The 57089-nt window shown below is 70.4% G+C and carries 53 protein-coding genes and 1 pseudogene (2 of these 54 running past the window's edge); 21 read left to right on the top strand and 33 right to left on the bottom strand.

What is annotated here, in order from left to right; genetic code table 11:
* From LUX31_RS21785 to LUX31_RS21750, 8 genes are all read right to left on the bottom strand, one after another.
* Positions 1-1979, bottom strand: partial view of a hypothetical protein gene (locus LUX31_RS21785; protein ID WP_235476635.1) — the 5' portion only. The gene continues 661 nt to the left of window position 1, outside the view; 1979 of the gene's 2640 nt are visible here — the first part of the coding sequence; the start codon lies at positions 1977-1979; its stop codon lies beyond the left edge, outside the window.
* A complete protein-coding gene (locus LUX31_RS21780) occupies positions 1976-5662 on the bottom strand; it encodes a tubulin-like doman-containing protein (RefSeq protein ID WP_235476634.1) in 3687 nt (1228 codons plus the stop codon). Before LUX31_RS21780 ends, LUX31_RS21785 begins: the two co-directional genes overlap by 4 nt.
* 232 nt (positions 5663-5894) lie before the next feature.
* Positions 5895-8228, bottom strand: coding sequence for a VWA domain-containing protein (locus LUX31_RS21775; RefSeq protein WP_235476633.1), 2334 nt, complete (start codon positions 8226-8228; stop codon positions 5895-5897).
* A gap of 155 nt (positions 8229-8383) precedes the next feature.
* Positions 8384-8869 (bottom strand): Pycsar system effector family protein, encoded by a 486-nt coding sequence (locus LUX31_RS21770; protein ID WP_235476632.1) that lies wholly within the window; start codon positions 8867-8869, stop codon positions 8384-8386.
* 107 nt (positions 8870-8976) lie between these two features.
* Positions 8977-10128 carry a hypothetical protein gene (locus tag LUX31_RS21765; protein ID WP_235476631.1) on the bottom strand — a complete coding sequence of 384 codons (1152 nt, stop codon included), beginning with the start codon at positions 10126-10128 and terminating at the stop codon, positions 8977-8979.
* Complete coding sequence (locus LUX31_RS21760; RefSeq protein WP_235476630.1) at positions 10121-12574, bottom strand: hypothetical protein; 2454 nt, start codon at positions 12572-12574, stop codon at positions 10121-10123. The genes LUX31_RS21765 and LUX31_RS21760 overlap by 8 nt, the downstream gene beginning before the upstream one ends.
* Entirely contained in the window at positions 12571-13290 is a 720-nt protein-coding gene (locus LUX31_RS21755) for a hypothetical protein (protein WP_235476629.1), read from the bottom strand. The genes LUX31_RS21760 and LUX31_RS21755 overlap by 4 nt, the downstream gene beginning before the upstream one ends.
* A 105-nt stretch (positions 13291-13395) precedes the next feature.
* Positions 13396-14100 carry a Crp/Fnr family transcriptional regulator gene (locus tag LUX31_RS21750; RefSeq protein WP_235476628.1) on the bottom strand — a complete coding sequence of 235 codons (705 nt, stop codon included), beginning with the start codon at positions 14098-14100 and terminating at the stop codon, positions 13396-13398.
* A 451-nt stretch (positions 14101-14551) separates the two neighbouring features.
* On the opposite strand from LUX31_RS21750, the gene LUX31_RS21745 reads away from it, so the two are divergent.
* The 6 genes from LUX31_RS21745 to LUX31_RS21720 all read left to right on the top strand — a co-directional run bounded on the left by LUX31_RS21745 (position 14552) and on the right by LUX31_RS21720 (position 22379).
* On the top strand, positions 14552-15274 hold the full coding sequence (locus LUX31_RS21745) for an RNA polymerase sigma factor (protein ID WP_235476626.1): 723 nt from the start codon (positions 14552-14554) through the stop codon (positions 15272-15274).
* Complete coding sequence (locus tag LUX31_RS21740; RefSeq protein ID WP_235476621.1) at positions 15271-16272, top strand: CU044_5270 family protein; 1002 nt, start codon at positions 15271-15273, stop codon at positions 16270-16272. The genes LUX31_RS21745 and LUX31_RS21740 overlap by 4 nt, the downstream gene beginning before the upstream one ends.
* 158 nt (positions 16273-16430) lie before the next feature.
* Entirely contained in the window at positions 16431-16928 is a 498-nt protein-coding gene (locus tag LUX31_RS21735) for a GntR family transcriptional regulator (protein ID WP_235476619.1), read from the top strand.
* A 4-nt stretch (positions 16929-16932) separates the two neighbouring features.
* Positions 16933-17865: an ABC transporter ATP-binding protein gene (locus tag LUX31_RS21730; protein WP_235480007.1), complete on the top strand. Its 933-nt coding sequence runs from the start codon at positions 16933-16935 to the stop codon at positions 17863-17865.
* On the top strand, positions 17862-18926 hold the full coding sequence (locus LUX31_RS21725) for an ABC transporter permease subunit (RefSeq protein ID WP_235476610.1): 1065 nt from the start codon (positions 17862-17864) through the stop codon (positions 18924-18926). Before LUX31_RS21730 ends, LUX31_RS21725 begins: the two co-directional genes overlap by 4 nt.
* Before the next feature lie 105 nt (positions 18927-19031).
* A complete protein-coding gene (locus tag LUX31_RS21720; protein ID WP_235476608.1) occupies positions 19032-22379 on the top strand; it encodes a S8 family peptidase in 3348 nt (1115 codons plus the stop codon).
* A 67-nt stretch (positions 22380-22446) separates the two neighbouring features.
* On the opposite strand, the gene LUX31_RS21715 is transcribed toward LUX31_RS21720, so the two are convergent.
* Positions 22447-23025, bottom strand: a complete 579-nt coding sequence (locus LUX31_RS21715) for a hypothetical protein (protein ID WP_235476606.1) — start codon at positions 23023-23025, stop codon at positions 22447-22449.
* Positions 23026-23067: 42 nt separating this feature from the next.
* On the opposite strand from LUX31_RS21715, the gene LUX31_RS21710 reads away from it, so the two are divergent.
* Positions 23068-23283 (top strand): hypothetical protein, encoded by a 216-nt coding sequence (locus LUX31_RS21710; protein ID WP_235476605.1) that lies wholly within the window; start codon positions 23068-23070, stop codon positions 23281-23283.
* A gap of 68 nt (positions 23284-23351) precedes the next feature.
* Here LUX31_RS21710 and LUX31_RS21705 read toward each other — a convergent pair whose 3' ends face one another.
* Positions 23352-23558 carry a hypothetical protein gene (locus tag LUX31_RS21705; protein WP_235476603.1) on the bottom strand — a complete coding sequence of 69 codons (207 nt, stop codon included), beginning with the start codon at positions 23556-23558 and terminating at the stop codon, positions 23352-23354.
* Positions 23559-23626: 68 nt separating this feature from the next.
* On the opposite strand from LUX31_RS21705, the gene LUX31_RS21700 reads away from it, so the two are divergent.
* From LUX31_RS21700 to LUX31_RS21665, 8 genes and pseudogenes are all read left to right on the top strand, one after another.
* A complete protein-coding gene (locus LUX31_RS21700) occupies positions 23627-24220 on the top strand; it encodes a hypothetical protein (protein ID WP_235476597.1) in 594 nt (197 codons plus the stop codon).
* Between the two features lie 26 nt (positions 24221-24246).
* A pseudogene (locus tag LUX31_RS21695) lies at positions 24247-24628 on the top strand (DUF6879 family protein).
* 248 nt (positions 24629-24876) lie between these two features.
* Positions 24877-25095, top strand: a complete 219-nt coding sequence (locus tag LUX31_RS21690) for a hypothetical protein (RefSeq protein ID WP_235476595.1) — start codon at positions 24877-24879, stop codon at positions 25093-25095.
* Positions 25076-25612, top strand: a complete 537-nt coding sequence (locus tag LUX31_RS21685; protein WP_235476594.1) for a DUF6879 family protein — start codon at positions 25076-25078, stop codon at positions 25610-25612. Before LUX31_RS21690 ends, LUX31_RS21685 begins: the two co-directional genes overlap by 20 nt.
* Complete coding sequence (locus tag LUX31_RS21680) at positions 25581-26453, top strand: helix-turn-helix domain-containing protein (protein WP_328285683.1); 873 nt, start codon at positions 25581-25583, stop codon at positions 26451-26453. The genes LUX31_RS21685 and LUX31_RS21680 overlap by 32 nt, the downstream gene beginning before the upstream one ends.
* A gap of 356 nt (positions 26454-26809) precedes the next feature.
* Positions 26810-27034 (top strand): DUF397 domain-containing protein, encoded by a 225-nt coding sequence (locus tag LUX31_RS21675; protein WP_235476590.1) that lies wholly within the window; start codon positions 26810-26812, stop codon positions 27032-27034.
* 129 nt (positions 27035-27163) lie between these two features.
* A complete protein-coding gene (locus tag LUX31_RS21670; protein WP_235476589.1) occupies positions 27164-27631 on the top strand; it encodes a hypothetical protein in 468 nt (155 codons plus the stop codon).
* 31 nt (positions 27632-27662) lie between these two features.
* Positions 27663-28079: a DUF6281 family protein gene (locus LUX31_RS21665; protein WP_235476587.1), complete on the top strand. Its 417-nt coding sequence runs from the start codon at positions 27663-27665 to the stop codon at positions 28077-28079.
* 53 nt (positions 28080-28132) lie between these two features.
* On the opposite strand, the gene LUX31_RS21660 is transcribed toward LUX31_RS21665, so the two are convergent.
* Positions 28133-28627: a hypothetical protein gene (locus tag LUX31_RS21660; RefSeq protein ID WP_235476586.1), complete on the bottom strand. Its 495-nt coding sequence runs from the start codon at positions 28625-28627 to the stop codon at positions 28133-28135.
* Between the two features lie 479 nt (positions 28628-29106).
* Here LUX31_RS21660 and LUX31_RS21655 point away from each other — a divergent pair, with 479 nt between their 5' ends.
* Positions 29107-31113 (top strand): hypothetical protein, encoded by a 2007-nt coding sequence (locus tag LUX31_RS21655; protein WP_235476584.1) that lies wholly within the window; start codon positions 29107-29109, stop codon positions 31111-31113.
* Positions 31014-31727, top strand: a complete 714-nt coding sequence (locus LUX31_RS21645) for a phosphotransferase (RefSeq protein ID WP_443046065.1) — start codon at positions 31014-31016, stop codon at positions 31725-31727. The genes LUX31_RS21655 and LUX31_RS21645 overlap by 100 nt, the downstream gene beginning before the upstream one ends.
* 59 nt (positions 31728-31786) lie before the next feature.
* Here LUX31_RS21645 and LUX31_RS21640 read toward each other — a convergent pair whose 3' ends face one another.
* Genes LUX31_RS21640 through LUX31_RS21630 form a run of 3 tightly spaced genes read right to left on the bottom strand, consistent with a single transcriptional unit; the run spans position 31787 to position 32672 of the window.
* Positions 31787-32170, bottom strand: a complete 384-nt coding sequence (locus LUX31_RS21640) for a hypothetical protein (RefSeq protein ID WP_235476583.1) — start codon at positions 32168-32170, stop codon at positions 31787-31789.
* Positions 32167-32367, bottom strand: a complete 201-nt coding sequence (locus LUX31_RS21635; RefSeq protein ID WP_235476581.1) for a hypothetical protein — start codon at positions 32365-32367, stop codon at positions 32167-32169. The genes LUX31_RS21640 and LUX31_RS21635 overlap by 4 nt, the downstream gene beginning before the upstream one ends.
* The gene (locus LUX31_RS21630; RefSeq protein ID WP_235476579.1) at positions 32364-32672 is read right to left on the bottom strand and encodes a hypothetical protein; all 309 of its coding nucleotides are present in this window, start codon (positions 32670-32672) and stop codon (positions 32364-32366) included. Before LUX31_RS21630 ends, LUX31_RS21635 begins: the two co-directional genes overlap by 4 nt.
* 227 nt (positions 32673-32899) lie before the next feature.
* Here LUX31_RS21630 and LUX31_RS21625 point away from each other — a divergent pair, with 227 nt between their 5' ends.
* Together LUX31_RS21625 and LUX31_RS21620 are read left to right on the top strand one after the other, a co-directional pair.
* The gene (locus LUX31_RS21625; RefSeq protein WP_328285682.1) at positions 32900-33793 is read left to right on the top strand and encodes a helix-turn-helix domain-containing protein; all 894 of its coding nucleotides are present in this window, start codon (positions 32900-32902) and stop codon (positions 33791-33793) included.
* Positions 33790-33996: a DUF397 domain-containing protein gene (locus tag LUX31_RS21620; RefSeq protein WP_235476576.1), complete on the top strand. Its 207-nt coding sequence runs from the start codon at positions 33790-33792 to the stop codon at positions 33994-33996. The genes LUX31_RS21625 and LUX31_RS21620 overlap by 4 nt, the downstream gene beginning before the upstream one ends.
* Before the next feature lie 75 nt (positions 33997-34071).
* Here the strand turns inward: LUX31_RS21620 and LUX31_RS21615 are convergent, their stop codons facing one another.
* The 16 genes from LUX31_RS21615 to LUX31_RS21540 form a co-directional block, all read right to left on the bottom strand.
* A complete protein-coding gene (locus LUX31_RS21615; protein ID WP_235476574.1) occupies positions 34072-34524 on the bottom strand; it encodes a hypothetical protein in 453 nt (150 codons plus the stop codon).
* A gap of 221 nt (positions 34525-34745) precedes the next feature.
* Complete coding sequence (locus LUX31_RS21610) at positions 34746-35006, bottom strand: hypothetical protein (RefSeq protein ID WP_235476573.1); 261 nt, start codon at positions 35004-35006, stop codon at positions 34746-34748.
* 212 nt (positions 35007-35218) lie between these two features.
* Positions 35219-35941: a 3-oxoacyl-ACP reductase FabG gene (fabG, locus tag LUX31_RS21605; RefSeq protein ID WP_235480006.1), complete on the bottom strand. Its 723-nt coding sequence runs from the start codon at positions 35939-35941 to the stop codon at positions 35219-35221.
* A 65-nt stretch (positions 35942-36006) separates the two neighbouring features.
* Positions 36007-37620, bottom strand: coding sequence for an MFS transporter (locus tag LUX31_RS21600; RefSeq protein WP_235476571.1), 1614 nt, complete (start codon positions 37618-37620; stop codon positions 36007-36009).
* On the bottom strand, positions 37608-39056 hold the full coding sequence (locus LUX31_RS21595) for a class-II fumarase/aspartase family protein (RefSeq protein WP_235476570.1): 1449 nt from the start codon (positions 39054-39056) through the stop codon (positions 37608-37610). Before LUX31_RS21595 ends, LUX31_RS21600 begins: the two co-directional genes overlap by 13 nt.
* Before the next feature lie 10 nt (positions 39057-39066).
* Complete coding sequence (locus LUX31_RS21590; RefSeq protein WP_235476568.1) at positions 39067-41049, bottom strand: FAD/NAD(P)-binding protein; 1983 nt, start codon at positions 41047-41049, stop codon at positions 39067-39069.
* A complete protein-coding gene (locus LUX31_RS21585; RefSeq protein ID WP_235476567.1) occupies positions 41046-41975 on the bottom strand; it encodes an NAD-dependent epimerase/dehydratase family protein in 930 nt (309 codons plus the stop codon). The genes LUX31_RS21590 and LUX31_RS21585 overlap by 4 nt, the downstream gene beginning before the upstream one ends.
* 5 nt (positions 41976-41980) lie before the next feature.
* Positions 41981-42562 carry a hypothetical protein gene (locus tag LUX31_RS21580; protein ID WP_235476563.1) on the bottom strand — a complete coding sequence of 194 codons (582 nt, stop codon included), beginning with the start codon at positions 42560-42562 and terminating at the stop codon, positions 41981-41983.
* Entirely contained in the window at positions 42559-44268 is a 1710-nt protein-coding gene (locus tag LUX31_RS21575) for a class I adenylate-forming enzyme family protein (RefSeq protein ID WP_235476562.1), read from the bottom strand. Before LUX31_RS21575 ends, LUX31_RS21580 begins: the two co-directional genes overlap by 4 nt.
* A complete protein-coding gene (locus LUX31_RS21570) occupies positions 44255-45013 on the bottom strand; it encodes a hypothetical protein (RefSeq protein WP_235476561.1) in 759 nt (252 codons plus the stop codon). Before LUX31_RS21570 ends, LUX31_RS21575 begins: the two co-directional genes overlap by 14 nt.
* Complete coding sequence (locus tag LUX31_RS21565) at positions 45010-46278, bottom strand: beta-ketoacyl-[acyl-carrier-protein] synthase family protein (protein WP_235476560.1); 1269 nt, start codon at positions 46276-46278, stop codon at positions 45010-45012. Before LUX31_RS21565 ends, LUX31_RS21570 begins: the two co-directional genes overlap by 4 nt.
* Positions 46268-46558: an acyl carrier protein gene (locus LUX31_RS21560; RefSeq protein WP_235476558.1), complete on the bottom strand. Its 291-nt coding sequence runs from the start codon at positions 46556-46558 to the stop codon at positions 46268-46270. The genes LUX31_RS21565 and LUX31_RS21560 overlap by 11 nt, the downstream gene beginning before the upstream one ends.
* Positions 46555-46839, bottom strand: coding sequence for an acyl carrier protein (locus LUX31_RS21555; protein ID WP_235476556.1), 285 nt, complete (start codon positions 46837-46839; stop codon positions 46555-46557). The genes LUX31_RS21560 and LUX31_RS21555 overlap by 4 nt, the downstream gene beginning before the upstream one ends.
* Before the next feature lie 101 nt (positions 46840-46940).
* Positions 46941-48368 (bottom strand): class I adenylate-forming enzyme family protein, encoded by a 1428-nt coding sequence (locus LUX31_RS21550; RefSeq protein WP_235476555.1) that lies wholly within the window; start codon positions 48366-48368, stop codon positions 46941-46943.
* Positions 48369-48374: 6 nt separating this feature from the next.
* Complete coding sequence (locus tag LUX31_RS21545; protein ID WP_235476554.1) at positions 48375-49571, bottom strand: 3-dehydroquinate synthase II family protein; 1197 nt, start codon at positions 49569-49571, stop codon at positions 48375-48377.
* The gene (locus LUX31_RS21540; protein WP_235476553.1) at positions 49568-50398 is read right to left on the bottom strand and encodes a 2-amino-3,7-dideoxy-D-threo-hept-6-ulosonate synthase; all 831 of its coding nucleotides are present in this window, start codon (positions 50396-50398) and stop codon (positions 49568-49570) included. Before LUX31_RS21540 ends, LUX31_RS21545 begins: the two co-directional genes overlap by 4 nt.
* 244 nt (positions 50399-50642) lie before the next feature.
* On the opposite strand from LUX31_RS21540, the gene LUX31_RS21535 reads away from it, so the two are divergent.
* Positions 50643-51965, top strand: coding sequence for an MFS transporter (locus tag LUX31_RS21535; RefSeq protein WP_443045984.1), 1323 nt, complete (start codon positions 50643-50645; stop codon positions 51963-51965).
* Positions 51966-52061: 96 nt separating this feature from the next.
* On the opposite strand, the gene LUX31_RS21530 is transcribed toward LUX31_RS21535, so the two are convergent.
* The 3 genes from LUX31_RS21530 to LUX31_RS37505 form a co-directional block, all read right to left on the bottom strand.
* On the bottom strand, positions 52062-52988 hold the full coding sequence (locus tag LUX31_RS21530) for an RNA polymerase sigma-70 factor (RefSeq protein ID WP_235476551.1): 927 nt from the start codon (positions 52986-52988) through the stop codon (positions 52062-52064).
* A gap of 67 nt (positions 52989-53055) precedes the next feature.
* Complete coding sequence (locus LUX31_RS21525; protein ID WP_235476548.1) at positions 53056-54240, bottom strand: NAD(P)/FAD-dependent oxidoreductase; 1185 nt, start codon at positions 54238-54240, stop codon at positions 53056-53058.
* Positions 54241-54344: 104 nt separating this feature from the next.
* The gene (locus LUX31_RS37505; RefSeq protein ID WP_268828177.1) at positions 54345-54467 is read right to left on the bottom strand and encodes a hypothetical protein; all 123 of its coding nucleotides are present in this window, start codon (positions 54465-54467) and stop codon (positions 54345-54347) included.
* Positions 54468-54811: 344 nt separating this feature from the next.
* Between LUX31_RS37505 and LUX31_RS21520 the strand changes: the two genes are divergently transcribed.
* Positions 54812-57089, top strand: partial view of a S8 family serine peptidase gene (locus tag LUX31_RS21520; protein WP_235476547.1) — the 5' portion only. 1112 nt of this gene lie beyond the right edge of the window; only the first 2278 of its 3390 coding nucleotides appear in the window; the start codon lies at positions 54812-54814; the stop codon falls past the right edge of the window.

The following is a 57089-nucleotide window of genomic DNA, read 5'->3' as shown; positions in this document are numbered from 1 at the left end:
GTGGCGGTGCGGTCCGCCGCCCGGGGCGGGGAGGACACGGGGGGTTCTTCGCGGGGGGCCGGGACGGGGGTGTCCGCCGGGTCGTCCCAGGACGGGGCGTTCGGCCAGGCGTACGTGGTCATCCAGTCGTCGTTGGCGGCCTTGTTGTCTGTGGGGCCGTCGCCGGTTCCGGAGAACGCGTCCGGGGTGCTCGACAGCCAGTCGTCCGCCGGGAATCCGTCGGCGCCGTACGTGTCGTACGCGGCGGCCCCGACCGTGGCTCGCTCGGGCTCGGGGGCCGCTTCGGCCTCCGCCGCCGCTGCCGTCGCTCGCAGTACACCGGCTACTGAACGTGCCGCGTCCGCGCAGTTCAGGCGCTCCTCCACGGCCCAGTGTTCCTGGACGCCCTCGGCGAGGAGGGTGTCCAGGCCTTGCAGGGCCTGGCGGAGGGTGGCGGTGGCGTGGCCGGGTTTCCAGGCGTCGGCGGCGGTACGCCATAGGCGGCGGGCGGTGTCCGCTGCCGCGCAGAGGCCGATGAGGAGACCGGCGGTGCTGAGCCAGGGCGGGGGGTTGGTTGTGTACGCGACCGCTGCGCCGGTCAGGGCGCCGGCCCAGGATGCGAGCTGGGGGGCCAGTGCCCAGCGGCCTGTGCCTCCTAGGCGGGATGTGGTTAGGAGGGCGGTGGTGAGGAAGAGGAGCGGGACGATCAGGGCGAGTGCGAGTAGGGGGCCCTGCCATAGGGCGCCTAGCAGCGCGGCGAATGTTGCTATGAATCCGCTGGTCAGCGCTCCGTGGGGTGGGTTGTCTTTCGGGTGCGGGTTCGTTGTGGCTTGTCGCGCAGTTCCCCGCGCCCCTGTCGGGGCGCTGCCGAATGCCGTGAGTTTTCGTGTCAGCGCCGAACTCGGTACCGGTTCCACCCTGCCTGCCAAGGTCGTGAACCTTTGGGCCACTGACCGTAGGGCGAGGCCCTGGGCCAGCAGCTTCTCGGCGTATTCGCGTAGGGCCTCGCCGATTCGGTCGCGTGTGCCCTCTGCTGTGGGGACTCGTAGGCCCAGGGCGGTGAGGTGGGACGCTGCCTCGGCGGGTGAGGTGGTGCTGGTGGTCAGGGCCCTGCTCACCAGGGACTTGTAGGCGTCGAGGGACTGGCGGGCCTGGTCGAGGTCTGCTTCGAAGGCGGCGCGGCGGGTGGGGCGGAGCAGGCCGGGGAGGGTGCGGAGGCCGGACAGGGCCTCGTCGGCGTAGTCGAGGGCGTCCGCGCAGGCGCGGTACGTTCCGTCGGCCGGGCCGCCTGGTTCGCGGTGCCGTTGGTCCCGGCCGCCCCGGCCGGTCACCAGCGACCGCAGTGGCTCGGGGAGATCGGCGCCGGAGGCGACCGCCGTCGGCGGTGCGTGGTCGGTGTCGTGGCCCGCGAAACGGGTGAGCGCGTCGCGCCAGGCCCGGTCGCGCACCTCGGGGGGAAGGTCCTGTTCGAGGAGGCGTACGCCGGGGGCGGCGACTGCCTCTGGGAGGGACTCCAGGTCGTGGAGGACGCGGAGGTACACGTCCGGTACCGACAGCACGTCCACCAGGACGGCCAGCGCGTCCGGGTCGTCGGGTGCGGGGTGTTCGACCGCCGTGCGCGCGGCGCGCAGGTCACCGGCCCACAGGAGGGCGGTGCCGGAGGTGCGCAGTACCGAGGGGCGCAGCAGGCGCCGGTCGGGCCGGAACGCCTCGTCATGGTCGGCGTACGAGCCGGGCGCGCTGCCCACCAGGAGGACCAGGATTCGCACCTCGCCCACGGCCCGGTAGCCGGAGAGGAGTTCGTACTGCCGCTGGTGGTCGGTGAGGCCGGCCGGGGTGTCGGTCACCAGGAACAGCGGGTCGTCGGGCTCCGGCTGCCCGGCCCGGGCGAGCAGACGGGCGACGCGGGCCCGGAGTGCCTGGGCGGTGTCGAGTTCCGCCGCCCCGGAGCGCAGGTCGAGCTGGATGACGGCGGGGCCGGAGCCCATGGGCAGGCTCACTGGGCGTCTCCGTCCCAGGGCGAGCTGTCGCCGTCCCGGTCGTACCGGCGGTCGGTGTCCGTGTTGGTGTCGGTGTCGGTGTCGTCGGGCTGGTCCCAAGGGGCGGAGAAGCGCTCGGTACTGCGCGGGGAGCCGTTGACGCGGCCGTCCGCACGGCCGCCCACGTGGCCGCCGGTGTCGCCGTCCCGGGTGGAGAAGCGTGAACTGCCGCCGTACGCAGTGTCGTTGTCGTCACGGCTGTCGGCGGACGGCTTGGTGTAGTCGTCCACGGCGAAGTCGTCGTCGTAGCGGGCGGATGTACGAGGGGATGCGTGCGGGGATGTGTGCGGGGATGTGCGAGGAGCTTCTCGCGGGGCCGGATCGTCGTCCCGGTGGCCGTTCCGCTCGTCGTCCCGGCGGCCCGCCCGCTCGTCGTAGTCGTCGGCCGACGTGCGCCGCGTATCGGGCTCCGGGGCCCGAGGTGCCGTACCCCAGTCGTCCTCGTCGTCGATCAGACGGCGGGGGGTCTCCGATTCCGGGCGGCGGCGCGGAGCCGGGATGCCGCCGCGGACGTGTTCGAGGAGGGTGCGGAGGGTCGGCTGGATCGCTCGCTGGTCGCCGAACTCCGTGTCCAGGGCGGCCGGGAGGGTCTCCGCCCAGAATTCCCAGAGGGGGCGTACCCAGCCCTCTACGCGTTCGCCGTCCCGTTCGCGGCGCTCCGTGAGCAGGGCCAGCTGGCGTGGGGCGATCTCCTCGACGAGTTCGACGAAGAGGGGGTGCGGGTCCGTGCCGCTTCTGGTGAGGCCCAGGGGCTGGGCGCCCATCAGTTCGCGGCAGTAGTCCTCGACCGTGCGCTCGTCGTCCAGGACGGTCCAGCGTTCGTACGAGCGGAGCAGTTCCGCCCAGCTCGACACGCCGCCGGGGAAGTCGCCCAACCGGAGGCGTACGCCCGGTACTTGGGGGCCCTTCTCCGGGTGCAGGCGCAGCCGGACGCGGTCCGGGGACGCCGACTCGCCGTCCACGACGTCGACCTGGCCGTTCCACATGCCGCACAACAGGCGGTGCAGGATGACTCGGCGGTCCTCCTCGCCGCTGACCATCCAGCTGTCCCGGTAGCCGAGGCGCTGGCGCCAGCGCAGGACGTCCTGGGCCTGTTCGTTGTCCTTGGCCCTGGCCCATTGGCGCAGGACTTTTCGGGCTTCTGGTACCTGGGTGAGGCTCATCTCGCTGCGGAACAGGACGACCGTCACCGAGTCGCTCTCAACTCCCCTGTACTCGACGGAGTTTCGGGCGTCGGAGGGCAGGCGGAGCGCCTTGCCGAGGTACTGCTCGACCTCCTCCACCGCCTCCACGCGTGGGTAGGTGACCAGTACGCGCAGCGGGCCGGTGCCCTCCGGGGTGAAGCCGACCGGCAGGAGTCCGGTCAGCTTGCGGCCGAACAGGTCTAGGGCCTCCTTGCTGACCTGGTCGGTGGCGTCCGAGTCGCCTGCTGCGGCGGCCAGTAGCGTGCTCATGGACGGCAACAGGGGGCGTTCTTCGAGGCGTTCGCCGCCCTCCGCGAACAACCGGGTGATCCTGCCCTCCAGTTGGGCCTTCACGACCGACACGGCGTCGTCGGGGCTGCGCCTGCTGCGGGCGTGGACGTCACGCCAGGTGTCCCCGTCGACCAGCTTGAGCAGCAGCGAGGCCGCGTCCTCCGTCTCGCGCAGTCCCTCGCGGCGGATCAGCCTTGTCACCACGTCCTCGTAGAAGTGGTTGAGGGTGCGCTGCGGCGGGAGGAGGTACGAGATGCCTGTGCGGTCCTCGTACAGTTCCATGCCCTTCTGCGCGGAGATCTTGCGCTCCTGGTCGCTGTGCGCGCGGAAGGCGTTGACCAGCCGGGCGATGTCCGCGCCCGCCGTGTCGGCCTGGGCCCGCCAGTGCTGCTGCTGTTCGCGCCAGGCCTCGTGCCAGATGGTCCGGCAGCGCCACTGGTACCAGGCGTCCTGCTCCTGGAGCGCGGCCTGGACGTCGTCGTCGCCCCAGCGGGCCGGTGACATCCCGGCCAGGCGGCCCTTGATCCGGGGGATCTTGGGTGGCTGCTCCGTCATGCCCGGCGGGCGCTGCGGGGCGCGGGAGCGGTTGTCCAGCATGCCGAGGAAGCCGAGCCGGGCGATCGCGTCGTCGCTCTCCGGGACGCCCCGGACGACGCGGTCGGCGTGGAAGGGGTCCACGTTCTGGAGGAGTTTGTCGATCGCGGGGCGCGGCGAGAAGCGGTCGGCCATGGTGGCGGCGGAGCGTTCGGCGACGGACCGCAGGTCGGCAAGGAGCCGTTGCATGTCCGAGACGCGTTCGCCCAGCGCCTGTTCTATGGCCTTGCCGCCGCGCGGCAGCGGTTCGGGGTCCAGGACGGGCAACTGCCTTCGCTCCCACAGCTCTTCGAGGTGGGAGTCGGCGAACAGCTGCCGGATCATCGGCACGGTCGCCTCGCGCAGCGCGGCCCGGGGCCGGTCCACGAGATCGGTGACCGCCTCCCGCAGCATCCGCCCGGCGACGAGGTCGGCGAGCTGGTCCATGGGGACGGTCATCGACGCGACCAGGCTGGTGGAGACGCCCTGGCGGCCAATTCCGGTCGGGGAGAGGGCACTTCGGTGCACACCCCGGTTGATGAAGCTCGCGGCGAAGGTCTGGAAGTCGTCGTCGCTGACCGTCGTACGGCCCCGGGTGCGGGTGTCGCCCAGCTCGGTGCCGATCAGCGACATCACCAGGGACACGATGGAGCGGCGCAGATCGTCCGGGCGGATACCGGCGGTCGGGCTGAACAGGAACGACGTCGGCAGGATGCCGGTGCGCAGTCGGATCGGCTGGCTGCCCGGGTAGCGGACGCCGAGCCCGGCGGGCTGGTCGAGGTCGCCGATCTCGGCGCCCTCGGTCGGCGCGTTCTGCCCGTCGACCAGCCGGAACAGGTCCACCAGGGCGCGGGCCGCGTTGAGTTCGGCCTCGCGTCCGCCGCCGGTCGCCGAGGAGAACGACGACGGCATGACGACCAGCGGGTAGATCTTCACGCCGTTGAACCGGCGCAGCTGGAAGGCGTGGTTGATGAGGTGGAGGTAGTCCAGGAAGATCCCGGCTCCCGTCCCGCCGGCCACCGAGAACGCGACGAACACATCGCAGCCGGTGACCTTTCCGCCGCCCAGCTCGGCGAGTTCGCCGCCGGCCCTGGCCATCGCGTCGATCGCCTGGAGCAGCGGGGTGAGGACAGGCGCGAGGCCGTGCCGGAGTGTGGCGAACAGGGCGGCGCGGCCGACGGTGGGCAGTTGTCCGGCGCCGTTGTGGAGCGGGGTGACGCGCGGTTCGTCGGTGCGCGGCGGCAGCCAGTCGGCGACCTCGCCGCGCAGACTCGCCCGGAGCATCTTGGTGACCTCGGGCGAACTGTCGAAGTTCGGCAGCAGGTCGTGGGTGGCCCGTGAGGTACGGGAGTAGGCGGCCCGCAGCGAGGGATCGACGTTGAACTGCGGCAGCCGCATCAGGTCCGACTCGCTGTAGTCCGCGTACACGAACTGCAGGCAGTCGGGCAGCTGGTAGGGGGCGTGGCCGCTGAGGCGGCTCAGGGCCGAGCCGTCCGGGCCGCACAGTTCGGCGCGCAGCCTGCGTTCCAGCTCGGCGCCGACCAGGCCGCCGGTGCCGCCCAGGCCGACGAAGAGCATCGGCTGGAAGATCTTCATGGGTTTCCTCCCCGCGTGCGGCTGCTGGGCCGCGTGTTGGTGCACGGTGCGTCTGTGGGTGGTTCTGGTGCGGCGCCGTGGGGGCTGGTCGCGCGCACGCGGCGGTAGCCGCACATGCAACACAGCCCCGCGCCCCTTTCGGGGCGCTGCGCGCCTCCGAGTTCGTCGCGCCCGCGCGGCGGAGCCGCAGATCGACACAGCCCCGCGCCCCTGAAGGGGGCCTGCGGCCCCTTCACAGGTACGTCTGGTCGTAAGCGTTCGTGCTGTCCTGCCCGCCGGGGTCGGTGCCGGGCACGGGACCGGCGGAGGTGGGCGAACTCGCCTTCCGCTTGCGGGTGTTGCGGGTCTCCTCGCCCAGTGCCAGGCTCAGGCCGTCGGTCAGCTGGACCGGGATCGCCGCCGACAGCGGGATCCGGCCGCCGTCGCGGCGGCGCAGCACCGCTCCGCCGTTGGGGTTGCGTTGGACGGCGTACGGGCCGTGTGCGCGGCGCTCGATCCGGGGGCTGATGTGGGCCTCGGCGACGCCGAACTCGTACCACTGCTTGTGTCCGTGTCCGGCGACGTGCTCGCCCGGCAGCGGCTCGCCGTGTTCGTCGAGGAGCCGTAGGACCAGGCCGTGCGGGTCCCGGCGGGCGCGGCGCAGCCGGATCAGGGCGAGGACGGCCGCGACGAGCGCGGCGACCAGGACGGCGGCGGCGAGGAACGCCCACCAGAACCGGTCCCAGATCCCGGGTTCCGGCGTCACGTCCACCGACAGCGGGGACTCCGCGAGGGGGAGGTCGCCGTCGGTGGTGTCGACGACTGTGACGTTGCCCGCGAGGGACAGTCCGTCGTCGGTGAGGCGGTCGCCGAAGACCGCGGCCGGGGCGACCTCGACGGTCACCTTCCGGGTCGCGGACTCGCCCGCCTTCAGGGTGAGTTGGGACGGAGTGACGGTTAGCAGGCCCGCCTTCACGTCGGTGACCGACAGTTTGAGGGTGCGTGGCGCGTCGCTCGTGTTGTGGACGGCCAGCGTGCCCGTGACCTTGCCGCCCGGATGCGTGTCCCCGGCCGGGATGTCGAGCGCGGTGGTGACGGGCAGTTCACCGGGGGCGACCCTGCCGCCCTCGCTGCGCGTGTCCGCGCTCAGGCCTGCGGCGGTCAGCGTGGCGCTCACCTTCAGCGCGCCGGCCGCGTCCGCCGGGATCTCGGCGGTGCCGGTGAACGAGCCGTCGCTCGCCTTCGCGTCCTTGCCCTTGCCGTCGTCGGCGAGGGTGAGCGGGAGCGGGGTGAAGCCGTCGCCGGTCAGCTCGCTCTTGACGCTCAGCCCGGCGTAGTCGCTCGGGTCCTTGATCTGGTAGCCCTCGCGGGTCTGGACCCGCATCGTCACCGTGACCTCGTCCCCGGCGCGCGGGGAGGGCGGGTCCATGCTGATGGCGCCGCCCAGTTCGCCCTGCCACAGCACGCTCACGGCGACCGGCAGCGAGCGGTGCCCCTCCGGGGCCTCGGCCTTCACCTTCCACACGCCGGGCAGCGGGTCGGTGATCTTCAGCGCCTCCACGGTGCCGGTGCCGCCCGCGAGTTCGAAGCGGGAGTTCTTGTGCGTCCCGGACGTCGGGACCTTGTCGCCGGCCGGGTCGGTGTAGGTGATCCGCACCTCGGGGTCGCCCTTGTCGACGACGATGCTGCCCACGGTCGCCAGCGGCGAGATCGCGATCTTCAGGGTGGCGGGCGGACGTTGGGGATCCGGGCCCTCCTCGTGGCGCATGCAGTGGGCGGCGGCGAAGATCCGCTCCAGGGTCGTGCCGACCTTCTCGGAGCCGCCGACCAGCTCCGCCTTCGGCTTCGCGGAGGGCAGTTCGACGCAGCCCTTCTGGTAGCCGCCCGCGGCGATCCGGGCGAGCTGCTTCTCGTCCGGCTTCGGTCCGAAGCCCAACGGCCAGATCTGCACGCCCTGTTCGGCCGCGTCCTTCAGCGCCAGCGTCAACTGCCGTTCGCCCTCGGCCTTCCGGTGGGCCGGGTCGCCGTACTTGGGGCTGTCCTCGACCTCCATGATCCCGTCGGTCAGCAGGAACAGCACCCGGGGCTCCAACGGGTCGGTGCCGTTGGTCAGTTCGTGCACGCCCTGCCGGATCGCGCTCGGGAAGTCGGTGCCCGTGCCCTCGCCGGACTCGCGCTTGCGGAGCTTGCCGACACAGGCGCCGATCGTCTCCCGGCCCGCCGCGTCCAGCGTCGTACGCGGGCACACCGGGTCAACGGCGCTCTGGCCCCCGCCCTCGGCCGCGGCGAAACCGAACACCGTGACATGGGAGGACGAGGACACGTCACCCAGCGCGATCCGCGCGGCGGCGGCCTTCTCGGCGGCCATGTCCGCGTCGGCGAGGCTGGCCGACTCGTCCACGGCGACCGCGTAGTTGACCGCAGGGAAGGCCGCCTCGGTCTCCGCCACCGGTACGGCGTCCCCGCCGGAGGGCCGACCGGTGGGCGCCGACAGGGACATGAGCACCGCGGCGGCGCCCAGCACGGCGAGCGCGGCACGGCGCGCCCCGCTCTTTCTTGTCTCGCGTACTCCGTTGACTCGTCCCACGGCCGTCCCCTGTTCCCCGTTTTCCCGTTGCCGGTGTTCCTGGATCGTCGCTACTGAGCGCGCACGGGTTCCGTCGTGCGCGCGGATACGTCCTTATGGGTGAACTTCCTGACTTCGGCGCCCCTCGACGACGCCGTAGCGCTCCCGCCGCTGTCTCAGCGCGCCGTCATGCTCCACGCCAGGGCCAGCACCGCCGAGGGCGCGAGCGAACCCACCCCCCACCGGATCGCCCGGTACTTGGCGGAGAGGATCGCGCTGACGTCGACGGCCTGGACGAGCAGCCAGCCCGCCGGATCGCGCCCCGCCTCGGCGACCCGGGCGGCGAGCCCCGCGAGGTCGCGGCGGGCGCCCACCAGATCGCCGAAGTACGTCACCCGGGCCTGTCCCTGCCGGTCTTCCCGGACCGTGCCGGTGCGCGGCATGAGCGCCCCGACCAGCGCGGTCACCGAGACCGTCCAGAGCAGGCCGGCCAGGACCAGCGTCACGTCGGCGGGCCCGTGCCAGCCGGGGGCGCCCTGCCAGCCGATGAGGAACGCGGGCAGTGCGAGCGTCCCCGACAGCAGCACCGCCGCCTTCGAGTCCGCCCGCCCGAGGTCCTCCCTGATGGTGCCGAGCAGCCGCTCCGCGACGCGCTCGCTCACGCGTTCCCCGGAGCGGTCGGGCCCGTGCCGACCCCCGTACGGCTCGGGCCCGACCTGCCCCCCGGTCCCCCCGGTCCCCCCGGTCCCCCCGGTCCCCCCGTCCCCGGTCATCGGGTGTCCCTGGCCCCGTCTGCGTCGTCGCTTCCGTCCGCGTCCGCCCAGTCCCAGCCGTCGTCGCGGGGGCGCTTGCGGCGCGGCGGCTCCGGGGCGGAGTCGTCGTCGGCGTACGGATCGTGGGTGTCTCCAGGCCTACGGCGGGCGCGGGCGGGAGGATCGTCCGACACCCAGTCCGGAGTGAACGGTTCGGCGGAGGACGACTCCAGCTCGGGAGTGGGCCTGCCGTTCCGGCCGTTCCGGCGGGCGGGCAGCGAGCCGATGGGCCCCTGGACCCCGCCCATCCGCCCCCGGTTGAGCAGACTGAGCGCCTGCGCCTCGACGTCGTTGGACTGGATCTGACCGCTCTCGACCATGTCGAACAGCCGGTCGACACGCTCCCGTTCGTCCTGCCGGCCCTCCTGGCGGATCTTCTCCAGGAAGTCCTTGGCCTCGGTCGGCTCGGCCGCCAGCATGTACGTGAGCTGCTCCAGTTCCCCGCCCTGCAGCATGGCCCGGAACCGCTCCTGGTGCACCTTCGTCACCTCGGCGGAGGCGTGCGCGTCCCGGATGCCGTTCATGTGCTCGATGGCCCGGTCGTCGACGCGCAGCCGGACGTACAGCCGTACCTTCAGGCCGAGTTCGGTGCCCAGTTCGCCCCAGCGTCCGCCCGTGCACTCCCGGGTGATGGCCCGGTTGGCCTGCTCGGCCTCGTGCACGCGGTAGGTCGAGGTGACCTCGTGCAGCCGCTCCAGGATGGGGGCGGTGAGCCGCTTGGCGATGTCCGTCACGACCTGGACGGCGGCCAGATGCGGGTCGTCGACCGTCCAGTGGATGTCCACCTCGGCCTTGAAGAAACTGGTGCCGCCGGCGGCCGGCAACTCGATCTCCAGCGGCGTCTGGTAGGTGCCGAGCGCGATCTCGCAGACGGTGTGCGGCCGGGCCAGCACCGGCTTGTCCACGTGCCGGGTGCCGGTCACGGTGATCACGCTGTAGCCGCCGTTGCGGTAGAAGCGCACCAGCGCCGTCTGCGCGCTGATCGGCGGCTGGGCGGCGGTCGGCGGGTACTCCTTCAGGAACGGACCCGCCGGACCGGCGGCGGCTCTGCGCGCCCGCAGCCGCTCCTGGGCCCGGGCCCGCGCCCGGGCCTCGTCGTTCTCAGCCATGGCTTCTCTCCTCCTGGCCGCTCCGGGTCCGCCGGCCTGTGGCGAGCCGCCACAGGGAGCGCGCCCGGGCGTCGGGCAGCGGATCGTCCGGATCGTTCATCATTCGGCGCAGCAGCCAGTCCAGCCGCCGCCGGTCGGGTTCCTCGGCGGCCAGCGCGGGCAGCAGCGCCGCCAGCCCCGGCCGGGTCCACTCGTCGCCCTTCTTGCGGACGGCGGTGCGCAGCATGCGCTCCAGCGCGTCCATGGCGACGTCCTTCGAGCGGGCCGTGTTGAGCGCGGTCCACAGCAGGTCCGCGATGGGCAGGGCGAGTTCGGGTCGCGCGGCGACCAGGGCGAGGGCCAGCGGCCAGTCGCCGCGTTCGCCGAGCGCGGGCTCCGGCTCGTCGATCAGCAGCTTGTCCACCCGGGTCTCGGCCAGCCAGATCGTGGCCGCGAGCCCGAGGGTCTGATAGCCCTCGCGCTTGTGCTGGGTCCAGTCGGCCATCCGCCGCAGCACCTTCGCGGTCCGCTCGCTGTCCGGCAGCGCCAGCAGCCGTACGACGTTGAACGCGGCGGCGGCCCGCAGCGACTGCTCCGCGTCCTCGCGGATCCCGATCCGGGCGAGGGCGTCCAGGGCGTCGTCGACGGTGTCCGCGCAGTTGCCGTAGCCCAGCGCCGCCGCCGCCGTCGAACGCTGGGTCCAGGTCGCCGACCTGCTCCAGTCCTCGACCAGTTTCCGTACGGCCTTGCGGTGCGAGGGGTGACCGGCCGCCTGGTCCAGCATCGTGGCCGCGAACAGCCTGCGGTGGGCGGTGCCCTCGGCGAGCGGCCGGACCAGTTCGGCGAACCCGTGGTCGAAGTCCCGTACGCACAGCTCCCCGGCGGCGACCGCCGCGCGCACCCACACCTGGGGCCGCTGGTCGTCGGCCAGCAGCCGCAGCCAGCGCACGACCGGCGCGCGCACCGGGAAGTGCCGGTCCCACAGCTCGGCCAGCACCGCCGACGGCAGGGCGCCGCCCCGGTACCAGATCAGCCGGGCCGCGACCTCCGCACCCGCCACCTCGACCTCGCCGTCGGTGAGTTCGGCGCGCGAGAGGGCCAGGTCGGCCACCGGGTCGTCGCAGAACAGGGGGCGGGCCGGGGTGTGGTCGGGGTCGCACTGGACGGACAGTTCCCAGGTCAGCAGATGGGCGGCGGAGGCCACCGCGCTGTGCGAGGCCCCGCCGAGCACGGCGAGCGCGATCCGGAACGCCACGGGGTGGAACAGGGCGGCGGTGCCCGGCCGTTGGTCGCTCCCCGCGCCCTCCTTCTTGCTGTCGGCCGGTGCGGTGAGCGCCCGGTCCACCCCGGTGAACCACTCCTGGGCCTGCTCGGCGGCGAGGCTGCGACAGCCGGCCAGCAACTCCTCGTACGACAGATCGCCCAGCAGCCGCCCGGCCAGCAGGGAGGCGAGGAGTTCGGCCTCGGCGGGGCGCAGGTCCTTCAGCCCGACCGCGTCCACGACCTCTGCCCGCTCGGCCAACTCCTGGGCGCGGGCGAGGAGTTGCTCCATGCTGAGGGCGCTTTCGGGGGCGGCGGCGACATGGTCCTTTATCCGTTGCCCCAGCCGTTCCTCCAGCCGTTCCCGCAGCCGGGTGGTGAGCAGTTCCTGGGTGGGCGCGGGCGGGCAGAGCATGCCGTAACGCCCGGCGAGCAGCGGGCCCGCCGTCGAGCCGACGGTGACGACGAGCACCGCGAAGGACTCGAACCGGGCCAGGGCGGTGGCCAGTTCGTCCAGGTCCATGTCGTCCGGGGGCAGTACGCCGGGCCGGGTGAGGGACAGTTCCAGCAGATAGCCGGTGCCGGGCGGGAACTCGTCGCCGCTGCCCAACTGGGCGGCCAGCCGGCGGATCCCGCCGTCCGGGTCGACGCGGCGCACGCCCGATCCGGCGGTGACCTCGGCGAGCAGGGAGAGCGCCGTGCTCGTACGTCCGGTGCCCGGGGCGGCGCCGAGCACCAGCAGACTGCGGGCGTTCAGCGCGTTGCGCAGCCGTACGTAACCGTCGGGGACCACGTGCGCGCGGCGGAGCCTGCGCAGCTCGTCCTCGGGCACGGGACCGCTGCGCAGGGCGGGGCCGCGCAGGCGGGTGTCGGTGCCGAGGAAGATGTCGCCGAAGTGGGCGCTGCTGATGAAGGAGCGGTCGACGCTGGTGAGGTCGCGGCCGGCCTCGAACAGGGTCCGGGTGGCGCGGCGCGTACGGGAGGCGGCGGCGAGGTCGGTGGGGGCGTCCTCGCCCTGCTCCTCGGCGAAGGGGGCGCGGGTGTACTCCTTGAACCGCTCGGCGGCGAGTTCCCGTTCCTTCTCTTTTTCCTTCTCCTTCTCGTCCCGGTCGCTGTCCTCTTTGTTTTCTTTTTCTTCTTTGTCTTCCTTGTTCTCGGGCTGGTCGGGCTCGGGGGTGTCGTCCGGCTGCGGGTCGTCGTCGCTCACTTGTGGTCACCGCCGATGCGCACGTTTCCGTTGAAGGTGCTGCCGTCGATCACGGAGATGTCGCGCCCCGCGGAGTAGGTGCTGTCGGAGTGGTCCACCGAGGCGGGTGTACGGGGGGAGCCGGCCGCCGCTCTGCCCGGCAGGTGGAACCAGGCCGTCGTCTCGCCCTCCTTGAGGGTGAGCCGGGCCGAGGTGTAGCGCTCCGGCTCGATGAACTTGCCGCCGCCGCGCACCACGTCCTCGTACAGGGAGTTCGAGGTCACCAGGACCAGGTCGGCGCCCTCGGCGTCGAGGAGTTCACGGGCGGCGGCGGAGTCGGCGAGGCGGCAGGCCAGGTCGACGGCGCGTCCGCTGATCCCGTGGGGGTCATGCCGTACGGGACCGACGTGCATGCCGATCCGCAGCCCCAGCGGCACCTTCAGGGCGCGGTTCTCGTCGCGCAGGTTCTCGTGCAGCTCGACCGTCCACAGCCCGAGCAGCCGGGTCACCGGGATCCGCGCGGACACCGAGAGCAGGACGCCGTCGCCGCGGTCCTCCATGTGTACGGCGTCCCGGGCCACCTTGGCGTGGGTGAACGCCGTCTCCACGACCCGGTATATCCGGGCGCGCATCCGCGGCCTGTCGATGTCGTCGTACTGCCCGGAACGCCGGGCGTCGACGCTGATCACCAACTCGTAGCGCGCTTCGGAGAGATCCATGGCGTCGCGGTCGTCCACCCCGTGCCCCCTTTGGTGCTGTTCGATCGTCGTTCGGTCGCCCCTTCAGATTCGGGCCCGGGACGAGGGCCGTCTGTAGCCGTTTACACACGGCGGGCCGGAGATTTACGCGCTCTCCGCGTGCCCGTCGGCGAGGAGGGCGAGCAACTCGGGGTCGAGGATTTCCACGACACGGTTGCCGGTCCGCACTATCTGCTGGGTGCGCAGCAGCCGCAGGCTCTTGGCGACGGCTTCCCGGGTGGCCCCTATGCTCGCGGCCAGCTCGTCCTGGGCGAGCTGTACGACCGAGGATCCGGCGGGGACGTACGGGGAGCGGGGCGCGCCGCCCGACCCCGACAGTTCGGTGAGCCGGCCGGCCAGGCGCTGGAGCACGGTGAGGGAGGCGAGCGCGGACCGTTCCTGGTCGGCGCTGCGGAGCCGGAAGGTGAGCTGGCGTATCACCAGCCCGCTCACCCGGGGATGCTCGGCGAGGAACCTGCGGAACGCGTCCCCCGAGATGACCTGGGCCTCGGTCGGCCCCAGCGCCCGTACGGTCGCGCTGCGCGGATGCGGGTCCAACGCGGCCATCTCGCCGAGGAGTTCACCGGGGCCGCGCAGTCCGAGTATCAGCCGGGTGGCGCCCCGGTCCGTCGCGACGGAGACGGTCACCCAGCCCTTGACGAGTATCAGGACGTGGCTGGATCGGTCGCCCTCGGTGAGGAGATGGGTGTCGGCCGCGAAGTGCTTCGGGTTGCCGAGGGCCATGACGCCCTCGCGCTCCTGGGCGGTCAGCGACTGCGCGAACGCCAGCTCATTGCCTAGCAGTCCCATGGCACGCCCCCCGCCGCGTTCCGGACCCCTGGTTTTGCGATGGCGTTGATGGTGACAGAGCGAAGTTCTGGCCTGAGCGGATCACGCCATATCGGGTGTACCGACCGGTAATTCATGTATGGGCACGTAAACGGTCCGGTGGCCCGGAATCCCTGCCCGTACGACCCCCGCCCGCAAACCCCCGAGCCGCCCGCCCGGAGCTGAGGTTCCACAGCGGACCCTCAGGTCAGCGCCGCCACTCGAACGACCGTCCGCAACAACGCAAGGATCCGGCCGGATGCGTCGTACTTGGCGAAAAATCAGGTTTCCGGTGCGGAAGTGGTGATGGGGGTGTGGTGGTGGGAGGGTCCGATAGGAGGGTGCGGTGATGAAAACGGTCCGATGGAGAAGGTGATCCACCGCCGAGGCCGAACGCTCGGTGCCCCGCCCGACAAGTAGAGGGTGTGACCGTGTGGCACGGTCACGGAAGGGGGTCTTCATGTGGCGGGCATCGACACGGCAACCGGCACCGGAGAGCGGTGCGCCAGACGGTGAACCAGCGGACGAGGGGGAGCTGTTCGCCCGTTCCGCGCGGGATCCCGCGGCGTTCGAGCCGTTGGTCGCCCGGCATTCGGTGGCGCTCCACGGCTACTTCGCGCGGCGGGCGCCCGCCGCGGCCGACGATCTGCTCTCCGAGGTCTGGCTCCAGGCCTACACGAGCCGCCTGACCTTCGACAGCGCCAAGGGCACGCTCCGCACCTGGCTGTTCGGCGTGGCCCGCAACGTCCTGGCCGCCCACTGGAGAGACAGCGCGCGGGAGCGTCCGGAGGCGGAGCCGGAGCGGTTCGGGCGTACGGCGTCCGTCGTGGACGCCGACCCGTGGCACGCGGTGGACCAGCGGCTCGACGCCGCCGCACTCGCCCCGCTGGTACGCGGGACGCTGGCCGGACTCCCGCATGTGGAGCGGGAGTTGCTGCTCCTTGTGGCCTGGGAGCAGCTGACCCCGACGGAGGCGGCGGCGGTGCTCGGGATACCTCCGGGCACGGCCCGCTCCCGGCTGCACCGGGCCCGCAGCAGGCTGCGCGAGGCACTCGACCCGGACCGCGCGGCACACGCGTCCGGCACGTCCGCCTCGCCCTCCGCCCGTACGCCCGCCTGTACGTCCGTACTCCGTCCGACAGGAGATCCCGCATGAACGAGCAGCAGCACGAGGTTCTCGACGCCCTCGACGACTTCGACGCCCTCGACTTCCCCGGCGCGGACATCCTGGTCGCCGCCGGCGAAGTCGCCCCGCCCGCCACCGGAACGATCGACGCGGCCCTGGCCGCCGTACGTCTGGCCGCCGCCGGCGAGGGTGCCGCGACGGACAGCAAGTGGCCCCGGCGGCGCTTCGCCAGCACGCGGCGCAGCCGCGTCCTGCTCTCGGCCGCCGCCGTCGCGGCCGTCGTCGCCGGCGCGATCGCCGTACCGACGATCCCCTTCGGCGACACCCCGCCGGCGGCGGGCGCGAACGCGGCGTCGTTCCTCCACGGGGTGGCGGACACGGCGGCGGAGGCTCCGAGCACGAACGCGCCGTACTGGAAGGTGCGCGCGAGGAGCGTCCACCGCATGGTGAACGAGACGGGAGGGGCCCCCATCAGGCCGGCACCGGGCATGGACCTCGGCCCGACCACGACCACGTCCTGGACCAGCCGCTCGGGAGTGATCGTCGAGACCTCGAAGGGTGAGTACCTGCGGACCGGGGTCGGAAAGGAACCCGGCGCGCAGATGTCGGTGCAGGTTGCCGGCATGGAGGTCAAGTGGGACGACCTCGCCGACCTGCCGACCGAGCCGGGCGCCCTCAGGACCTTTCTGGAGAGCGGCAACCCGGCCACTCCCAAGGACGAGGCGGTGTTCAACGGCATCGTCCAACTGCTTGTGGACCGAGTGAGCCCCGAGGTGCGCTCGGCACTCTACGAAGTCCTCGCCGAACTGCCCTACGTCCGCCTCGTCGGTCCGGTGAAGGACGGCGCCGGGCGGGCCGGAGTGGCGATCGAATACGACTCCGAGGACAGGCGCACCCGCATCGTCATCGACCCGAGGACCGCCATACCGCTGGAGCGGAAGAACTTCATTCTCGGGGGCCCGGCGGACGGCACGGCCTACCTCACGATCACCTATCTGGTTCTGGAATCCGTCTGGAAAGCCCCGTAGGCACAAGACCCGGACGAGCCCGAACGACAGGGGTCCGTCGGCCGCACACAGCGGCCGGCGGGCCCCTTTTGCGTCGCCCACGGCGCGCCGTTCTCCCGGCCCCCGTTGACAAGCGCCCGTCAACCCCTCCATCATCATTCCACTAATCAAGTAGTGGAATGGTGGTGGTGATCGTGGAGTACCGCATCGACAGGCGGAGCGGGGTCCCCGCCTTCCAGCAGATCGTGCAGCAGACCAAGCAGGCCCTGCGGATGGGCGTTCTGGTGCCGGGCGACCGGCTGCCGACCGCCAAGGAAGTCGCCGAGATCAGCGCGGTCAACCCGAACACCACCCTCAAGGCGTACCGCGAGCTGGAGCGCGAGGGTCTGGTCGAACCGCGACCCGGCCAGGGCACCTTCGTACGCCGCACGCTGGCCCGCCCCTCGGCGGGCACCGACTCTCCGCTGTACGGGGAGCTGGTGGCCTGGATGTCGAAGGCGGCCGGGGCCGGTCTGGAGCAGGAGGACGTGGCCGCACTGGTCACGTCGGCGATGGAGAAGCAGTACGCCGCCGGGAACACGCCGGCGGCGGGGGCCTCGACACCGGGGTCCACCACAACGGGGTCCATGACGACGGGGTCCACGGGGGCCACGACAACTAGGAGCACAGGTGAGTGACGGTATGTACGCGGGGGAGCCGGCGCTTGAGGCGTACGGACTGGGGATGCGCTACCGGCGGGGCTGGGCGCTGCGGGACTGTTCCTTCCGGCTCCCGGCGGGCCGGATCTGCGGGCTGGTCGGACCCAACGGGGCCGGCAAGACCACGCTGCTGAGCATCGCGGCCCATGTCCTGCAGCCGACGAACGGCTCGATCAGCCTGTTCGGCGAGGCGCCGGGCTCGGTCGAGTCCGGTCGGCGCACCGCCTTCCTCGCCCAGGAGAAGCCCCTGTTCCGCCGCTTCACCGTGGCGGAGACCCTGCGGCTGGGGCGTGAGCTGAACCCGGGCTGGGACCAGCGCGCCGCCGAGGACATCGTCCGCGCGGGCAACGTCCCCTTCGAGGCGAGGATCAACACCCTCTCCGGCGGCCAGCGCACCCGCGTCGCCATCGCCCTCGCCTTCGGCAAGCGCCCCGACCTGCTGCTCCTCGACGAGCCGATGTCGGACCTCGACCCGGTCGTGCGCCACGAACTCATGGGCACGCTCCTCGCGGAGGCCGCCGAGCGCGGTACGACCGTCCTGATGTCCACCCACGTCCTCGCCGAACTGGAGAACGTGTGCGACTACCTCGTCGTCGTCTCCGGCGGCGGAGTACGCCTCGCCGGTGACGTGGACGAGCTGATGTCCGTGCACACCCTGGTCACGGGGGCCAAGGAGGGCGACGGCGTGCCCGCCGGCCTCGCGCAGCACACCCTCGTCGAATCCCGGACCAGCGGACGGCAGTTCACCGCGCTCATCCGCCCCGAGGGCCCGGTCACCGGCCCCTGGGAGACGGACGCCCCGAACATGGAGGAACTCCTGCTCGCCTACCTCCGCTCACCCGAGGCACCACCCCTGATCACCCCCACCGCCCAGGTCCAGGGCCAGGCGTACGGCGCCGGGGCGGTGGCGGCATGAGCATCTCGACCAGCAACTCGACCCCGAAGAACGCCTCTTCCGGCACCTCGACCGACAGCAAGAACGGGACCATGAGCGCGACGACCACCACGGAGGCCACCCGGCGCCCCCACCTCAGCGGTATGACCTGGCTGGTCTGGCGCCAGCACCGGGCCGCCTTCTGGACCATCCTCGCCGCCACCGCGCTCTCCGTGGCCTGGATCGTCTACCAGCGCGGCCAGATGATGGACTTCCTCGACGGCTACGGCTATCCCGCCAACAGCCTCGACGAGGTGGGCAACGAGTTCCAGCAGTACGGCGACGCGTTCTCCTACGTCTCCACCGGTCTCACGGCGATACCCATCCTGCTCGGCGTCTTCCTCGGCGCCCCGCTCCTCGCGGGCGACCTGGAGAACGGCACGGCCAAGCTGGTCGCCGCCCAGTCCGCGAGCCGGACCCGCTGGCTGGCCACGAAGCTGGGGCTGACCACGCTGGTGGTCGCGGTGATCACGGTCGCGCTGTCGGCCGCGTTCGGCTGGTGGTGGAGCCCGGTCAAGTCCGAGGTCACGGTCATGGACTGGACCTCCAGCGAGGCGTTCAACACCACGGGCCCGGTGCCCGTCGCCCTCACCCTGCTCTCCGTCATCGGTGGTGTGGCGATCGGTGCGGTACTGCGGCGCACGCTGATGTCGATGGTGGTGACCTTCGGGTTCACCGTCGTGCTCCAGCTCGTCTGGTCCAGCTTCATCCTGTCGCTCGGCAACGTCATCACGGTCACGACGAACAAGGGCGTCATCGCCGAGAACTCGTTCCCGACGCTGCCCGACGGCGTGTACCAGATCGACGAGTCGTACATCACCAGCAGTGGGAAGCTGCTTGGTTGGAGCACGTGTGCGGAGGGGGATTCGGATGCGGTGCGTGAGGTGTGCCTGAAGAAGGCGGATGTCGTGGGGTGGTCGGTGGACTATCTGCCGATGTCGCAGATGAACGGGATGCAGTGGTTCGGGGCGTCGATTCTGTTCGCCTTGACTGCTGGGATCGCGGTGTTCCTTTTCTTCTGGGGTCGTAAGCGGCTCGTCTGAGTCGGAACAGGTAGTTCGTTTGGCAGCGGGGCCGGTGGGGGCTGGTCGCGCAGTTCCCCGCGCCCCTAAAGGGGCGCCCCCGCCCCCCGGAGAGAAAGGTTTCCCTTGAACCACCGCAACAGACGACGACGCGAGGCCACGGCCCTCGCCCTGCTCACCGCCGCAGCCCTTACCGGGACGCTGCTCGGGGCGTCGGGGTCGCAGGCCGCGCAGACCGGCAGTGTTACGGCCGGCCGCCTCGGTGAGGCGAAGACCGTCACCCTTGTCACCGGGGACCGGGTGACCCTGGACTCCGCCGGGCAGGTCACCGGTGTACGGCCCGCCAAGGGGCGGGAGGGCACCACCTTCCGAATAGCGCGGGACGCCGACCGGACCCTCGTCGTCCCGCGTGATGCCGAGCGGCTGCTCGCCAACGGCACCGCCGACCGGCGGCTGTTCGATGTGACGCAGCTGGTGAAGTGGGGGTACGACGATGCGGCCCGCGCCGATCTGCCGCTGATCGTGACGTACGCCAAGGGCCGCGCTCTCACGCCGAGCGCGCTGTCCGCCGCCGGGGCCCGGGTGAGCCGGGACCTGCCCAGTGTGAACGGGGACGCGCTCAGGGCCCGTAAGGCCGAGGGCGCCGAGCTGTGGGAGACGCTCACCGGGAGCGGGGGGTCGGCGCGGGCGATGTCGGCCGCCGCGGACAAGGTCGAGCGGATCTGGCTCGACGGGAAGGTCGAGGCGGCTCTCGACCGGAGCGTCGCGCAGATCGGCGCCCCCGAGGCCTGGGCCGCCGGGTTCGACGGCAAGGGCGTCAAGGTCGCCGTGCTGGACACCGGGGTCGACGGCACGCACCCGGATCTGAAGGGCCGTATCGACGCGGCGAAGAACTTCTCCGAGGCGGCGGACACCGTCGACCGGGTGGGGCATGGCACGCATGTGGCGTCCACTGTCGCGGGGTCCGGTGCGAAGTCCGGGGGCAAGTACAAGGGGGTCGCTCCCGGCGCCCGGCTGATCAGCGGCAAGGTGCTCGACGACAGCGGCTACGGCGAGGAGTCCGGGATCATCGCCGGTGCGCAGTGGGCCATCGCCCAGGGCGCCAAGGTGATCAACCTCAGCCTGGGCGGCCCCGACAGCCCCGGTGACGACCCCCTCGAACAGGCCGTGAACGACCTGTCCGCCTCCTCCGGCGTCCTCTTCGTGATCGCGGCAGGCAATGACGGGCCCTCCGCCGGCACCGTCGGCTCGCCGGGCAGCGCCGCCGCCGCGCTCACCGTGGGCGCGGTGGACCGTGATGATGCGATGGCCGAGTTCTCCAGCCGGGGGCCGACGGCGGATGGCGCCCTCAAGCCCGACCTCACCGCCCCCGGCGTCGACATCGTCGCCGCGAAGGCCGCCGAGGGCACGGAGGGAGACCCCGCCGCCGACGGTTACGTCTCGATGAGCGGTACGTCGATGGCGACCCCGCATGTCGCGGGCGCCGCCGCGATCCTCGCCCAGCGCCACCCCGACTGGACCGGCGAGCGCATCAAGGCCGCCCTCACCGCGTCCGCCAAGCCCACGGCCGGTGTCTCGGCGTTCGCGCAGGGCACGGGACGTACGGACATCGTCCGCGCCCTCGGCCAGCAGCTCACCACCACGCCCGCGACCGTCGGCTTCCCCACCCAGCAGTGGCCGCACACCGACGACCAGCCGGTCACCAAGACCATCACCTACCGCAACGACGGCGACGCGCCCCTCACCCTCGACCTGACCACCGAGGCGTACGGCGAGGACGGAAAGCCCGCCGCCGAGGGCATGTTCGAGGTCTCGCCGAAGCAGCTCACCGTCCCGGCGGGCTCCACCGCGACCGCCCAGGTCACGGCCGACAGCAGCGCGGGCACGGCCGACGGCGGCTTCGGCGGCTCGGTCACCGCGACGGACGGGGGCGGCAACTCCGTGCGGACCGGTGTCGGCGTACAGCGCGAGGTCGAGTCGTACGACCTGACCGTCAAGCACCTCGACCTCAAGGGGAAGCCCACCGGGCGTTCGCAGACCGGGGTGCAGGGGCTGGACAACCAGATCTGGAACGACTACTCGGACGACGCGGACGGCGAGTTCACCGTACGGCTGCCCAGGGGCCGTTACAGCCTCGAAGGCCGTATCGACACGGGCGCCACCCCCGAGGCCGGCGAGCTGGCCCTCCTCCTCAACCCGAAGTTCGCGCTCACCCGTGACACCACCCTCGTCATGGACGCCCGCAAGGCCAAGCCGGTGCGGATCACCGTGCCGGACAGCAAGGCCAAGCACACCGACGCCACCCTCAACTTCGGGTTCGACATCAACGGGAACCGGAGCATCTCCACGTACGACATGGGCAGCTTCGGCAAGCTGCGGGTGGGGCAGTTCGGCGCCCGGCTGCCCGCGAAGGAGGCGTTCGCGCAGTACAACGGCACCTGGACGCACGGCAGTACGAACTACCGGCCGGTGATGAACCGTACCGGCGATCTGGCCGGCTTCACCGCGAACCTCAAGCGCACGCAGTTCGCCAAGGTCAGCATCCCCGCCGGTGCGCCCGCCAAGGGCAAGACGGGGACGCTCGTCGCCGCGCCCATGATGCCGGGCGGCGCCTGGTTCGACTTCTACCCGACCGACTTCTCCCTGCCGGCCACCCTCACCGACTACGTCCTGCCGGGCGTGAAGTGGAGGTACTCCGTCTGGCAGGAGGGCGGCCCGGACGCGGACGGCGAACCGGTGTCCGAGGCCAGCCAGTGGACCGCGAACCCCCGTGCGTACAGCGCGGGCAAGCAGTACACCGAGCGGTTCAACACCGGGGTCTTCGGCCCGCACCTGACGGGTCCGCTGACCGGCAACGAGGATCGTCCGGGTGCGGTCCGGGTCGGCGACACCTTCATGGCGTACCTTCCGCTGTTCTCCGACGGAGCCGGACATGTCGGCGACTCCAGCTACAGCAAGGCGAAGAGCACTCTGTACTCGGGCGGCACGAAGGTCTTCGCCGTGAACAGGGACCTGGCCGGCTTCACGTACGAACTCCCCGCCGCCAAGCGCGCGTACCGTCTCACCACGGACGTCTCCCGCCCGACCTCGCTGTCGTCGGTCTCCACCCGCGTCACCGCCGAGTGGACCTTCACCTCCGCGCACGTCACCGGTGTCGGGCAGCGGCTGCCGCTGTCGGCGGTCCGCTTCAACCCCCGGCTGAGCATGGCGAGCACGGCCAAGGCGGGTACGCGCTTCTCGGTCCCGTTCGCCGTCGAGGGCGCGGCCACCGCGCGCACCGCCCGCAAACTGGCCTTCTCGGTCTCCTACGACGACGGCCGGACCTGGCACCCGGCGAAGGCGGTCGCGGGCAAGCGCCTCGACCTGCGTCACCCGGCGAAGGCGGGCACGGTTTCGCTGCGCGTGACGCTCACGGACAAGGACGGCAACACGCTGAAGCAGACGATCAATCGGGCGTACCGCACGACCAAGTAGAGCCAGTAGAGAGGGAAGGGCGGCGCTCGGACGGCTTCGGCCGGCCCGGGCGCTTGCTCGTTCCTGCCTACCGGATTCCCAGCAGGACCGCGCCGGTCACCATTGCCGCGGCTCCGGCGATCAGCACGATGATGATGACGCCGAGTGTCCCCTCGTTGGAGCGGTGCTCGGCCGCCGGGTCCGGGGTGTAGACGGTCGGGGCGGTGGGCGCGTAGTGGATGGTGAGGTCGCGGTCCAGGGAGCGGCTGGGGTTGGGGACACCCTCGCGGCACAGCACGGTCATCCGGGTGCCCTCGGTGGTGGTGAAGACGATGACGGGGGCGTGGTTGAAGACCTCGTCGCCCTCGCCGTCGGTGTAGACGTCCCTGGTGACGGCCACGACACGGGCCGGGACGGCGACGGCGGAGGCCAGCAGGGCGTCACGGGCGCGCACCGTACGGAGATCGGCGCCGTTCGCGACGTACGCGGTGACCAGGGCGCCGAAGCCGAGCAGCGCCCCCGGGTAGCCCCAGGCGACGGTCGCGTGGACGGCCAGCCCGAGGAGGAGCAGGGCGACCGCACAGTTGGGGGCGGCCCGGCCGTTCCTGTCGGGGACTGTGTCGAGCACGATGCGGAACCGGTCCGGCCGCCCGCGCGGGTAACGCACTGCGAACTCCCGCCCCACCCAGGCCTCGTCGATCGTGTGGCCGTGCTTGCCGGCGTTGGGCAGTACGATCTCCTGCCCGCTGCCCGCTGCCCGCTGCCCGCTGCCCGCTGCCCGCTGCCCGGGTCCCGGAACGCGACCGTCACCGGTATCCCGGGGTGCTTGGAGGCACCGTGCGCCGGCTGCTCCACCGCCACGATCCGGGCCGTGGTCCAGACGGCCCGCTGGGCCGGGGTGACTCCGGCCAGGGAGAGCCCGTAGCCGAGCAGCGCCGGCACCGTGGGGACCGTCCACCACAGCTCCAGCATCTCGTTCGCGCTCATCACGACTCACGACCCCATGCGGAACAGACCGCTGTCCGGATCGACGACGGCGGCGAGCCGAAGACCCACCCTCAGGGAGGAGTCCGGCGAGCGCTTCCAGGTCGTCTCGAACGTCCGGAACCCCGGTCCGCTGATCCGCAGACCGACCAGGAGACCGGCGTCGTCCGCGTCCACCCAACGGGTCAGCTCGGTGATCTCCGCTGCCGCCGCCACCCCGACGGTGTCGAGCCGCCGGTTGTTCTGTCCACGACCGTACGACGGGGGAGTCGACCGGTGTACGGGTGACAGCGCACCCGACCGCCCTCGCGGGCAGCGCCGCCCGGCTCGCCCTGGGCCACTGGGCGGCCCGGTGGTGGCCGGAGTCGTACCCGGACGCGATACCCGCGCTCGAACCGGACCTGCTGGGACTGGAGTTGGCCGCGCTCACCCACCACTGCCAGCAACTGTTCGACGGCGAGGGCGATTTCGGCGACGATCAGCCGGACGACTGCGCGGCGGAGTTGATCGCGGAGCACGAGGCGGCCCTCGACCCCCTCCTCCAGTGGTGGCGAGGCACACCCCAACAGGCGGAAGTGCCAAGCCACTTGGAGGGCGTCCTGCGGCTGATCGACGACGCGGCGGACACCGCCGGACTGGACGGTCCCGCCCTGCGCGACCTCCGTTCGGCCCTGGACGGGCGAGTCCGTACGCCCCCTGTCGTCAGCGATCACAGCGATAGACAGGGCCCACGAACACCCGGACCCGGTAAGCAGCTTGGCGGGTTGGCAACGCGAACAGCTGGACCACTGGCGGGCGGGGGGCAGGATCGAACACTCGCCGCTGGTGTGGGCGGCGATGACGTGCATCGTCGTATGACCGCTGAACGTCCGGACTGAACACCGGCAATTCAGGGAGGCTGCACGTGCTCTTGGACGGTGACGAGAGGCGGCGATCATTTCGACGCGTACGAGCGTGACGCATGGCGGTTCGAAGCCCAACCCGTGTACACGATGCCCAAGGAAGCAGAGAACGTCGCACGTTTCCTCCGTGGCGATTCCAAGCCCCCGGAACACAAGGTCCTGGACGTCAGCCAGGACGACCACGGCCTTCCGCTCACCGGCACCGACTGGTGGATGTTCGACGGGTCGCGGATCGTGCACCTCAACTTCCGGGTGGACGGGACACAGATCAACCGGGAGCTGTTCGCGGGGGACACCGGCCCCTACTTGGAGTGGCAACGAATCGCTCTGGCCCACTCCGTACCGTTCGCGGAATACGTGAAGAGGCGCCCGAGTGACGTTTGAGCCTGAATCAACGTAGGGCGTAGGCCCGCGTCCCGGTCACGCCCGCGCGGTGGGATCTGCCTTGCCCCAGTCGCTGTCGGTCATGCGCAGAGCGTTGTTCAACTCCCTGTCATCCCTGTTCAGATGGTCTCTCCCTCTGACTCAGCCCCACCGTTCTATGCGACTTCGTGACTGGACGGTGGGCCACCCTTGTTGCCGGGGCAGGACGTTCCGTAGCTTGCTCACGACGCAGACCGAGAGGGGTCTCAGTGGACGAACTACGGATCATCGCCGGCGGGCCGTGCGGGAGTGCCGACGACGACAAGTGCGGGAACGGCGACTGCCCGACCGTGTACGCGACTCCGGAACCCGGCATGCTGGCCATTCAGGGGTACGACGTGATCCACCCGGTGCCGGACGGTGAGTCGGTCGTGCTGGTTCCGGAAGACATCCTGAAGGAGGCGGCACGTGCCCGAGGCTGGCTCTAGACCCGTACTGCTGGACGGCGACGAGTGGAAGGCGTACTTCAGAGACTTCAAGCGCTCTGCGTTCCGGCTCGAAGTGCACCAGACGTACACGATGCCCTTTGAGGCCGAGACACTCCGCGACTTCCTGGCCGGAGCCACCGTGCCGGACGGCTTCAACGCTTCCTGGCACCAGACCATCCGGGACCATACGGAGGCCGGGCGGACGATGACCCGGGCCAAGATCGTGCGGCGACCGCTCACGCCGTACAGTCGCTATCTCTTCGAGTGGGCGATCCCTGGGAACGTCGCGGCAGGGGAGGACTACCAGATAGTCGACGTGACGGAGCGGGAGAACCTCGGACTGCCTGAGCAGGACTTCTGGCTTTTCGACGAGAAGATCGTGGTTCATCTCAACTACCGCCCCGACGGCACCCAGATCAATCGGGAGCTGATTCAGGAACCCGACATCGGCAAATATCTCGCGTGGCGGGATATCGCTCTAGAAAGTGCCGTACCGTTCAGTGCCTATCGAACCTGAGACACAAGCACGGGAACGGAAGGACTTGGCGGAGGCCCTTCGGGGTCTCCGTCGTGCTTCCGGTCTGAGCGGCGAACGCCTGGCGCTTCGCTGCAATATGAGTCAGACGAAGATCAGTCGTATCGAAACCGGCCGTGCCCTGCCCACGGTTATTGACGTTGAACGCATCCTCAAGGCACTGGCCGTGCCCGGTGAGGTTGCTGATGAGCTTCTAGCCCTGGCCCGACGTGCGAACGTCGACTACGCATCGTGGCGTGCCTATGCACGCGTTGGGCTCTATCACAAACAAGCCGAACTGAAGGCACTTGAGTCCTCTTCGCAAGTGATGCGGCACTTCCTGCCCGCCGTCCCCACCGGCCTCCTGCACGTTCGTGAGTACGCCACCGAGACGCTTTCCCCCACGGTGGCAGGCGACCCGAACAGGGATGTTGCGCGAGCAGTGCAGGCCCGTATGGACCGCCAGGCCATCCTGGACGACACGTCACGCTCCTTCTGGTTCCTGATGACCGAGCAGGCTGTCAAGTGGCAGCGAGCCAACGCCGGTGCCATGGCGGCCCAGTGCGTACACATGGCGGAGGTCAACAGGAAGCCCAACGTCGAGATCGGGATAGTTCCACAGGGCGTGCTGGTTCCTGGAACTCCCATGAACATCTTTGTCGTCTACGACGACCGCCTAGTGACGATCGAACTGTTCTCCGGAGAAGTCGTGTTGCGCGATCCGAGGGACATATCCCAGCACCTGAATCTGTTCGATCTGTTCTGGGAGCACGCGCTCACTGGTGATGACACATCGGCCTTCCTCGAAGAGGTCGCAGACGGTTTTATGCGTCAACGCAACTAAGCCTCCCTGAAGGTCTATTGGGGCGCGATAATTATTCCATGGAGAGTGGAGATAATTCCTCGGGTTCCAGCGGGCGGACTCCCGAGAGAACTCGTCCGATTGGAATGCCGCCTGAGCCCTCGGCAAAGCCCGGCTGTTCTGACTGTCTGTCTCTGTCGGTTGCCCGTGGGAACGCGCGCTCGACGGGGGACTACAGCGCTGTATCCGACTGCAATGTGAGGATGCGTCGGCACCAGGCCGAGGCGCATTAGGCATCTATTCGCTGAGGTGTTCCCCCTCCTCCCCATGAACTCCCGCCCGACAAGGGCGGCGGCGGTCAGTCATGGCCGCGATCAGTTGAGCAGGAAGGTGCAGTGATGCTGGACGGATCCGACCTGTATGCGCTTGACATCAACGGAGCGTCGTTCGTGAAGGCGTGCGGCGGCCCCTGTACGGAGGGATGCGTGACCCTCGCCCGAATCGGCGACGGCGCCTGGGCCCTCGGTGACAGCAAGCGGCCGGACGCGGTGCCGTTGCGGTTCACCACGGAGGAGTTGGACGCGGCGGGCATCGACCCGGCGCGGTTCGGCCTGCCGGTCTGACCTCGCGCCCACTCCAGGGTCGGCCGGTCCCGGTTCCCGCCCACGGGCCCGGGATCGGGTCCGGGACCGGCCGACCCCGCGAACCCCAACCCCACCCCTCAATCCCAACACCGAGAACGGGTACGGCTGGTGCACCATCACGGCTATCTCTGGACCGGCCCGAAGCACCGCTTCGACCAGGACGCCCTACGACGACCACCGCACCCCACCCCGCCCCCGGCGGGCAGCAGGCCGGAGTTGCTCCAGCGGTACCGCGAAGTGGCCGCGGAGTTCCCGGTGGTGGACCTGCCACCGCTGGAGACGGCGTACTGGCTGATCAAGCCGGGCTCGCTGGTGCGCGGTACGTGGGACGAGGCGAAGGAGGCGGCGGCGTGGCTCGGGGAGCGGCTCGCCGAGTACGCGCCCCGTTTCGCCGACGAGCGGGACCGCGACATCACCCGTCTCGCGACGCTCGTCGCCTCCGCTGCCGAGCGACTGGCTTCGGGCGCCGACGTGTCGCTGGGCCACTACCTGGAACGGCCCTCTTACCTGTCGCTGGCTGCGGTGACGTGCTCACCAAATCGAGCACGGCCTCAACTAACATGCCCTGTCCAGTAGTTGGCCGCGGCCTGCGGGAGGAGATACCCAGGTGAGAACCGCAGTTCCGGTCATGAGGAACGCGATCCTGAGAGCACTCGTGGCCGCGGCCACCGTCGCGGTGTCCGCCGCGTGCGCGTCGTCGAGCGGCGGCGAGTCCGAGTCGTCCTGCGAGTTCCGGGTCGAGTACGACAAGCGCGTGTACTCGGACGTGGCCAACGCCGAGTTCAAGCTCGGGAAGAAGCTGGGTACGGCCGTCATCCCGCCGTGCGACGACTCGCCGGACGACGGGGACGGCCAGGCGTCACCGGACTCGACGATCGCCTACGAGATCGAGGGAGTGGACTCCACCCTGGCCATCGCGCTGGACGGGGCCCCGGCCGACGTCCTCTTCGTCGCTGTCGACTCCGACTCCGACTCCGGCGGGGAACTACCGCCCGAGATCAAGAAGCTGATCAAGGGGTCCTGAGATCCAGTACGGGGCGGGGCGGGGGCTCCGCCCCCGAACGACGGCGCCTGCGCTCACCCGATCTGTGCGCAGTCGGCGAGAAGGTTCGTCAGACGATTCAGTTGGTCGGAGAGTCGGTCGTGCTCATCAATGTCTGCGGGCGTCCATGGGGCCTCGGCGGCTTCCATCTCGGAGGCACGTGATCCGGCCATGACGGCTCGGATCACTTCCTGAGTGGCGCTCCGCAGGCGGTTCGCGGCCTCGCCGGGTGTGCGGTCGAGAAGAACGTCGAGTTCGTCCGGCTCGGGAAGTGCCGGGATGCCGTGTTCGAGCCAGAAATCTCCCCAAAGGCGGCGGCGTCGCGCCTCCGGATCGACACCGTCCACCACGTTGATACCGCCCACGTCGTCCTGCTGGACGAACAGTCCGGCGCGGGCCGCCAGGTCGGCGGTCATGGCTACGAGGTCATCGTCGTCGCCGGATACGGAATCCGGCCGAGGGGCGCCAAGGAAGGTGCCCAACTCCACGAGCTGACGCGTCTGTTCGTCCGCACTCGGCAGGACCGTCATCTCTTCCCGAGCGACTCGACCAGCTCAGACACCGCCACGACCGCGGATCCCGTGGCGGCCGGCCCACCGGGATCAACCGCGAGCACTACAAGAAACGGGCCTACACCTACCTCGGCACCGTCACCCTCGCCGCACTCCTCATCTGGCTCCGCACATGACCCGAGAAACAACGCCTAGGCCCCCAGAGGGTGGCCCAGTACATCGCAAGCGGCGTGTGAACTGGGCGGATATCCGCGAGAGTCGGTGAAGGCAAGTGTGGGTGCGGCGGGACCGTCGGGCGGTCAGGACGCCACGTCGTCCCCGTACAACGTTCCGAGGGGATCGAGCGTCAGATGGATCGGCACAGCGGCTGAACGCCGTCCACGGTGTTCAGCGATCACACATGATGTTCAAGGGATCAACGGATCGGGGGCGGGCGCATGACGCGGGCAGGACGTCGGCGAGGGTGGCGAAGGGGCAGGTCAGGGGCTGCCTCGGTCGTGACGGTCCTGGCGGTTGGGGCGGGGCTGGTGCCGTCGGCGGAGGCGGGGTCCGCGGTCGCGGACAGCGCGGGGATGCCGTCGGTCACCCTCAAGGGGGAGCTGGGGCCGCTGGCGCAGCCGGCGGCCCCGATCAGTGCCGACGATTCCGGCTTTCTGTCCCTCGGCACCGAGAGTGGCAATCCGGCCCAGTTCACGTGGGAGCGGCGGGACAGTACATACGTGAACGGCCTGCCCCAGCCCCTCCATCTCAACGACATGTGGGGCGTCAATGGTGGCTTCGGCCTGGAGCAGGTCGGCACCACCCGCTCCTACCGGATCCGGGACTACGACACTGGCAAGGCCGTACAGTTCGATCTGCCGGCCGGCGACACCGCCACGACGGTGTTCGCCGAGAACCGCCTGATGACGCTGCGGAAAACAGCTGGCAAGTGGACGCTGCACCTGCTGGAGATGCCCGCGGCCGGTGGCCGCCCGGTCGACCGGCTGGTGTCCGGCGTCCCGGACACCTTGCCGGGAACCGTCACCGACGCGCTGGTGGACTCCCGGGGAGCCGCCATCCATTTCGGGGGCCCTTACGGCATCCAGACGCTGCTGGACTTCGCGGCCGGCCGCCTGACCGTGGTGCCCGAGGATGGCGCCTCGGCCACGCAACTGGTGTCGCTCAGCGCCACCACGGTCTTGTACGACTCCTTCGCAGACGATCAGCCCCGCTACCTCGTCGACCGTGACCATCCGGACGCGCCCCGAACCCCCCTCAAGAATTCTCCAAGCAATCTGACGTTGCTGGACGACTGGATTGTCTACCCCGGCGGCGACGGCGAACTCCTGGCCCAGCCCGCCGCCGGCGGCACGGCCCTCACCCTGCTGCCGAAATCCGACACCCGGCCCATCACAGGCGTAGACGGCGCCGTCTACGTCGTGAGCGGCTCGGACCCGGACGACTGGGCGGTTCGGCGCATTACGCTCGGCGCCGACGGGACCCCGGCCGTCGGCGTACACGTACCGCTGCCACGGCAGACGGTGTACGACGTCGGCGGTGTCGCGGTCGACCATGGACAACTGCGGGTCGGCACACTGCACGTACCGCCTGGTGTCTCTCGCGCGACCACATATCTTTCCGGCTCCTCCCTGTCGCTTACCGCCGGGGGCACGCTGAACGCCACGCCCCTGCGGAACGTCGGCGACCTCGGGCGGCATCCCGCGGACGGGCCCAGGGGGGACCTGCAGTGCACCGGGGAGTGCCTGCGGCTGGTCCCCACCGGGGAAGGCGACGTCGTCCGGTTTCCCCGGGGCCACTGGGTGCCCACGCTGTCGGCATCCGGCAGGTACACCCTTCAGCGCCCCAACTCACGGTTCCAGTACGTCCTCGACGGAACCAAGGAGCTGAGCCACACCGCCCAGTGGCACGCTGCTTCTCTGTGGGGCAACGAGCTGTGGAGCGCGGGCCGCGAGAGCGGCACCGTCTCCGCGGTGTCCCTGCCGTCGATGAAGGCACGCGGCTCCGCGGTGTCCGTGGGCGCCCCTTGCATCCCCGAGGAGATTCAGGTGGTGGATCGATGGATCTACTGGTCCTGCGGTCCCACCGGGAAAGCCGGTGTCTACGACCGCACTACGAAACATGTGATCACGGTGCCGTCAGGCTACGCGGAACTGGCCGACGGTTACCTCGTCAGCCAGAACGAAGCGGCGGCCAAGCTGGAGATCACCTACTTCCCCGGCGCGGTTCCGTCCGATCGCGTGGGCACCAGCGAACTGGGCCCGCTGAAGGACCAGGTGGGCGCGCCCGCCGACCGGCGTGGGCGTTTCTGGGCTGTGGACCGGTTCGGCGGCCCCGTCGCCTACCTCACCAACGCGGGGGATGTGACGGTCAAATGGCCGCAGGTGACCCCCTTTCCCTCGCCGTCATCTCCACCGACAGCCCCGCCGGCGTGGATCTGCGTGCGGACGGTAGTCAGTACACGAGGGTGCGGCAACTGCCGAAGCCGACGGCGAGCGGGAAGTTGACGCTTGCCGCCAGCAACGGGAAGACCCTCCATCCGTGCACCGGCGGCGTGCTGGTGGGCGCGCACCGCAGTGGAGTCCACGGACACGTCCCAGTCGATCCCGCTGGCCGCGTCCTCGGCGGCCTGCACCTTCCACAGCAGCTGCCACCTCGACCTGGCCAGGCCGGCCGGAGCATCGTCGAGCTGACGGCGGAACTCGACGACGAGTGCGGGGCGCTCGTGACGAACGGCCTCCTGCCCGCCGACCTGGTCACCCGCAACCGCCAGGTCGCCGAGGCCGCGCTCCGGCCGTGGACTCCGGCGTTCACACACGGCGACCTGCAGATCGCGCACGTCTTTGTCGACGGCGACGAGGTCACCGGCATCATCGACTGGTCCGAGGCGGGCCAGGGCGATGCCCTGCACGACCTCGCCACCTTCACGCTCGGACACGAGGAACACCTCGACGACGTCATCACCGGCTACGGCTACGGCTACGGCTACGGCATCGACATCGACGTGATCCACGCGTGGTGGTCGTTACGAAGCCTGCTGAGCGTTCGCTGGCTGACCGAGCACGGCTTCGACCCGTTCGCGCCGGGCTGTGAGGTCGACGTACTGAGATCCCGGATGTGAGACGGCCGTCTGGCCAGAGCATTGGCCCGTGTTGCACACGCAGCCAACTCGGCCTGGCATCAAAGGGGTTCATCGACGTCTCCTGTCGCCGGTGCCGGGTGGTGGCAGGCGCAGGTGCACACGAGGTAGTGGACTCCGGGTACGCCGGTGTCGCGGGGTTCGGAGTCGCGGCATCCGGGGTGCTGGCCCAGGACGCAGCGGGGGGAACAGAAGGGGGCTTCCGCTGTCCAGGTCGGTTCGGGGGTCATCGCGTGGCCCCTTTTCCCGCCGAGGTCCGCTCCGCCGACGAGCGGAATCACGTACCAGCGTGCGCCCTTGGCGTCCTGGTGGTCGCCCTCGTGCCTCTTGGGGAGGACGCACGCGCCGGTCTCGCTGAGGATCGGTGCCCGGTAGAACAGCGAGGCGCGAACGGTCCCGCAGGTGTCGGTGGGTTGGGTGGTCATCCGGCGCCTCCGTCGTACGCGTGGCGGTAGGTGCCCCACAGCTCTTGTCCGGTCTCGCACCCGTCCATCGCCCTGCGGGCGGGCTTGCAGCCGACGCACTTGCGGGCGTGCTCGAACCAGAGCCGGTAGGCGCGCAGCATCGGCAACTCGGCCTGGCGTACGGCCGCTTGAACCCTGGTACCCCGCTGGCCGGTCATCGGGCCCCCACCGTGCTCAGCTCGGCGTGGACAACAAGGTCAGCGAAGGCGGGGAGGTAGGGCCGGGACAGTCGGGACGCCGAACCGTCCAGGGGCGCCCGGTCGGTGCTGTACGGCGACCGGCGCGCAGCGGGCACCCGTACCGCCGAACCGGCAAGTTCACTTGCGGTCGTGCTGGTCATGACGGTCGGCGCCGTCGTCGGAGGTTTCCGGCGGACGCCGGTCGGTGGGATCAGGCGGGTGAGGCCCCAGAGAACCAGGGTCACCCCAACCCAGTGCAGCGCGGCAGCGCTACGCTCGGCCATGTTCATCAACTCCTACCAGTTGGTGGGCCGTGCCCCGGGAGTCCTGACCGACTCGCCGGGGTCTTTTCGTCTCGGGATCACCGTCCTCCTCAACGTCCGGCATTCGCAATAGAATCTGCCAGTAATCAGTCTCAGTGGGAAAATTGGCACTTGCCAATGCATGCGCATGGCTTCCGCGGCGCGCGCACCGGATGCAAGGCTGAACACATCGCACGCAACGCGCGCACATGCGCGGGATCGGGGAGCACATGGCCGCAAAACCTCAGCCAACCGCCAGGCGGATCGGACTCGGCCATGAACTACGGCAGTTGCGCAAGGAGGCCAGGCTCACCATGGCTCAAGCTGTCGACGGCCTGAGCATCGACGAGAGCACCCTCCAGCGTGTCGAGACCGGCTGGAAGTCCTTCCGGCAGGCCGGCCACCTGCGGGAACTGCTGGAGCGCTACGGGATCACCGACGAGGATCAGATGGACCGCCTGGTCGCTCTCCAGCGGGAGGCGTCCAGCCGGGAGTGGTGGTTGGACGGCAGTACGAACATGCTCTCCGGCATGCCTCGCTTCCTCGGCATCGAAGCGGCAGCCCGGGAGATCCGGGCCTTCCACCCGTCCGTCATCCCGGGCCTGCTTCAGACCGAGGCATACGCGGAAGCCGTACACGAACTGCACAAGCTCATCGACGAAAGCACGACGGAGTTTATGCAGCAGAGCGTGCGTATGCGTATGAAGCGGAAGGAGGCGCTCACGCGTGAGGACGAGCCCGTGAAACTCTGGGTGGTTCTCAACGAACCGGCTCTGCGGTATCCCGTCGGCAGCGCGGACGTGATGCGTGATCAGTACGCCGAACTGATCGAGCTGGCCGCCCTGGAGAACGTCACCATCCAGGTTCTCCCCCACGGGGAGCGGGGTTACGTGGCTTTCCACGACGTGAACATCATGATCCTCGGCGACGGCCTGCCGACGACCGTCCAGAGCGACACCGCGATGCGGACCGTCGCCGTCACCGACAAGCCGCGTGAAGTCGGCCGGTTCTCTCGGATGTTCGACGCCATGACGTCGAACGCCCTTCCCCCGCGCGACACTCCGAAGATCCTGAACCAGCTATCGCGAGAGATCTCAGAATGAACATACAGCCGACCACGTTCACGGCATCCGGCGTGGAGAACTGGGTCAAGTCCTCCTACAGCAACAACGGCGGCAACTGCCTAGAGGTCTCCAAAGACCTCCCCGGCGTTGTCCCCGTCCGCGACAGCAAGAACCTCCACGGGCCGATCCTGGTTGCTTCCGAAGCGGCCTGGGGCTCCTTCGTGGAACACATCAAGCACTGACCGGAGGGCGGACTCCAGGGGCGCGTTGCGGCGCGCCCCTGGATCACCGGCCTTGGCTGTGCGCCAGGCCCGGGGCTACGTGACCTTGAGGCAGGCCTTCTTCTCGTAGCCCTTCCATTGGATGCAAATCTGCGTGTTCTTGGGGAACTTGGGCCCCGTGGTGCTCTGCATGGTGCCCCACGTGGTCTCGGACCAGCTGCCGGTGCTGTTGGAGCCCTTGACGGCCTTGCGCCAGGACTTGCCGACGTGGGTCTTGCCGCCCGGCTTCTTGTAGAGCCAGCGGGCGGAGGCGCCCGTCTTGGCCGGCCTGATCTCGGCGCTGACGAAGGTCACCGTGCGGGTGTTGGAGCCCTTCTTGTACTGCCAGATCACGCCTATCCCGTAGGTGCACCGTCCGGCGGAGTTCTTCCTGGCGCAGGCGGTGTCACCCTTGTCGATGACGGACGCGGCCTGAGCCGGTGTCGCGATGGTGATGGCGAGTGCTGTGGCCGCCCCGACGAGAAGTGCTTTCCCCGTTACATTCTGCACGAACTCAATGCTCCTTGATGGAGATGGTTTTGGGTGGGAGTCGATATCGACAATCGAGTATATGGTCGGCCGTCCGACTTCCTCGGCGGGAAGTCGATCTTGTGCCGTAATCGCCCCAGGTGTTTCACAAATAAACCGCCTGCCCGCTGCAACGCGCCCATTTGGCAAAGGCGACGGTGATCGGCCGACTGCGCGAAGCCGACCGCGGAATGCGTCAGAAGTCAGACCGCGCGCGTGCGCAGGCGGCACAGCATGCGTGCGGCCTCGAAGCCGATCGAGCGGGCGGCGGCGCCGACCGTGGCGCCGTGGTTGATGAGGTGCTCGGCGCGTTCCAGGAATTGTCCGTCAGACGGATAGAGCTGCCCGTACCACCGTCGCAGTGCCCTGATCGTCCGCCCGAAGCAGTGAAGGCTGACGACCTTGCCATGACGCAGCTCGGCAGTGCGGGGCACGGCATGCCGCCCGTGCGGAACGATCGGCATCGGATACTCGTCGGCCCGGGGATCACGGGGGAGGCCCGCGACCGTGGGCCGTGAGGTTGATGCCATGGCCGACGCGGGCGGGTAGACCGCTCAGAAGTCCCCCAGATGTAGAAGTGCACTTTTATAAACTGTGCTTTTGCATCTGGGGCGGCCGGGCATGTGCAGATGACGTGCCGCCCGGCGACCTCGACACCCACCTCGTACCTGCCCCCTCAATGCCCCAACCCCGCACCCCCGTCCACCGGAATCACCGCCCCCCGCACATACCCGGCCCCCGCCCCCGCCACGAACGTCACCGCGTCCGCGATCTCGTCCGGGTGGCCGAGGCGGCCCGCCGGGGTCTGGCGGAGGAGGTCGCGGCGCTGGTCGGGGGTGAGGGCGGCGCTCATGTCCGTTTCCGTGAGGCCGGGTGCGATCACATTGCAGGTGATGTCCCTTGGGCCCAGTTCGCGGGTCAGGGAGCGGGCGAAGCCGATCAACCCCGCTTTCGCCGCCGCGTAGTTGGTCTGGCCGGCTGAGCCGTGCAGGGCCGCCGTCGAGGAGATCAGGACGATACGGCCGTGGCCCTCGCGGAGCATTCCGCGTACCGCGCGCTGGGTGACCCGGAAGGCGCCGGTGAGGTTGGTGTCGATGACCGAGGCGAAGTCGTCCTCCGTCATCCGGACCAGCAGACGGTCGTTCGAGGTGCCCGCGTTGGCGATCAGGACCGTCACCGGGCCGTGTGCCGCCTCGGCCTCCTTGAAGGCCTGGTCCACTTGTTGACTGTCCGTCACATCGCAGCGTACGGACAGGAATCCCTCCGACGCTGGCGGCTTCCCGTCCCGGTACGTCACTGCGACCCGGTCGCCCGCCGTCGCGAAACGACGGGCTATCGCCAGCCCGATCCCCCTGTTCCCGCCGGTGACGAAGACCGACCGGGGAGTCGCCTGCGCCATCATGGCCTCGCTCTCCAAGTTCCTCTCCTCCACCCTCTGTTACCTCCTCTTCTCGGTTGCGTCCGCTACTTGGAATCCACCTTCGACGGGACTGCGGTTCGCGGTCTCGGTGGCCGTGTCCGCAGGCCCACCACCGATACCGCGAAGCCGATCAGGGCCAGGGCGGCGATGGAGAGGGTGGCCGCGTACATCGCGTCGAGGAAGGCCCGGTCGGCCGTCGTCGCCAGTTCCGGTAGGTGGAGGGAGTCGGCCAGGGAGCGGGCCGCCTCCGCGGACGTGCGGGCCCGGCCCGCGGCGGGAGCGGGCAACTCCCTTACCGCAGAAGGTAGTTCGGAGGTGTCCGACATTCTCGCCCGGTACACCCCCGACAGGATCGAACCCGCCATCGCCACCCCCAGCGTCCCGCCCACCTGACGCGTCACGCTGTTGACCGCCGACCCCGCACCCGCCAGCTGCGGCGGCACCCCGCTCATCATCACGGCCGTGACCGGCGTACCGACCAGGCCCATGCCGAAGCCCTGCACCCACAGCAGCGTGGCGATGAACCAGATGGGGGTTCCGCCGTCCAGCCAGGCGTACGCGATGTACGTGACCGCCGTGGCCAGGACTCCCGCCGCCACCGTCCAACGGGCCGTGAGCAGGCGGCTCATCGCCGGGGACGCCTGGCTGCCCAGGACTATGCCGATCGCGGCGGCGATCATCACCGTCCCGGCGTCGGCGGGGGAGAGGCCGCGCGGGCCCTGGAGGTAGAACGCCGCGTAGAAGAGGTGCCCGGCCAGGGCCATGAACGCGATCAGCAGCACGACGCTGCCCGCCGCGAACCCGGGCTGCCGGAACAGTCGTACGTCCAGACTGGGGGCCGGTGATCTGAGCTGGCCCGCCACGAACGCGGTCAGCAACGCGCCGCCCAGGAGGAGGGGGAGGAGGACGTGGGGGCCGTACCAGGTCCGGCCGTTGCCCAACTCGATGATCCCGTAGACGACTCCACCGAGGCCCACGACCGACAACGCCAGGCCGGGGAGGTCCAGTTGGCGACGCCTCGGACTCTTCAACTCCGGTACGACCGCTGCCACTCCGGCCATGCACAGCGCCACGATCGGCACGTTCACGAGGAACACCGAGCCCCACCAGAAGTTGCTGAGCAGCGCCCCGCCGACCACCGGGCCCACGGCCACGCCCAGGCCGCTGGACGAACTCCAGATCGCGATCGCCCGCGTACGTTTCTCCTCCGGGGTGCTCTGCACGATCACCGACAGCGTTGCGGGCATGAGGAGTGCGCTGCCCGCGCCCATCACGGCCCGCGCCACGATCAGCCAGCCGGGGGAGGAGGCGAACGCGCCTGCTCCCGAGGCCGCGCCGAACAGCGCCAGGCCCGCCAGGAGCGTGGTCCGGGGGCCGAAACGGTCGGCCAGCGCGCCGCCCGCGAACAGGGCGCCCGCGAAGACGAGGGTGTACGCGCTCGCCACCCACTCCAACTCGGCCGGGGACGCGCCCAGTCCGTCGGCCGGGTCGGCCAGGGTGGTGACGGCGACGTTGAGGACCGACGTGTCCAGCCAGATCAGCATCTGCGCGCAGACCACGACCAGGAGGACCGGCCAGGACGACCGGGGCTTCCCCGCACCGCTCGTACCGCCCGCGCTGCCTGTGCCGCTCACATCGCTCACTCTCACTCTGCCCATCGGACGACGCCTCCGTTGCCCTCGTATGCGCGTAGCGCTCGGTCGATCAGGGCGTCCGCCGCGCCCGTGTAGCGGGTCGGGTCGAGCAGGTCCGAGAGGTGGGCTGGGGTGAGGTTCCCAGACAACTCCTCGTGCGTAGTGAGGAGTTCGGTCAGTGGGCGGCCCGTTTCCGCCGCCTCCGCCGATGCCGTCGCGAGGAGCTTCTTCGCCTTCGCCTTGCCGAGTACCGGGGCCAGTGCCACCGCCAAGCGCTCGGTCACGACTGCTCCGCCCGTCAGGTGGAGGTTGGCCAGCATGCGGTCCGGGTGGACGATCAGGCCCTCCGCCAGCTCCACCGCCGTGTGCGCCGCGCCGCCCGCGAGGCGCAGTGCCTCCCGCAGTGGCTGCCATTCGGCGTGCCACGCCCCGGCCGGACGTTCGTCCTCGGCCAGCAGGCACTGCGCCAACACCAGTGCGTACGCCGGTACTTGGCGTGCCGCCGACACGATGAGCGTCGCGAGGGCCGGGTTGCGTTTCTGCGGCATCGCCGACGAGGCTCCGCGTCCCGTCGCCGCCGGTTCGGAGACCTCGCCGATCTCCGTACGGGACATTGTCTGCACGTCCAGCGCGAACTTGCCGAGCGCCCCGGTGACCAGCTGAAGTACCGCACCCAGTTCGGCGATCGGTGTGCGTACGGTGTGCCAGGGGAGGGTCGGTTCGGCCAGGTCGAGGGCCTTCGCGAAGGGGGTCAGCAGCTCGACTCCGCCCGAACCCTCGGACGCTCTTCCCGCCCCGCCGTCGAGGGCCGCGTACTCGCGGTACGCCGCCAACGTGCCTGCCGCACCGCCGAGTTGGGCCGGGAGCGTGGCCGCCACCGCCACAACTCGCGTACGGGCGTCCATGACCAGTTGGAGCCAGGTCGCCGCCTTCAGACCGAGGGTGGTGGGTACCGCGTGCTGGGCCAGGGTGCGGCCGGCCAGGACGGTGTGGCGGTGGGTGTCGGCGAGTGTGGCCAGGGCGGCGGCTGTGCGGTCGAGGTCGGTGGAGATCAGGGTCAGGACGCGGCGGGCGATCAGCATCGCCGCCGAGTCGAGGATGTCCTGGCTGGTCGAACCCCGGTGGACGTACTCGGCGGCGGCCGGATCCTTGGCGGCCACCGCTTCGGTGAGGGCGGGGACGAGCGCCACGACCGGATTGGCGGCGGCGCGGGCCGCGTGGGCCAGGGCGACCAGGTCGAGGTGGTCCGCCCGGGCCTCCGAGACGATGGCCGTCAGAGCGGCTGCCGGTGTCAGGCCCACCGCGAACTGGGCCTGGGCCAGAGCCACTTCCACGTCCAGCATGGCCTGGAGCCACGCCTCGTCGGTCACCTCGGCCGCCGCCGGCGTACCTGCCCAGGTGGGGGCGAGCAGCCCCGCGTCGGTGCCGACGGAGGACGCGGACACCTTCCTCCCGCTCATGCTCATCGGCTCATCGACTCCCTGCGCCTGATGTCTGACCACCCATCAATTCGCCTGCAGATAAGGGCACTTTCTGCTCGCCCAGCCTCAGCACCGCCCGCGCGATCGCGTCCGAGTCCTCCAGCGTCACCGAGCCCACGCCGGGTCTGATGCCGACCGCCGTCACCCAGCGCACCCCCTCCGTCGGCACCCCGAAGGCGAACCGGCGCGGGTGCGGTCGTCCCGACGCGTCCAGCAGCCTGGGAGCGCCGTCGGTCACCGCCATCCCGCCCGACTCGTACGCCTCGTGCGTCTCTTGGCCGCCTGGTCGGTACGGGGCACACCCGCCCTCCGCCAGCAGCCCCCGCACCAGCGGATCGGCGCTGCGCCGCACGTCGATGTCGGGCAGCCGCGCCTCGACCAGCGCCCTCACCAGCACCGGCGCCTCCGACACCCTCTCCGCGTCCACGAGGAAACCGGCCTTGCTGGAACCGGGATCACCGTCCGTCGCCCGTATCCGCACCCGCATCCCCGGCCCCACCACCTGCACCACCTCCGCCTCGATCAGCGCGATCAGCTGCTCGATCCGGAACGCGGGCGGGCCGATCGACGTGAACGCGTTCAACGGCGTGTACCAGCCGTCCAGTTCGGCCCGGTACGACGCACCGAAGACCCCGCCGTGGTCGACCACCAGCCGGACCTCGTTGCGCAGATCCCGCAGTGCGTCCAGCGCCGCCTTCAGTGGGCCGTTCACATTGCCGAGGCGGGCGGCGACGACATCCCGGCGCAGATACCCGAGCAGCCACTCCCGGAAGTCTGCGCGGGAGGTGAAATGCCGGTCCCCGTACGGGCGTTCAACGCGCCGCCAGTCCCAGCGCTCGTTCGGCGGTACGTCGTACCGGTCGAGGAGGACCGGCTCGGGATCGCGCCCCGCGAAGCAGGATCGTACGAACTCCGCTGCCGCCCAGGGGCCTTGGGCGGCCCGGATCCACGCCTCGTAGTAGACGGTCCGTACCTCGCGGTCGATCAGCGGCCAGATGTCCGCGCGGAAGCCGACCGGGCGGCTCCGAAGTCCGGCGATGACCTCCGGGGTGAGGAAGCGCGGGTGGTGGCGGCCGAGCGCGCCCTTCTCGTTCTCGCCGCGTGCGTGGTACGGCACTCCGCGCCGCGAACCGGCATACAGCACCGGCTCGTTGCCGCTCGGGATGTAGACGAGGCCCGCACCCCGGTCGCCCTGTTTGAAGGTGCCGCCCCGGCCTTCGGTGAGCAGCGCGAGCTGGTCGAAGAAGTTCAGGCCGAGCCCGCGCAGGGCGACCGGGCTGCCCGGCTGGATGCCGCTCAGATCGGCGTCGGCCGGGTTGGCGGGGCCGACGTAGGCCAGGCCCGTATGCCCGGCGGCGAAGGAGCGCAGGTCTCGCTCCTCGGGAGCCGGAGTCAACTGCCCATGTCCCAGGGCCAGTACGACCGCGTCCATCCCGGCCAGCCGTTCGCCGCCGTCCGCCAGGGTCACGGTCTGGCGCCCGTCCGGGGTGTCGGCCAGGGCGACGGCGGTCGAGCGGTGCGTGTGGACCGTGACCCGGTCGGGGGCCGTACGTAACAGGTGCCGGAAGACCCACTCCAGGTAGTGGCCGTGGAAGGCGCGGGTCGGATACGTGTCCGGTCCCAGTTGCCGCGCCTCCGCCAGGACCCGGGCCGGGTACGACCCGGGTCCCAGGGCGCGCGCCCACTCGTACAGGCTCGGGCCCGGTATCGACGGGCCCGCGCACGGCACGCTGTCGTCGGTGAACAGGGTGACCTGGGAGGCGACCGTGTTCATCAGCAGTTCGGGCGGCTGGTCGGTGCGCCACACCGCGCCCGGCCCGGGCGGGTACGGGTCGACGAGGTGGACCACGACCGGGCGGCCCGCCTGGCCCGCGTTGGCGCAGAGCCGCTCCAGGATCGAGAGCCCGCGCGGACCGGCGCCGATCACACACACGGTGAGAACCTCACCCGGACTGGGCGCGGGTTCGGTCATTCCTGGCCCAGCCCGTCGCGCCAGCTCGGCCGCACCGGCTTCCAGCCAAGTGCCGTACGGGCCTGGGCATTTGATGCCCCGGGCGCCGAGGTCAACTGGTGGGCCATGAACCAGCCGAGCAGCCGGGGTGCCATCGCCGCCGGAATCGTACGAGGGGGAGGGGCGCCCAGCGCGTCGGCGTAGTGGGGCAACCACTGTGCTGCGGGGGCCGGTTCGTCGTCCGTGATGTGGAAGGCGCCGGTGGCCTCCGACTCCACGGCCGCCACCGCCGCCCCCACGGCGTCCTCCACATGCAGGAACGAGGTGATCCCGGCCCCGCCCTCGGGCAGCGGCAGCTTCCCCGCCAACACCCGTCCGGCTGTGCCCCCTTCGGTACGGGCGTACGCGGTGCCGGGGCCGTAAAGCGTCCCGTACCGCAGCACCAGCCCGCTCAACTCGGAGGAGCTGTCGAGAACTTGGGACTCCAGGTCGGCTACGGCCCGTACGGTGGCCGCCCAACCCGGGTCCGGGGCATCCACGTACAGTGGCGCGCTCTCGTCGACGATCGCCTCACCGGTCGGCGCGGCGGCGAAGGCGATGCTCTGTGCGACCAGCCGCCGGGCACCGGCGGCGCGGGCCGCAGCGATCAGGTTGGCGGTGCCCTCGGTGCGCAACCGGGCGGTCCGCGCGAAGGCTTCGGGTGGGTCGTCGCGCAACAGCCGTAGTGCCGAGAGCTGATGAACGACCACGTCGGGGCGTACGTCCGACACGGCGGCCAGCAGCGCGGCACGGTCGAGGGCGTCGGCGACCACGATCGTGTCAGCCTCGGGGGCGCGGGCCCGGGACTCCTCCCGTACCAGCGCGCTGACTTGGTGGCCGCGCGCCCGTAACGCGCCCACCAGCGGATGTCCGACCACGCCAGTGGCTCCGGCGACAAGTATCCGCACGGTGCTCAGTCCTCCGTACCGTCGTGAGTGGCGGGATGTGCGTGAGTGAGGGGGGTGCGTACGCGCATCAACAGGCGGCACGCCTTGTCGCCGTCGCGCAGACAGGTCTCGGCGCGGTTCTCGGTCAGGGTGACGCCGAGGCCCTCGGACCAGCCCGCGTGGATGTCGGTGCACGGGCAGCGGTAGCCGTCCAGCGAACCTGCCATCCGCACCATGGTGATGGCGAAGTTCCGACGCAGCGTGAGGACGATCAGCCCGTCGTTCTCGCCCTCCTCCTCAACTTCCGTGGAGGCGTTGCGCAGTTCCGGCGGGAACATCCGGTCGCCGCAGTCGTCGTACCGGCGGCGGAGTTCCTCCAGATCCTTTCGGGCGTCACCGGTGTCGGGCAGCGGGCCGGAGAGGCGGCCGACACGCTGTCCGACATGCGTCGCGACCTTGCGCAGCGCTTCAGCGTTCAGCTCGTTGGCGGCCTCCTGCCCGAACCGACTTGCCACCGCCTGATACCAGTTGGCGTCGTGCTGCCACCACAACCGGTACGCCTCACCGGCCCGGGCACGGTGGTTGACGCCTTCGGGGCCCGTGTTCATCGGCGCTCCTCGGCGGCGGGGGCGGCAAAGGAGGCGGTGAATCGGTCGCGCATGACCCGCTTGAGGACCTTGCCGGTGGCGCCCTTGGCGACGTCGTCGGGCTTCATGCGCAGGGCGCGGGTCATAGGGGGGAAGCCGGCAGCCTGGAGTGCCGAGTTCACGCGTTCGGTCAACTCTCCGTCGCCGAGGCGCTCTTCATCTGCACCCTCATCTTCATTGGAGAGCTGGAGCAGCGCGTACGCGTCCGCCACTCCGTCGCCGTCCCAGTCCGCCCGTACGCCGTCCTGGGCGACCCCGACGACCGTGCAGTCGGCCAGCTCGGGCAGTTCGCGGAGCAGGAGTTCTTCGGTGCGGGTGCTGAAGACGACACCGGCGCGGGTGCGGATGGCGTCCGGGGCGCGGTCGAGGTGGTAGAAGTTGCCGTCCTCGTCCTGGTGGGCGAGGTCACCGGTGAGCCAGTAGCCACCGAGGCGCATCCGGTTCCAGGTCAGCGAGTCGTTCCAGTAACCGGGCGTGAGCGTCGGGGACTTGAGGCCGAGGCGGCCGATCTCACCGGGCGGCAGCGGGGTGCCGTCCTCGGCGAGAACGGCGGCCTCGGCGAAGCTGATCGGCCTGCCGACGCAGCGTGAGTAGGCCGAGGTGTCCTTGGTGTGCCGGTTGTGGAAGACGGAGTAGCCGGCCTCGGAGGAGCCGAGCCCGTCGACGAAGACAGAGCCGTCGACCCGTACCCGTCGCAGATCCTTGCCGATGGTCTGGTGGCTGCCGTGCCGTACGAGGGCCCGGATGTGCGCCTCGTGTGCCGCGTCACCGGTGTTGAACCACACCTGCACGCTGGAGAGATCACGGTCCGTCAGATCCTCGGCGGCCATCTCGCCGAAGGTCCCGGCGAAGGCCAGCACGGTGGTGGGCCTGAACTCCTCGATGGCGTCCAGGACTTCGGTGCCGCGCTGGCTGGAGAGGAGCTTGATGTCGGTGCGCAGGAGCAGGCAGTACAGCAGCGTTGCCACCATCGCGTTGTGCGCGCCCGGGAGTCCCACCAGCGTCCGTTCCATGTCGGTGCCGGTGGAGTAGCGCAGGCGGTGCAACTGCGCGTACATCAGCGTCCGATGGGTGTGCGGAACTCCCTTGGGCATACCGGTGGTTCCGGACGAGTGCGAGATGAGCACCGGGTCGGTCGGATCGTGCCGGTAGGGGTAGGCGGACGGGAGCGAGGCGCGGTGCTCGGGGCGGATGTCGGCGGCGGTCACACAGAAGCCGAGGCCAGAGTCCGGTCCGGATGCCGACGCCAGCACGTCGTGGTGCTCCCGGTCAGTGAACGCACCCACGGCGCCCTGCCGGCGTACGTACTCCCGCGCGATGTCCGGCGGCAGGTTGCCGTTGACGAACGACGGGATCGCGCCGAGGGACGTCAGCGCGAGGAAGTTCACCGCGAACTCGGCGCTGGAGTAGGAGTGGAGGGCGACGGGGTCACGGGGCCGGACACCCTGGGCGGCGTACCAGCCGGCGTAGGTCTCGACGACCTCGCACAACTCCCCGAGGGTGAGATGTGCGGGACAACTCCCATCGGGAGCCTGCCAGTTGCCGTCCATGCGCAGGACGACCTCGTCGAGCGGACGCTCGTACGCCGCAAGCCGCGCCAGGACATTACCGGCGCCCAGTTCGGTGTCGGAGCAGATCCGGGCCCGCTCCTGCCTACTGATGAGCATGGGTATGGGGCTCTCTTGTCTCGGTTGTCTCGGTTGTCTTGGTGTGGGTGGCGGCCAGCTCGAACAGGGTCTGGATGCTGCCGAGTTGACCGGTCGTCGTTGCGGTGGGCCGGACCGGAACCTGCGACGCCCCGCTGTCTCCGGAACGCCCGAGCAGCACGGCCGCCGCCAGTCCGGCAGAGGCGGGAAGGACCGGCACCGGACGCGCGCTGTACTCGGCGTATTCGGCGGCCAGTTCACGGTGCACGGCGGCCACGCGCTCGCCGCCCTCCAGCTCCACACCGAGCACCAGAACCCGGTCCAGCTCCGGGTCCTCCAGCAACAGGTCGGCCATGGCGAGGAGTTCGTTCAGCGGGTCGGCGAGGGTGGAGAGGCTGAACATCTGGCCGGTGATCCCGAACTCCCGACTCATGTGCCCCAGCACGGAGTTGGCGGTGGCCTGCATGAACAGCAGCGGGTTGTGGACCCGCCCGGACACCATGCGCGAGCTGGCCAGATCGGCGGTGGTGGTGTCACCCGCCAGACTGACGAGAGCCACGGCGGTACGGTCCCCGTCCCCGGGGCACGCGGTCAGACACCTCGCGGCGACCTCGTAAGCCAGCGGACTGAACGCGGACTCCACGAAGCCCGGCAGCTTCGGCAGCGCGATGTCGTCGTCCCGGCCGGTGCCGTGGGTGGCGATGGCGGCGGCGAGGACGGAAAGGGAGGGGGAGGGGGAGGCGGGCAGGACTACGGAGTCGGTCATGGCCGCTCCAGGACGAGTGCGGTGTTGGCGCCCCCGAAGGCGGCGTTGATGGTGAGGGCGCGGCGAGGATCGGCGGGGCGCGGCTTGTTCGGTACGTAGTCGAGGTCGCACTCCGGGTCGGGGGTGCCGTATCCGGCGGTCGGCGGGAGTACGCCGTCCAGCAGGGTGAGCATCGTGATCACGAACTCCACGACGCCCGCGGCTTCCAGGAGGTGACCGGTGGTGCTCTTGGTCGAGCTGACCGGTATCGACTCGGCGCGTTTCCCGAAGGCGGCGCGCAGGCCGCGCGTCTCGGCGCCGTCGTTGTACTTGGTGCCGGTGCCATGGGCGTTGATGTAGTCGAGGGACGCCCCGTCCGGATCCCCGGCCAGCCGCAACGCCTGCCGGGCGGCCCGTGCGAGGCCGGCACCCTCCGGGTGGGGCTGGGCGATGTGGTGGGCGTCGGTGGCGGCGCCCCATCCGACGACCGAGGCGAGCGGCCGGGCCCTGCGCCGCCGGGCGTGCTCGGCGGACTCCAGTACGACGGCGGCGACCCCGTCGCCGAGCAGCAGCCCACTCCGCTCGGCACTGAACGGACGCACCATCCCGTCCCGCGACAACGCCCGCCCGGAGTCGAACTTCCCGAAGGTCTCCTCCTCGACGAGATACCCACCCGCACAGACAGCGACATCGACCCGCCCGGCCGAGATCAGCCGACACCCATGAATGATGGCGGCGGCGGACGCAACACAGGCATTGGTGAAGGTGAGCCGGGGCCCGGTAATCCCGAGGCCTCCGGCCAGTAACTCGGCCAGGTGCGCGGGCACGGCATCGGCGAGATGCGAGGCGGTGTCTGTGCGGCTGCTATCCGACTCCGCCGCGTGCAGCGCCCCGATAGGGGCGCGGGGAACTGCGCGACCAGCCACGGACGGCCCGCGGCTTTCATCCGACCCCTCCCGCGGAGCGTTCCGCCAGTACCGCGTAACACCGCTGTGGTCACCGGCAACTCCGAGCAGCACAGCAGCCTCGGCACCCCGACCCAGCCCGGCCATCCCAACTGCATCGTCCCCACACCGCCCGAGCGCACGCCGCAACGCCCACCCCTCCACCGCGTCCGCCCCGTCGGGAGCCGCAGCCGCGAACGCCGTACGGTACGGCCCGGTATCGAACCGAGTAGTGGGCCGAAACGCCGGCACCCCCGCGAACACCCCGCGCCGCAAGGCATCCGCACCCTCACCGAAGGCGGTCCGTACGCCATACCCGGTGACCGTCACTTCACGACTCACCCCGAACGCCCCCTTCCTGGACGCCCCGCAGATATCCAGTGAGCCGCCGGAGCGACGTGAGCCCGGCGATCTCCTCGTCACTGGGCTCGACGACCAGCCCGTACCGCTCCTCCACCACATGAAGCAGCCACACCAACCCCAGGGAATCCAGGACGAGTTCGGCATCCTCGCCGAGATCGTCGGGCAACCCCGGGAACACCTTTCGGTCGGACAGCAACTCCCGTACGGAGTCGATGGTGATGTCGGTACCGGTACCGGCGGCCCCCGTACTCGTACTCATGCCTTCGCACCGCGACGGACGACCTCGGCGACGAGCCCGCCGAGGGTCAGGGTGGCCAGGGGTTCGATATCGGTGTCCGGGATCTCGACCCCGAACCGCGACTCCAGCCGCAACGTGAGTTCGATCAGGCTCAGGGAGTCGACATCCAGCCCACCCACGGTCACCGGACTGTCGTCCGTGATGCCGTCGCGGCTCATCAGGATGTTCATGTCGTCAACGACCGCGCCCAGAACAAACTCGCGGATCTCGTCTTCCAGGGTAGAAGTACTCATGGCCAACATCTCCAGAAAAAGGGGGAGTAGAGCGCCCCGACAGGGGCGCGGGGAACTGCGCGACAAGCCACAATGGGCCAGCAGCCAACCGACAACCGCGACAAGCGGCCCTACCCGGCGGAACGCAAAGCGGCGGCCTGCCGCACCAACTTCCCGTTGGAAGTACGAGGCAGCGAATCCAACACCCGCACAACCCGAGGCACCTTGAAATCAGCCACCCGCTCCCGACACCACCGCACCAACTCCTCGGCGGAAGGCCGTTCGAAACCCGCCCGCACCGCGACATACGCCTCGGTCACGCCCTCGTGAACCAACACCGCCTGCTCAACGGCAGGATGCTCGCGGAGTACGTTCTCCACCTCGGTCAGATCCACCTTGAGCCCGCCGATGACGACGAGGGAGTCGGCCCGCCCCCGCACGAACACCGCGCCGGTCACGTCGACCTCGGCCCGGTCCCGGGTGTGCAGCCACCCGTCGGCGTACTGCGTACCGCCCGAGTCGAAGAGGTACGGCGACTCGTCGAGGGCGACGTCGAGTTCGCCCCGTTCGACACGCACCACCACACCCGGCGCCGCCCGCCCGACAGAGGGCCGCAGCGTGCCACCGACGTCGATGGCGACGATGCCGGTCTCCGTGGTCCCGTACGCCTCACCCACCCCCACGCCGTACCGCCGCGCGAACTCCGCCGCGACCTGCGGGGGCATGATCTCGCCGCCCGACACAGCGACCCGCAGGTCAGGTAGGTCAGGTAGGTCAGGCAGTCCGGTAAAGGCGCCGGAATCGGGTGCGGCGACGAGGAGTTCGTAGTGCGCGGGGACGCCGAACACGGCGGTGATCCGGTGTTCGCGCGCGGTCCGCAGGATGTCGCGGGCGGAGACGCGGGGCGCGAAGACGACGGAGACACCGGCGGCGAGGGAGTACAGCAGGCCGCCGATCAGTCCGAAGCTGTGCGCGGTCGAACTGAGCAGCAGCAGCCGGTCGCCCTTGACCGGCATCCCCGGGACCCCGGCGAACCGGTCCACCTCGGTGGCGAGCGAACGGGCCGTCCTGCCGATGACTTTCGGCCGTCCGGTGGAGCCGGAGCTGAACTGGACGAGCCGGTGCCCGGTGGTGGCCGGGAGTCCGGTTCGGCGCCGCTCGGTGAGCACCTCGTACTCGGACCGGAAACCGAACGTGGCCCGGACGTTGGACCCGGCGCTGACCATGAACTGCGGCCGGCAGGAGCCGCACAGCGCGGCCACCTCGGGCGGCTTGAGCCGGAAGTCGAAGAGCAGCACCTGCGCACCGAGCCGCCACAGGGCGAGCAGTACCTCGATCTGCGTGAAACTGGGCGGAGTCCGCAGCCCCACGGTGGAGCCCGGCCCGATGCCGTACCCGGCGAAGACGGCGGCCTGCTTGCTCACCCGCTCACGTAACTCGCCCCGGGTGACCGTCTCCTGTTGGTGTGTCAGATACGGCAGCCGGTCGTCGTGCGCGTCGAACAGCCGCAGCACCAGCACGCCCAGGTCTGATGCGAGATCTGATTCGAGTTCGGGCATCGAACCTCAGACCTCCTTGCAGAACTCGCCGATGGGCAGGCCCACATGGCGCTTGTCGGCGGCCAGATAGCCGAGCAACTCGTCCCCGGTCTGCAGCTCGGTGACGTTGAGGACCTTCCCGCCCGGGCCGAGCACCCGTACATGCCAGTCGTCCTGCACGGTCAGACTGACCAGCCGGCCGTCCTCGGCATGGGTACGGATCTCCAGCAGCGGCCGGGACTCGAGCTTCGCCCGCCCGACGACGACCCGCCGGGTACGCCCGTCGGCGCCGACGGCGAGCAACGCGCTGCCGGAGCCGACCTCGCTGAGGTAGCTCGTACGGTTGTCAGGGCCGAGCGTGTACGAGTGCAGGGCACCGGCGTTGACCCGGAACGGCCTGGTCGGCATGTACGGAAGCGGGTGTGTCTCGCTGCAGCACAGCACGAACCCGGAGGAGTAGGAGCCGACGAGGATGCCCTCGTCCTCCTCGAAGTGCGAGCAGGTGTCGACACAGACCCGGTCGCCGAGTCCGACGTGCCGGATGCTCTCCACGGTCAGTGTGGACAGCTCCAGTTGGGGCGTCGTCGCCTCCAACAGCCGGGCCAGCGCGAACACTTCGTCGGCGCTGCGGGGCGTGAAAAGGATGCCGTCCGAGCCGCGCTCCAGCACGTCGAAGACGATCGCCGCCTCCTCCAGACCGTCGACGACCGTCACCAGCTTGCCCTCGGCGGACTCGGCCGCCGCGAGCACGATCTCCAGCGGGATCTTGGTCGGATCGGCGAAGTGGATCACCGTGTACGGCAGCACCATCGCGCCCGCGCAGGACAGTTGGAGGGTGCGGTCGTCCCGTACGTCGATGAAGCCGGAGACCTGTCTGCCACCACCGGTGTTTCCGGTGCCGGCGCGGCGATCGGCGGCGAGGGCGTCCAGCTCGTCCTGGGTGGCGAACTTCCGCAGGAGCACGTCGATTCCGCCCCCGGCCGGGGACTTGGCCTCCTTGTCCCCAGCCTTCGCCTCCTTCGCCTCCTTGTCGCCGAGCTTCTTCACCGCAGCAGGCGCAGGCCCTCCTGGAACCAGCACCCGCGTGACAGTCGGCGGCAAGGTCCCGAGCAACTCCGCGTCGGAGGCCACGACTCCCGCCATCCGGGCGTGGATTGCCGCGTCCACCACCGCCTGGAGCTGCGGACGGGGAACCTCACGCAGGTCGATCCATGCGAACCTCATGCCACTCCTGCCACGATCGTCGAGTAGTTAGTCATGTGCATGTCACTAGAGAGACCGCCCCCGGAGGAGCCGCCCCCGTGCACGACCGCCGACAGCCGGGACACCAGTGCGGCGGGCGCGGGGGAGGAGAAGATCCGGCGCCCGATCGCCAGCCCCCGGCAGCCGGTCGCCATCACGGCGGTGCCGTACTCGACGAGGTCGGAGCCGTCCGGGGGACCGCCGGCCGCGAGGACGGGGATGGGACTGTTGGCCACCACCTCGGCCATCCGCTCGATCGGCAGGGCGACGGACGTCTTCACCATGTCCGCGCCCAGGTCGGCGGCGACGTTGGCCAGATGGGCGAGGAGGGCGGGATCGCGCGGGTCCTCGATCCGGGGCCCGCGCGGATACACCATCGCGATCAGCGGCATGCCCCACGCGTCGCAGGACCGGGCCACCGCCCCCAGGTCGGCCAGCTGCTGGGCCTCGGTGTCCGAGCCGATGTTCACATGGACGCTGACCGCGTCCGCGCCGAGCGTCAGCGCCTCCTCGACGTCGGCGACCAGCACCTTGGCGTGGACGTCGGCGGAGCAGGCGGTGCTGGCGCTCAGATGCACCACGAGCGCGCAGGTCCTCAGGATGTCCGGCGCGAAGGAGCGGGCGCGTCCCTTGTGGACGATGATCCCGTCGGCGCCGCCGGCCACCAGCGCCCGCAGCAGGTCGTCCCATTTGTCGGCGGGGACGATTGGACCGTCCGAAACGCTGTGGTCGAGAGGTATGAGCAGATGACGGTCGTCACCCGCGAGCGAAAGTCTTCTCAAGCGTAATTGCTTGCCCGTTTTCAGCATGGGAATTGCGATTCTCCGTGTCCGAAAATCGATGGTTGTAGAACTTTCAAGTTATGCGGACACGAGCATTCTCGTGTGGCTGCTGGTTGGCAAGGTGTAGCCGCGGGGAAATTTTTATACGGCTGGCGGCATGAGTATTGACAGCCAATTGACAGGAAGTGTTTCTTGTCGAAATTGAATTTCGATGATTAGGGTGACTCCCCTTCCCAATCAGGACCACCTCAGGACCTGGAAGTGACCCCCCATGCCTGAATTACCGACAATGACCGTTTCCCCACAACGGTCGGAAAAGACCGAGGCACCGAAAGTCGCCGTCGCGAGTCTCGTCGGCACGACGATCGAGTACTACGACTTCGCCGTGTACGGCACCGCCTCCGCACTCGTCCTCGGCCCCGCCTTCTTCCCCTCCGGCAACGCGACCCTCTCGTCCCTGGCCGCGTTCCTCACCTTCTCCGCGGCCTTCCTCTCCCGCCCCCTCGGCGTCGTCCTGTTCGGCACGATCGGTGACCGGCTCGGGCGAAGACAGGCCCTGGTCGTCTCCCTGCTGCTGATGGGCGTGGCCACGGTCGGCGTGGGTCTGCTGCCCACGTACGAGACCGCCGGACTCCTCGCCCCCGTACTGCTGGTGACACTCCGTCTGCTCCAGGGCGTCAGCATGGGCGGCGAGTGGGGCGGGGCGGTGCTGCTCGCCGCCGAACACGCGCCGCCGGGCCGCCGCGCGCTGTACGCGTCGATCCCGAACATCGGCCCCTCGCTCGGCTTCCTGCTCTCCACCGCGGTCATCCTGCCCACCATGAACATCGTGGGCATGGAGGGCTTCACCGACTGGGCCTGGCGCATCCCGTTCCTGCTCAGCACGGTGCTCGTCGTGGTCGGCCTGTGGGTACGGACGACGGTCTCCGAGTCCCCGGTCTTCAAGGCCAGGACACACACGCCCCAGCCGGAGTCGGCGCCCCGCTTCCCGCTGGGCACGCTCGTCAAGCAGTACCCCGGCCGGCTGCTGCTCGGCACCGGCGCGGCGATCGGCGGCTCGGCCGTCTACTACCTGACGATCGTCTACAGCCTGTCCTACGGCCCACAGGAACTCGGCATCCCCCGGAACACGATGCTGACGGCGGCGAGCATCGGCGCGGCGGCCGGAATCGCGATCACCCTCCCGGTGGCCAGGCTGTCCGACCGGATCGGCCGCCGCCCGCTGATGCTGGCCGGGGCCGTCGGCTGCGTGGTGTGGGCGATACCCATGTACGCCTCGCTCAGCTCACGCAACGGCCTGGTGATCACCGGCGCCTACACGGTCGGCCTGATGTTCCTCGCGCTGATGTTCTCCCCGGTGGCGGCCTTCCTCGCGGAACTGTTCCCGGCCCGGATGCGCTACACCGGCGCCTCCGCCGCGTTCATCCTGGCCAACACCTTCGGCGGCGGCTTCGCCCCGTCGGTCGCCACCTGGCTGAACAGCCACTGGGAATCCCCGCTGGTCCTCGGCTTCTACACGGGTGGCCTCTGCCTGGTGAGCCTCCTGTGTCTGCTGGCGCTCCCGGAGACCCGGGAACACGAGTTCGACGCCTGAGGCAGACAGGGGGCCAGGAGCCAGAGGTCCCGGGCTCCTGGCCCCCCTCGCCCCTGTCTCCCCTGTCCCCTGTCTCCTGTCGGCTCAGCTCTCGGCTCAGCGGGAGGTGAGAGAGGCCTCGGACTCGACGCGGGTGAGCTTCTCGGGATTGCGGACGTAGTACAGAGCCGTGACCCGGTCGTCCTCCATCCGGACGGCCAGTACGCCGTCGATCACGCCGTCCACGCGCAGGACGAGCCCGGGGTTGCCGTTGACCGTGGTGGGCTCACCGGTGAGGATGCCGCCGGCCTTGCCCGCGCTGCCGGCCATGTAACGGAGCACCTTGTCGACGCCGACGACCGGCTTCAGGGCCGCCATCCTGAGCCCGCCGCCGTCGCTGACGAGGACGACGTCCGGGGCGAGCACGTCGAGCAGCCCCTGGAGGTCCCCGGTCGCGAGCGCCCGCTGGAACGAGTCCAGCGCCGCCCGGGTCTCCTCCGGGGAGACGGGTGTGCGCGGCCGGCGGGCGTCGACGTGCTTGCGGGCGCGGTAGGCCATCTGACGGGTCGCGGAGGGGGACTTGTCGATCACGGCCGCGATGTCCTCGTAGCCGAAGTCGAAGACCTCGTGCAGGACGAAGACGGCGCGCTCGGTCGGCGAGAGGGTTTCGAGGACGAACATCAGGGCGAGCGACAGGCTCTCGGACAGGACGACGTCCTCGGCCACGTCCGGCGCGGTGAGCAGTGGCTCGGGCAGCCAGGGTCCGACGTAGGACTCCTTGCGCCGTTTCAGGGTGCGCAGCCGGTTGAGTGCCTGCCGGGTCGTGATCCGCACCAGGTACGCGCGCGGGTCGCGCACCTGGGCCAGGTCGACCTCGGCCCAGCGCAGCCAGGCCTCCTGGAGGACGTCCTCGGCGTCCGCCGCCGAGCCGAGCATCTCGTAGGCGACGGTGAACAGCAGGTCCCGGTGGGCGACGAAGGCCTCGGTCGCGGGGTCGATGACCGGGCCGGGGTCGGGGACAGGGTCGGTGACGTGGTCGTCCATGTCGTGCGCTTACCTCTCTCGCGGTCGGTCCCCCATGCCGGACGGACAGACCCTGGACAGACAGACCCTAGGCGGCAGGCCGCGTGTCGGACGGTGTCGTACGGCCGGTGATGTCGCCGTGGGGGGACACGTGGGCCGGGCGCGAACTTGCCTTGCGTGCCCCGGACACCAGCTTGTTGAGGGTGAACCGGCAGGCGATCTCCTTGACGCCGGCGCCGGTCCGTCCGCTGATGCTGAGCGCGTTCACCTTGTCGTTCGGGTACGAGAACTGGGTGACGCCCTCCTTCCGGCCGAGGCTGAGGCACTGCCCGGCGAAGAACATCCGGACCGGAGCGGGCGTCTTCCCCGAGATCCGGCGCAGGATCGTGTCGGCGGCGGCCGGGCCCAGCTGTACGGCGGCCTGGCAGCTCATCCGGAACGGGTGGTCCGGCATCACTCCCGCGTCCCCGGCGGCGACGATGCGCTCGTCGTCCACGCTGGTGAGTGTCGTGTCGGTGAGCAGCCGGCCCGCGGAGTCGGTGCGCAGCCCGCTGCGGGCGGCCAGGTCCGGGACCCGGAAGCCCGCCGTCCAGATCGTCACCGCGCCGGGCACCTCGCGGCCGTCGCCCAGCCGTACGCCCTCGCCCGTCACCTCCGTCACCTGTGCGCCGGGACCTTCGAGGACGGTCACACCGAGCCGGGCGAGCCGACGGGCGACCGGGCGGCGGACCCGGGCGTGCAGGGAGGGGCCGAGCACGTTTCCGCAGACCAGGGTGACCTTGCGGCCCGTTTCCGCCAGCTCGGCGGCGGTCTCGAGACCGGTCGGACCGGCCCCGACCACGGTCACCGAAGCCGACGCGGGTGCCGCGTCGAGCGCCGACCGCAGTCGTTCGGCGCCCTCGAGGTCGGACACCCAGTGGGCGAACTCCGCCGCTCCGGGCACACCGGGATCGGCGGCGCCGCTGCCCACCGCGTAGACGAGGTAGTCGTACGAGAGAGTGTCACCGCCCGCCAGCGACACCCGGCGCTCGCCGGCGTCGATCCGGGTCGCGCTGTCGACGACCAGCCGGACATTCCTGCCCAGCACCTCGCCGAAGCCCTCGACCGCGTCGTCGGAGCCGGTCACGAGCTGGTGCAGCCGGATCCGCGAGACGAACTCGGGCCGCGGATTGACCAGGGTCACCGACACACCGACGCGCCGAGCCAGCCGGTTGGCGGCCGTCACACCTCCGTACCCTCCGCCGACCACGACCACCTCGACGTTCTCGTTCATGATGTCTCCCTAGTGCTGTCGCCCCGTCGGCATGGAGACACCGCAGCCTCCTCCGGCGTAACAACCCACGGATGAGACCTGGCCCACATCGCACGCGGCGCAGGTCAGTGGGCGGGGAGACCCGCCGAGGCGAGCCACTGGGTGGCGATCAGCGCGGCCACGGCCAGCGCCGTGACCCACGCCAGGTGCCGGTTCGTCCGCGGCCCGTGCAGTGGTGCCTTCGTCATGTGTCCTACTCCCTCGCCGCTCGTGTCACCCCGCGCATCTGCCCGGGTCCCGGCAGCCCAATCTGCTGCCTCGGAGGGCAGCTCCGCCTCGGCCGAACGGCCGGAACCCACGGACCGAAACCCCCTCTGTACTGGCCGAACGGTGGAGGCGGAGGTTCCACGGCGGGCGGCAGACTGATCTCTCGTCAGAAACACGTCGGATCTTTTTCCAACCCGGCGCCACCCCCGTCCGTCTCTAGGCGCGAGTCGTCCGGCGTTCGCGGGACGGCTTCCTTCCGAAGCCTTCCGATTCCGAAGTGTCAGGAGTTCAGGTGCAGTTACGCGCAAGACCAAGGCGTGCGGTCGTGGCGGCGGGGGTGGCCTCCACGGCCCTTCTGCTGGCCGGTGTGCCGGGTGCGGAAGCCCAGGACGCCGGCGGCGCCGGCACGGTCAGTACGGCGGAGGTGGGTGTCGGCAAGGCGGCCGGTTCGGCCGAGGCCGTGAAGACGGTCACCCTCGTCACCGGTGACCAGGTCATGGTGGATGGTGCCGGAAAGGTCACCGGTGTGGTGCGGGCGGAGGGCCGGGAGCGGGTGCCGTTCTCCGTCCGGGAGGTCGACGGACACACCCGGGTCGTGCCCGGTGACGCCGAACTGCTGCTGGCGCAGGGCAAGTTGGACGCCCGGCTGTTCGACGTGACCCAGCTGGTCGCCGACGGGTACGACGACGCGGGCCGTACCGACGTACCGCTGATCGTCACGTTCAAGGGCAAGAAGGCGCCCTCGATGACCCCGTTCACGGGAGCCGGGGCGAGGATCGGCCGGGCGCTTCCGGTGGTCAACGGCAAGGCGATGCGCCCGGTGAAGAAGCGTGCCACCGAGTTCTGGAACGCCGTCACCGGGGACCAGACGGAGGGAACGGCGGAGTTCACCGCCCCCACCGCCGTCGAGAAGGTGTGGCTCGACGGGCGGCGCAAGGCCAGCCTTGACAAGAGCGTCCCGCAGATCGGCGCGCCGACCGCCTGGGCCGCAGGGTACGACGGCACCGGCACCAAGGTCGCCGTGCTGGACACCGGCGTCGACAAGGCCCACGCCGACCTCTCCGACCAGGTGATCGCCGAGCAGGACTTCACCGGTTCGGAGTCCGGCACCGCCGACAAGTTCGGCCACGGCACGCACGTCGCGTCCATCACGGCCGGGACGGGCGCCAAGGACGGCGGCAAGTACAAGGGCGTCGCCCCGGGCGCGAAGATCCTCAACGGCAAGGTTCTCGACGACGAAGGAGGCGGCTACGACTCCGGGATCATCGCGGGCATGGAGTGGGCGGTCGCGCAGGGCGCCGACGTCGTCAACCTCAGCCTCGGCGGTACGGACATGCCGGGCATCGACCCGATGGAGGAGACGGTCAACCGGCTCTCCGCCGAGTCCGACTCGCTCTTCGTCATCGCCGCCGGCAACGAGGGCGAGTACGGCGAGGGGACCGTCGGTTCGCCGGGCAGCGCGGACGCCGCGCTCACCGTGGGCGCCGTCGACAAGTCCGACGCGCTCGGCGACTTCTCCAGCCGTGGCCCGCGCGTCGGGGACGGCGGGGTCAAGCCCGACCTGACCGCGCCCGGTGCCGCCATCACGGCCGCCGCTGCCGCCGGAAGCCTGCTGGAGGAGTTCTACCCCTCCGACATACCCGGCTACCTCACCCTCGACGGCACCTCCATGGCGACCCCGCATGTCGCGGGCGCCGCCGCCATCCTCGCCCAGCAGCATCCCGACTGGAGCGGCGAGCGCATCAAGGCGGTCCTCACCGGTTCGGCCAAGCCGGGCGCGTACAGCTCCTTCCAGCAGGGCACCGGCCGTACGGATCTGGTGCGGGCGCTGGAGCAGGGCGTCGTCACCGAGCAGCAGCCGCTCGACTTCGGTCTCCAGCAGTGGCCGCACGGCGACGACGCTCCGGCGACCAAGGAGGTGACGTACCGCAACCTCGGTACGGAGCCGGTCACCCTGGACCTGTCCGTCGACGCCCTCTCGGTGGACGGCAAGCCCGCCGCCGAGGGCATGTTCGAGGTCTCACCGAAGCAGCTCACCGTCCCGGCGGGCGGCGAGGCGAGCGCCTCCGTCACCGCCGACACCCGCGCGGGCACCACCGACGGCTCCTTCGGCGGCTCGGTGCAGGCCGTCTCCGCCGACGGGAAGGTCCAGGTGCGGACCGCTGTCGGTGTGGAGCGCGAGGTCGAGTCGTACGACCTGACGATCAGGCACCTCGACGAGAACGGCGAGCCGATCGGCGACGCCGCCACCCAGATCAGCGCCATCCACAGCGACTTCTACGCCGACCTCGCCGACGAGCAGGACGGCGAGCTGACCGTACGGGTGCCCAAGGGCGTCTACACGCTGAGCGGGGTGATCCACCCCTCCTACGAATCCGCCGAGCACGCCATCCTGGTGCAGCCGATGATGACCCTGGACAAGGACACCACCGTCACCATCGACGCCCGGCAGGCGCGGCCGGTGAAGGTCACCGTGCCCGACGCGGCGGCCGAGAACACCGAGGCCACGGTCCTCTTCAGCTACGACCGGGGCGGTGACCTGGGCGCGGCCACCATGGAGTACATCCTGCCGACCTTCGAGGGCACCACCTTCGGACAGCTCG

The organism is Streptomyces sp. GQFP, assembly GCF_021545335.1.
GTDB lineage: Bacteria > Actinomycetota > Actinomycetes > Streptomycetales > Streptomycetaceae > Streptomyces.
This window is presented reverse-complemented; position numbering and strand designations above follow the sequence as displayed.

Bases quoted from the DNA above. Each gene is read 5' to 3' on its own strand.
- LUX31_RS21560 (WP_235476558.1), bottom strand. From the start codon at position 46,558: ATGAGTACGAGTACGGGGGCCGCCGGTACCGGTACCGACATCACCATC.
- LUX31_RS21660 (WP_235476586.1), bottom strand. From the start codon at position 28,627: ATGACGGTCCTGCCGAGTGCGGACGAACAGACGCGTCAGCTCGTGGAG.
- LUX31_RS21635 (WP_235476581.1), bottom strand. From the start codon at position 32,367: ATGACCGGCCAGCGGGGTACCAGGGTTCAAGCGGCCGTACGCCAGGCC.
- LUX31_RS21610 (WP_235476573.1), bottom strand. From the start codon at position 35,006: ATGCCGATCGTTCCGCACGGGCGGCATGCCGTGCCCCGCACTGCCGAG.
- LUX31_RS21525 (WP_235476548.1), bottom strand. From the start codon at position 54,240: ATGAACGAGAACGTCGAGGTGGTCGTGGTCGGCGGAGGGTACGGAGGT.
- LUX31_RS21595 (WP_235476570.1), bottom strand. From the start codon at position 39,056: ATGAGCGGGAGGAAGGTGTCCGCGTCCTCCGTCGGCACCGACGCGGGG.
- LUX31_RS21640 (WP_235476583.1), bottom strand. From the start codon at position 32,170: ATGACCACCCAACCCACCGACACCTGCGGGACCGTTCGCGCCTCGCTG.
- LUX31_RS21530 (WP_235476551.1), bottom strand. From the start codon at position 52,988: ATGGACGACCACGTCACCGACCCTGTCCCCGACCCCGGCCCGGTCATC.
- LUX31_RS21570 (WP_235476561.1), bottom strand. From the start codon at position 45,013: ATGACCGACTCCGTAGTCCTGCCCGCCTCCCCCTCCCCCTCCCTTTCC.
- LUX31_RS21620 (WP_235476576.1), top strand. From the start codon at position 33,790: ATGAACATACAGCCGACCACGTTCACGGCATCCGGCGTGGAGAACTGG.
- LUX31_RS21725 (WP_235476610.1), top strand. From the start codon at position 17,862: ATGAGCATCTCGACCAGCAACTCGACCCCGAAGAACGCCTCTTCCGGC.
- LUX31_RS21600 (WP_235476571.1), bottom strand. From the start codon at position 37,620: ATGGGCAGAGTGAGAGTGAGCGATGTGAGCGGCACAGGCAGCGCGGGC.
- LUX31_RS21545 (WP_235476554.1), bottom strand. From the start codon at position 49,571: ATGAGGTTCGCATGGATCGACCTGCGTGAGGTTCCCCGTCCGCAGCTC.
- LUX31_RS21575 (WP_235476562.1), bottom strand. From the start codon at position 44,268: ATGCTCATCAGTAGGCAGGAGCGGGCCCGGATCTGCTCCGACACCGAA.
- LUX31_RS21780 (WP_235476634.1), bottom strand. From the start codon at position 5,662: ATGAAGATCTTCCAGCCGATGCTCTTCGTCGGCCTGGGCGGCACCGGC.
- LUX31_RS21630 (WP_235476579.1), bottom strand. From the start codon at position 32,672: ATGGCCGAGCGTAGCGCTGCCGCGCTGCACTGGGTTGGGGTGACCCTG.
- LUX31_RS37505 (WP_268828177.1), bottom strand. From the start codon at position 54,467: ATGACGAAGGCACCACTGCACGGGCCGCGGACGAACCGGCACCTGGCG.
- LUX31_RS21740 (WP_235476621.1), top strand. From the start codon at position 15,271: ATGAACGAGCAGCAGCACGAGGTTCTCGACGCCCTCGACGACTTCGAC.
- LUX31_RS21735 (WP_235476619.1), top strand. From the start codon at position 16,431: ATGGTGGTGGTGATCGTGGAGTACCGCATCGACAGGCGGAGCGGGGTC.
- LUX31_RS21750 (WP_235476628.1), bottom strand. From the start codon at position 14,100: ATGGGACTGCTAGGCAATGAGCTGGCGTTCGCGCAGTCGCTGACCGCC.
- LUX31_RS21540 (WP_235476553.1), bottom strand. From the start codon at position 50,398: ATGCTGAAAACGGGCAAGCAATTACGCTTGAGAAGACTTTCGCTCGCG.
- LUX31_RS21555 (WP_235476556.1), bottom strand. From the start codon at position 46,839: ATGTTGGCCATGAGTACTTCTACCCTGGAAGACGAGATCCGCGAGTTT.
- LUX31_RS21765 (WP_235476631.1), bottom strand. From the start codon at position 10,128: ATGGCTGAGAACGACGAGGCCCGGGCGCGGGCCCGGGCCCAGGAGCGG.
- fabG (WP_235480006.1), bottom strand. From the start codon at position 35,941: ATGGCGCAGGCGACTCCCCGGTCGGTCTTCGTCACCGGCGGGAACAGG.
- LUX31_RS21590 (WP_235476568.1), bottom strand. From the start codon at position 41,049: ATGACCGAACCCGCGCCCAGTCCGGGTGAGGTTCTCACCGTGTGTGTG.
- LUX31_RS21730 (WP_235480007.1), top strand. From the start codon at position 16,933: ATGTACGCGGGGGAGCCGGCGCTTGAGGCGTACGGACTGGGGATGCGC.
- LUX31_RS21550 (WP_235476555.1), bottom strand. From the start codon at position 48,368: ATGCCCGAACTCGAATCAGATCTCGCATCAGACCTGGGCGTGCTGGTG.
- LUX31_RS21535 (WP_443045984.1), top strand. From the start codon at position 50,643: ATGCCTGAATTACCGACAATGACCGTTTCCCCACAACGGTCGGAAAAG.
- LUX31_RS21675 (WP_235476590.1), top strand. From the start codon at position 26,810: ATGCTGGACGGATCCGACCTGTATGCGCTTGACATCAACGGAGCGTCG.
- LUX31_RS21580 (WP_235476563.1), bottom strand. From the start codon at position 42,562: ATGAACACGGGCCCCGAAGGCGTCAACCACCGTGCCCGGGCCGGTGAG.
- LUX31_RS21625 (WP_328285682.1), top strand. From the start codon at position 32,900: ATGCGCGGGATCGGGGAGCACATGGCCGCAAAACCTCAGCCAACCGCC.